Source organism: Dehalococcoidia bacterium, from assembly GCA_028711995.1.
GTDB lineage: Bacteria > Chloroflexota > Dehalococcoidia > SZUA-161 > SpSt-899 > JAQTRE01.
The window spans coordinates 1-57,671 of the sequence record JAQTRE010000005.1; the positions used below are offsets into that span (position 1 = coordinate 1).

Genomic DNA, 57,671 nt, shown 5'->3' on the forward strand with positions numbered 1-57,671 from the left:
AGCAATTCCCTCCCAGTTATCAACGCCAACCACGATTGCCGACAGCAAAACCTTTGAGCTGAGTGAGACCAGTGTCATATCCGCAACCGTGACCACCGACCTGTTCATCACTCCCCGGATCGTCATCTTGGCCAATCGGCAATCCATTTCTCAAATGCGCAGCGAAGTGGCTGCGGAAGGGCATCTCGCTGAGGCACATTCTTAATCACGTTGCCTGCGAGTCTGTCCTTATCGACACGTAGCCCTAACTGTGTGTGATATTGCGACTCGTATACCGTATAGGCCGTTTTGTATAGATTCATAACCATGACATACTTTTCAGAAGATACGGGATACGGCTCTCATCCCTGCCAGTACATGCGAGAAGTTCCCGTTGCTGCAACTGAGCGCCACCAGATGAGCTTCAAAGTCCCCATCCGCTTTCTTGCTATAAACCCGCTGACCCTCATGCCCGCAAAGAGCAATATCGAACCCTTCTTCCACAAACCGTTTCTTGACTCGGTCAATCTTTCGGGTACCAATGTTCAGCACCCGGGCTATTTCACTGTTCGTAGGATTGTGTTCTTGAACTTCCCCTTCATCGCAGTTCAGGAGAATGAGGGCATTCAAGACCTTTCGAGAACTATGTTTCCCTTTTTCTGTAATCTTCTTGAGTTCCTTGCGTTCCTCGTCCGTCAATCTAACTTTATATTTCAACAGCGGCATAGCAACCTCCTTTCTGGGGATTACCATACCGCATTTGTAGCGTCAATTAAAGTATGACATGACACTAGTCCGCGCTAAACAATAGGCAATGTTGCGCGCGATTACGTATCCGCCTTCCTTGTTATAGCCCGTGCCCATCGGTGCCATGACGATCCGATTCTTGAGAGTCATTTTGCCTATCTTTGTCGGTTCGAATAAGCGCCGCAGCATTCGTCGATTCTGATATCGTCGATGAGACGAAGTGGTAAGCCTATAGACCTGCCATGAAAATCACCTTGCGAGCAGTTTTCCTGGCGTCTATCAACAGGTCTTTGCGGCGAGTAACTGCGTCTTTCTTGAACCCAAGTCCACAACCGCGAATCACGTGTATTCGGGCAAAGCCGATCATATCGAATACAAATCGGTAGCGGTTGGGGAGATCGGTGAAAGATTCTGCATCGGCTCCCTGGGTAACAACAAATACAACAGTCTTTCCTTCCGACAGTCTGACCCGGAAGGGACTGCCAACGATTTGAGGCGCACAAAACGAATAGCACCTGTCGATGAACCCCTTGGTTTGCGACGATACGTCCAGGAAGTAGACAGGCGAAGCAACAAGGAGAACGTCACATTCTCGCACGGCTTGTAGGACAGGAGTCAGACCATCCCGCTGAACGCATTCTGCGCGATCGGTCTTGCAGAGACCACATCCCAGGCATCCCCTGTAATTCAACTTACTGAGCCGGAAGCGCTCAATCTGAACTTCGAGTCGTTGCGCCTCATCGAGAAATGCTTCAGCCAGGGTGTCGCTACAACCCCCTTGTCTGGGGCTTCCGAATACCGCTACAAGTCTCATTTTCCTTTGAATACGACCTTTCTTTTCTCGACGAATGCGTCGATGGCTGCATTCGCATCTTCAGTGGCAAGGGTCATGCCGACAGATCTGGCCTCAAGCTCCAGCACCGATGCCATATCCATGGTCAATGATTGATAAATAGAAGCCTTGGCTAAGCCTATTGCCTTTGATGGGCCGTTGGCCAGTCTGGTTGCGAGTTCTCTGGCCGTGGCCTCCAGTTTGTCGGCCGGCACCACGTGATTGACCAGTCCGATTCTCTCCGCTTCAAAAGCATTTATCGTCTTTCCGGTGAAGATCAGTTCGCAGGCACGGGCAACACCGACTAGTCGCGTCAAGAAGTATATCCCGCCAGTGTCCGGATGGAATCCCAGAGAGATAAAGGCAGAGCAGAAACTGGCGTTTTCGGCTGCAATGATGATGTCGCAAGCAAGGGCAATGTTTAAGCCCCCACCTATAGCAGGACCATTAACTGCCGCGATTAGCGGCTTAGGCAGGTTTCTCATGGCGGAGACCATCCTGGCCCCGTCATGGGCAAGCCCCATGACCGTTATCGGGTCTCTCGATGACGCAAAGAGCTTGGGAACATCCCCTCCCGCACAAAACGCCCTGCCAGCGCCGGTGACGATGACGGCTCTGATTTCATCGTCCCTTTCCACCTCGCCCATTACCTTCGTCAAGTCAGACATCAGTTCGGGGCTCATGGTGTTCAGCTTTTCTGGTCGGTTGAGGGTAATTGTAGCCACCTTATCCTGTTTTTGCAGTAGAATGGTCTCATAATTCATGATTGCCTCCTAGCGTTAGATACTGTTCCCGATCTCGAAACCAGAAGCGATAGCACCTCCAATCCTCTTGACCGAATTCTCACCAGTGGCGTCGCCGATCAAGTAGACGGCAGGGATTTTCCCCTCCTGGCTGGCAGACAGCTCCGAATTCTTCTTGAGACCCAGTGTCAGTACGACCGTATCCGCCTCGAAGAAGTCTTCGCTACTGTCTGCCCGGATCACTCGGACACCTTTGTCCGTTATCTCCTTCACCTTGACCAGGGTCTCCATTTGGACCCCGCCTTCCTTCAGCATAGACAATTCTGTCCATCTGGAGACCGGACCGATGTCAGAGCCCAAGCGTTTGGATTCTTCCAGAATGGTCACCTTCTTTCCTTTCTCCATCAGCGTTAGTGCAAGCTCGCATCCTGCAAACTGCCCGCCGACGATAACCACCTTTTTCCCGATCGGGAAAGGCAAACCCATGGACTTCCTCATGAGTGATGGTTGACCGGCGGCATGCTTCGCGACAAGAGTGCTGACTTTCCACGATAGGCCTTTCTGAGGCGGGATCCCGTTGATCAGATTCTTGATATCATGACCGGTGATTACATGGTTGCCCTGGACACCGGGCACTTCCGGAATGACGGCTTCACCACCGGGAGCTATGATAAGCACGTCCGATTTTATGCTTTCCAGCATATCGGGGGTTACCTCCGTCCCCAACCTCACATCAATAGGCAGGCTCTCGACCTGTCTGGTCATCCACCTGAGCAGCTTCTCAACCTTGTCGTTCAAGACGGCTCCCAATATCATGAGACCGCCCAGACTTCGATCCTTCTCGAAGAGAACCACTTTATGGCCCCGGATTGCAGCTACCCTGGCTGCCTCCATGCCAGCAGGTCCGCCTCCGATGACGACCACTCGCTTGCTCTCCAAGGCAGGTTTTATCGGCTCTGCTCCCAGCTCAGCGTTCACGCTGCAAACTACGGAACTGCCCGACATCACCGTCTCGATGCACCGGCAACAGGCAAGACAATGGCGGATATCATCGATCCTGCCTTCTCTCGCCTTGTTAGGGAATGCAGGATCGGCAAGGAGGGCACGCGCCATACCGACCATATCGGCTCTTCCTTTTCCTATTATCTCCTCGGCCAGAGCAGGGTCGTCGATTCTGTAGGCAGCGACCACCGGGAGACTGGTCACCTTTTTGACCTCCTCAGCCGCGTAAACGAAAGCCCCGGCCGGCACCCATTGCTGAATCATTGGCCTATTGGTTTCATGCCATCCTACCTGCACATTGAGGGCCGCAACCCCCGCTCTCTCCAAGACCGGCACCGTCTTTTTGGTGTCCTCCATGGTGTTGCCACCCTCCATAAACTCGTCGGCGGAAATGCGGCACATGAGGGGGAAATCGCTCCCGGCCTTCTTCTTTGCCGCGTCAATGATTTCAAGAAGGAATCGCCTCCTTTTCTCCGGGCTTCCGCCATAATCGTCGGTGCGTTTGTTGGAATACGGTGAAAGAAATCGATTAATGAAGTAGCCTATCCCGGCATGGAATTCCACAATATCGAATCCGGATTCTCGCGCCCTTCTGGCACCTTCTCCGAACTGCTCCACGATCTGGCCGATCTCATCGATTCTCAACTCCCGGACCGGACCAACGCCGGGACCTCCCGGTCCCTCAGAAGGTCCGACTGCTTCCAGAGGGGCGTCCTTTCCGGACCTCCATTCATAGTTGAGGAGTATTTGGGCAGCTATTTTGGCGCCATGGTCATGCGCTGCCTGTGTCAGAGTTCTGAGGCCGGGGATGAATTTATCGTCCCAGATGCCGACCCCCATAGTGACAGCCGTATATTGAGGCTTGGTGAACTCGAAATGGGCCGGATAGCAGCATCCTAGAATGATCAAGGCCGTACCGCCTTCAGAGGCCGTCCTCACGAATCGGATCAGCCGGTCATTCACTCGGTAGTTCTCTCCCAGCCCAGTGCCCATGCCCTGCTGGATTATCCTGTTTCTCAGTTCCACATTCCCTATGTTGATCGGCTCAAACAGTCGGCTGAGCTTGCGCATTGCTTACCCCCCTTTGCATACTGAGGCTGTTTAGTTTTGTTTTTCAGCCTCGATTTCGACCCTTGTTGTAATGCCTTCACCCCCACGTATCTGGTAGAATCAACTCAGATTCAGATTGAGGGGGGAGAATCCTTTATGAGAACAGCCAATCAGCTCACCTTCACCACCTATGAGGCATCCCTTAAGCTCAAACCCAGTGATCCGATCAAGATGATCTTCGATAAAATCGACTGGTCCTTTGTCCATCGCCTGGCCAAAGACAAGTATTCCCCTCAAGGAGCAGACGGTTACGATCCACTCTCGTTGTTCAAGGCGCAACTCCTGATCTATCTGGGCGAGGTGAAATCGGACCGGCATCTGGCGGCTACCCTGCGATACGATGCCAGACTCTGCCTCCTTTGCGGATTCAACTTCCTGAAGACGCCTTCCAACGGCACCTTCACCAATTTCCGTGATCGTCTGGGGGAAGATATCTTCTATGAGGCCCTTCATTGTCTGATTGCCCAGGCCATCACCTTAAAGGTTATCCGGGGAGGCCATACCGCCACCGATTCCACTCACTTATGGGCACATTCCAGCCGGTTCGGCAAAAAGACCTGCTCCTGCAAGGGGAAGTGCGATTGCCCCCGGAGCTATTCCGATTCCGACGCCCAATGGGGACACAAGACCAAGGAATATGCTTTCTTCGGCTACAAGGCTCATCTCATCGTAGATGCCAAATCCCAATTGCCTCTGGAAGTGATCGTCACCCCGGGCAATGACAACGATTCCCCCTATGCCAACCCGCTCCTCAAGGGAGCCAGAAAGAAGCATCCCGACAACCGGATCGCTTCCAATGCTGCCGATTCTGCCTATGATGCTTATGAAAACTATCGGTTCGCCATTGAGGAAATGGGGGTGGCTCCGATTATCGCCTTGAATCGGCGCAATGGACCGGATGCGCTTTCCGTCGGCGAACTCACCCTTTCAGCGGATGGCCAATACACCTGCATGGCGGGATTCCAAGTCGTCTACTGGGGAAAAGAGTCCCGGAGGAATCGGCTTAAATTTCGATGTCCGGCAGCTCTGGGTAAATGCCAATGTCTCTCCCAATCGGTTTGTTCGCCTTCAAGCTATGGAAAAACCTTTTATCTTCACCCTGATCGCGATTATCGTCTGGTCGGGCCTGTTCCGAGAGGAACCGCTCGCTGGAAAGAGAAGTACAATGCCCGCACCAGCGTGGAGAGAGCCTACTCCGAAGAGAAGGGTTCTCATCGTCTGGATAGCCCCAGGGTCAGAGGATTGCCCAGGATCAAGATCCATGTCTACTTGGCCTTATGCGGGCAAGTGGCCAAAAAAGATCGGGGCTGTGATCACCGAAGAGCTCATCAAGCCTCAACCATCGCCATGCCCGATAAGAGCTTAGCCGAGCCGTACAACGGATGCACTATCGCATATTCAAGGGATGATACTGTCTGTGCAAGCTGATTATGCTGTTGTTAAGGTGCCCAAACCCTCAATATCGAGGGCTTAACCGATGAGAATGTCATCTGAAAACTATCCCGCTGGTTTTGAAAACCGAGTCAACCTCCAACCAGAAAAATCTAACCGCTATTCTCAAACGGCATCACACTTAGAATCATTTCTTCTTCAGCGGCTTCTCTTTAAAGGAGCGCTCTGTTTCTTCAAGAGTGCCATTGATCCCTTTCTCTTTTAAGGATTTGAGTAGATTGAACTCGCCGGGCCCGGATTGAATATTGGTTTGCCAGGTTTGCTCCTCAACGCCAGCATACAGGCTCGCTCCATGACTTACCCGGATTGTATTCCTCAAATCATCACACGGGGCCGAATTGCTGGCGTAACATTTCCTCAGTGAGAAGCTGACCGTGAAGCTTCGAGCAAGCAACCAGAACGGCATACTTCCCCCACATTTGAGGTGACTGCACAGGAACAGACGGTGGCGGTTCGGGATGGAGAATTAGCATGCCTTCTGTGGCGGTCCACACGGGCTCGAAAGCATTAACGGTAATATTGTGTGGGGCGACCTCCTTCGCCAATACGACGGTCAGGACGTTGACAGCCGCTTTGGTCATCGAATAGGCGACGCTGGTTGAGGTGCCCAGCCTTTTTTCCAGGTCAGGATCAGCGGCTATGAAGCTGATAGCAGAGGAGACATTAATAATACTGCCGGATCTTCGGGCTATCATGTGGGGCAACACTGCTCTCGTGCACATAACGGGCCCTCTGACGTTCACCGACCACAACAGATCATACTGGTTTAAAGGGACTTCGAGGAGGGTTCCCCGGGTACTTATGGCTGCATTGTTGACCAGGATGTCGACATGTCCGAAATGGTTCAGTGCCTGGGATACGAGGTTTTCGATGTCTTGCTCCTGCGTTAGATTGGTCTTGATTGCCAAAGCTTGCCTGTTCATAGCTCTTATCTCACTGGCAGTCTGGTGGATTGTACCTGGCAACTTCTTCCCTTCAATTTCGGTTCGGGCAGCCACAACAACATCGGCTCCGGCGCGAGCCAACTCGAGGGCAATCGCCTTCCCGATTCCGCGGCTGCTTCCCGTAACTATCGCAACTTTGCCACTGAGCATACCCGACAAATATTTGACCATTTCTCATCCTTTCGAGAGTGCATTCATAATAGACTCCCCTTCTTGGGATCTCCACGAGGGGCAGTTCCTTTCAGCCAGTGCTCTCTAATCTTAGCTGGCTAAACGCCCTTTTCAAATGATTCTTTACACGTACCCAAACAAGACAGAAGTTTCAATCTAAACCTCCATGAAACCCTATTCATCAAGAGAATAACCCCTCAGACCCTGATCCGTGAATACGAAATTCTAGCTTCGTTTGGGTATTACCCTGTAATACCAACTATCTTGAAAGAGATTTTAGCTGTTCCTTATCCAAAGAGATACCGTATTTGTCGAGCACGGCAGATGCTATTTCAGACCAATTTCTGGCAGCGTTCTTTTGCTGCTTTATGAAAGCAATGAAATCGGGAGTTGTAACCTGCTTCTTGTTCTGCAGCCAATCGGTCAAAGACTCCCTCAATATCTCCGAAACTCCTCTGCCTTCTTTCCCAGCTATCTCCTTTAGCTTTGAATATATCTCTTCTTCCAGTTTGAATGTCACTACCACCTTTGCCATGACCGTATGGTATTACAGGGTATTACGATTTTCAACCACCCCGAAGGTGTCAATAACGATGAATCTCTTGGACTTCAGACTCCTGTGAGAATCCACGGATTAAGGCTCAGAGGTATTCTCTTGATTTTTCGCTCAACGCAAAGTTGCCTTTCTTATTACTAAGCTGGCAGCCCAGTAATGCACACGACACATTCGAAACCTCCGGGCTTTTGCCCACCCTGACTATGTGCAAGGCCCAGCTTGGGATTCTTGAGCTGCCGTGCGGGATTATCTACCTTCCCCTGCAACTGCTTATAGCACTCCTAGATATTACTCACACCACTGGCTCCTACCGGATGACCGATAGACTTCAGCCCGCCATTGGGATTGACCGGCAGGGATCCATTAAAAGCGAAGGCCCCGGCGTCGACATCCTGGCTGCCTTTGCCAATATCTCTGAACCCAAGGCCCTCACCAGCAGTTCGCTGATGCTGAAGCAGTCGTGGATTTCGGCGAGGCTGATCTCCTTGCGAGGATCTTTGACTCCGATAGATGCGTACGCCTTCTTTGACGCCCTCTCCGTCTCTTTCCAGTGAGTCCAGTGAAACTCCGCCGACAGGAGTCGGCGGCTTCTGGAATACGCGACTCTTGACCCTTGTCCAATTGTCGCGCGCCTTCGGCAGCCTATCCATCCCCGGACAGGAGTCTGGGGCTTTGACGGCAGAGTAATAGTGTCGGTATCCACCGCAGCCATCCCTTGGCCGATGGCCAGTTCGAGTGAAACTCCCCCAAACAAGCTGGGGGGAGTTTCACTTCCTCGGTGATGGCAGACGGTGCTTGACTCATGGTTTCTTCTCCTCCTGTTTGGGCGGCCAAAAAGGGTTTACCGTCCCTTCGCCAGGGTGTTCGGAATATCTTTAGCCAGATTCTCAACCGTCCACGGCACTCCTCTGCTGAAAATGCTCTTTACCGGCTCAAGCGGCCACGAGAAACGCGATATCTCGCTACCGGATACATCAAAGATCTGATTGGTTATGCTTGCCGCTGCCTCGCTGCACAGATATACCACCATTGGCGCTACAACGCTGGGGTCTCTGTCTCCTGCCGGAGCAACCCCTGTGCGCTCTCTCTCCTTTTTCGCTGCTTCACTCATGCTCAGTCTGGTATCGGCATGCGGGAAAATGGCATTACTGGTCACGCCGTTCTTCCCCAAGGAGTTGGCAACAACGCCAGAAAGACACAACATCCCCGCTTTGGCAGCCCCATAGTTTGCCTGCCCCACGCTTACCCCATAAGACGCATTCGAGGACATGAAGATCAGTCTGCCATAGTTCTGTTTCCGCATCAGGGGTAGAGCATGCCTGGTGCAGAAGAAACTGCCATAGAGATGGGTCTTCACCACGATGTCCCATTCCTGCTCCGACATGTTGAACACCATGCGGTCTCTGGCGACCCCTGCGTTGTTGACCAGAATATCTATCTCGCCGAAGTTGTCTACGGCGGTTTTTATTATGTTTTCTCCACCATGCCAGGTGGCCACGCTATCGAGATTCGCAATGGCAATCCCCCCTTCTTTCGTGATATCAGCAACCACTTTGTTGGCGGGAGTACTGTCTTGTCCGCTGCCGTCCAAAGCTGTCCCATAGTCATTCACTACAAGTTTGGCTCCCTCCCTTGCCATAAGCAGACAAATCTCCCGGCCAATCCCGCCGCCCCCGCCTGTAACCACAGCGACTCTACCTTTGAGCGATTCTCCCATTTCAGTAACCCTCCTTATTGCATCTATTTGACTCGGATAACGAAGTTGAACACATCCTAGTAACTTGTAACGCTAATAATTTCGGATATGGCCGATAGCTTTTCAGCGGTCATAAACTTCCCCTTGTCCCCCTCTTTGTGAAAGAGGGGGAAGCGGCAGGGCGGCAGGGGGCGTTGAACATACGATCATTTGGCTTCTCTGAATTATCCCTCTTCAGCGATGGAATGCGTGTTACACAGTACTGGGTGAACATGCCAAACTTCGGTTTGCGATCATGTTGAGCATACCCCATTAGCGCCCCGGAACTCCTAGAAATACCACACTGCACCACTCTGTGATGCATAAGGCATCTTCCGATGCCAGTTGCACATGCGCGTACAAAGAGAGCCTCCGACGCCATTTGTCCTCTACGTCCATATCAGCTTGGGAATGAATGTCTACCTTAACGGCTTCTCTTTGAAGTAGCGCTCCTCTGCTTGAATCGCGCCATGGATTCCTTTCTGCTCCAGTTCTTTGATCAAATCTCGGTCTGCTTCATCTACGGGTCTCTGGTTTAAGTTTCGTTCTTCGTCGATGGAGGCGTGTCGATGATGGTGGCATCTACAATGGTTCCCTCACGCAACAGGAGTCCCTTGTCAGCCAGATACCCTTTGTCTTCTCGAATATCTTTTCCGTGAGCCGATTCTCTTCCAGGTAATGCCGGAAGTTCAGAATGGTGGTTTCATCCGGTATCACATTGACTTCCAGATCGATCCGGGCAAAGCGTCTCATCGATTCACTATCATGAAGCGAATCTTCCATCGCCGGATCGGATAATCCGTACCACTGCTGCAGGAAGTAAATCCGCAGCATCCGCTCCACCGGCATCGGTTGCCGTCCATTGCCTTTCTTCGGATAGCGCTTCCAGACAATCTTCAATAATTCTTCCCACGGGATCACCTGATCCATCTCTTCCAGAAACCTCTCCCGACGAGTCCTCTTCTTCTTGTTGTCATAAGCCAGGCTGGCAAAAGTGGGTCCATTTATCACGGCAGAACTCCTTGAGTTGATCTGCCATTATTATCGCATGATTCGGGACTTATTCAGAGGTTCCTCAGGTTTATCACAGATGGCGTTTCTGCTTATAGGACTCCAGGGTGTCGATAGAAGCTTTTGTCTTTTCCTTGGTCTGTGCCTCAGAGTAGTCTCGTGCATGTGGTCAACGAAAGCGGGATAATTACAGCATCGGAAATACGGGACATGGATACTTTAAAGGCCACGCCTCTGTGCTCCCTGACATCGAGCACATGTCGCCGTGCTCAGCAAATTGAATACCTGGGATCGATCAAGCTTCAGTGTGGCAATTCCTTCCTTCTTGGAATAAGCTATGTTCTTGAAATCAATGCCAACCTCCCCCTTAGCATCTCACTCATTGCGAACATCTCGTTCCTTAGACTATGCCCTCATCTTTTAGGTTCGTGATATTGTCCCAGTTGTAACCCAATTCCAGCAAAATTTCCTCCGTATGTTGGCCCAACTCGGGAGCGGGCAGCCGGATGCCTGCAGGAGTTTTGGAAAAATGCAAGGGCATCCCAACCATCTTTACCTTTCCCCGCGCAGGATGGTCGAAGTCGGCGATGTAACCATTTTCCAATACTTGGGGGTCACGAATGACATCATTGATGTCATTCACCGGCGCATAGATGAGGTCCCCCCCCGCCTTCTGAAATTGTTTCATCCATTCATCACGGGTTTTAGTAGCAAAAACCCGGTCCATGATAGGAATGATTTCCTTGGAGTTCTGCGACCTTTTGTCCATTGTGGCAAAACGTGGATCTTTCTCATATTGGTGCATGCCCATGGCTTGGCAAAGAGTTGGCCAATAGCGATCAGCCTGAAGCATAGCAAAGGAAATCCATTTACCATCCTTGCACTGGTAGTGATTGGAGAGAGGATTCCCTTCCTCGGCACGCCTTTTCCTGGGTAACGCCTGCCCAAGATCCAAGGAGGCAGCTACGTTAAGCGCCTGCAAGTGAATCATACTTCCGAGTTGGGAAACATCCACCTCCTGGCCTATGCCGAGACGTTCACGGGCTATTAAGGCAGCGAGCACAGCGTAAGATAGCATTATAGCTCCGGTTTGGTCGGCAATACCTCCCATCATCATGAGAGGGGGCATATCGGGCTCGCCAAGCGTGCTCATGATCCCTGATCGAGCCAAGCCACAGCGATCGAAAGCTGGGGCCGCAGAATCAGGACCCTTAGGACCATATCCCGAGGCCGTGGCGTATATGAGCTTTGGATTGTGTTTGGAAAGAGTGGCATAATCCAACCCGATCCGTTCGGGCACGCCTCTGCGGAAGTTGTGAACCAGAACGTCAGAAGTCTTAACCAGACGATAAATGAGTTCCTTTCCCGCATCCTGTGCAAGATCGACGGTCAGACTCCGCTTGTTGTGATTGTTGGTATCAAAATAGAAGTTCCCGGGACTGCTTTTGGTGCTAAGTCCAGCTATGCGGGACATGCCTCGAGCGGGATCACCACGCCGATCTTCGATCTTGATGACATCGGCCCCAAGATCGCCAAGCATGGCAGTGGCTACCGGCCCTTGTTGCCAGATGGTCCAATCGATGACGCGTATGCCTTCTAATGGTTGTGACATGCTAGTGATTCCTCCTAAGATTCTCCCTGACAATTTACTCAACGGGGTTTCCGCTTGTGCGTTTCCATGGTCTCGATGAAAGCGTCGATCTTTGCTTTCGTCTGGAGCTCCGAGTAGTCCCGGTCGTCCACGATATCGCTTTCCATAAACAACGTGGGAATCCTGACATAATCGCGCAGAACGTTCTCAAAATACATCTGACCCACAGTGGTGGCGCGACAGGAGATACTGCCGTGCATCACCAAGCCATCGGCTTGATATTCGTCTATCCAGTCCAACAACCGCTGAACACGGGGATGTCCCGGTCCCTGAAGGGCTTTTTTCTGCTTGGTGGTAAAGCGATGGTAATACCAGCGGGCCAAACGCTCCAGCGGATCATTGTACTTGTGAGCATCCTCGAATGGCTCGAACTGGCAATAACAGGTCTCGATAACACATACCGCTCCCTGGTCCTCGAAGTGGTTGAAGAGGTTCATACTATGCCATGGAGGCAGACCGCCACCCCAGATAAGTCGATATCTTTCCTCCGGCACCACTCCGATATGATTGCGGACCCGTTCTTCCAGCTCGTCGTACAACCCCTTGTAAAAATTGATCGATTCGGGATCCGACGGATGAAACATGCCGGGAACCACGCAACTCAACATGTCCTCGGTAGGCATGGGGCACGGAACGGAACGGCGTATCTCGTAGCACCTCCACCACATCGTCCGGGTCTGCTCGGCGGTGACTACGGCTGCCATCAGCTTGTCCTCGTCCATCTTCCGCCCCAGAGTTTTCTCCAGAAACGCCTTCAGTCGCTTGAGCTCCTGAACCTGATAGGGTACATAGAACTCCCGTACCTTATCCGGGTCAACATTGTTGGGGGGCATGAGCACTTCAAAGGTAAAGTAAGGCACATCCATATACCGCCCCATCGCCTGATACCACTTGAAGCGCGGATCGCAACCGGCGCTGGAACCGATAAGCATGGTGGGATCGGCCATGCCGCCCTCCGGAGCATCCGGAGGGATCATCCCCAATTCCTTGCGTTTGGCAGCATGACCGAGGCCTGTGCGAACATAGCCACATATGACATTGGAAAAGCCATCAGCCTCAGCAGCCTCAAGAAGGGGACCGGCCCCTTTCTTGGCCGCGCACACCGCCCCATAGTTTTCAGTGTATACGGGGACAACATCCATAGCATAAAGCATCTCTTCGGCGATGGATGCCACCATCACCCAGGCCACTGGCGCTCCCTCGTTCACTGCCTCACGTGCCTTCGAATACATCCGCTTTACGATCTTGTAACTCTCTTGGGCAGTCTTGGTGGATTTGGTTGCGGTAGTTTTATCCTTGCTCATCTCAATATCTTCCCCTTGTTCAACTGATCGTCTCCAGAAACGCCTGGATACGTGTCTTGAGTTGGCCCACATTCGTTGCCATGTAGTCGTCCTCAATGTGCAACACCGGATAACCCTGGCCCTGCAGATAGTCCCTGACGTCCGGCACATCCAACTCTACGGTATCGCAAAATCGGATCACGTAGAGGACTACGCCATCGACCTGCCAGTCGCGGGCAAAGTCCCGGATGTAGCCAAACCGATTCTCCATATCGGCCAGATAATTGCCGGGCGACTCGCGGTACGTGCGGGCACAGTTCGTCTTAAAGAGATAACGGTCCACCAGGCCATCGAGCAAATCCTCGGTGATTTCTACGTCATGCCAGAAGGCTTTCGTGCCCGTGCAGATGTCATCGACGACCACATTGGCGCCACAGTCCTCCACCAGCTTGATGAAGGCTTCATTGTCGATATCGGTACCGTACACCATCACCCGGGCCGGTTTCTTCCCCGACCTGTTTCCCTGCCGGTTGCCGACCTCCTTGATAACCTCCTGAATGAGTTCGTTGGCTTCGCGGACAGGTATCGTCATGGCAACGGTAACCAGCCGGATCACCTCTCTCCCCGTTATGAGGGGCGGATCGATTTTCCTCAGGTGATAAAGCTGACGCAACAGCGCACGACTCTGATTATGCAGCTCTATAGCCTGGCACAGTTTCTCATCAGTGAGTTCGGCCCCCGCAACCTGCTCCAGAGCGTTTTGCAGCCTGCCTAGCGCGACTTTGAAGAATTCAGCCGAAGCCGGCTGCAACATGTGAGGCACATCGAGGTAGTGATTAAGAGCCAGAGGCTTATAATGCGTCCAGAGGTCGTATATCTTGAGCACCGTATCGCAGCTGTGGGGAATCACCAAGCCGTCAAGAAAGTCATACTTACCCTTCATAGCCAGATCAAAACAACTGCGCACGAAGGAGCACATGATCGTCTCTACATAAGAGTCCGCCTTGGTAATGGGCTCATTGACATCTCCCATTATGCGTAGGGGTACCATATCAAGGGCCGTAATCATCTCGACCGGTGGGAAGCAGCACATATAACCAATGACTTTCTTTCCCTCCTTTTGAAGCTCCCGGGCTCGCTGAGTACGGTCAAGATACAACTCATCCGCCTTGGCAAGACCCTTGGCCTGAGTTGCTTTTCTCATCATGAATCCTCCTTTTCCTAAATTCCACCGAGGGGGCAAGATGTTCTCAACCGCTTTATATCACATACCTTTATCCACTTGAAGATACGGGCAACAAACATCGTTGAGGTCAGATACTACATTACACTGTCCTACCGGCCACCAGCATTACCGGCTTCCCCATTTCTGCTCGTATTTCTCTTCGACTTGAGGATTAACAAGGCCGTGAGGCCACTGCTTCTTCCTCCGGTTTATGTGTGGGCTATTCTATTTCTTACCCCATTTCTTTTGCCACAGATCCTCTGCCTTGGGATTCACTGCGTAGTGAGGAAACTTGCCCTCAAGAGCCATGATCACCTGGGTGATCGGCTTGCCCCACATCTCCTCCTGCGCTTGCTGAGAATAAAACGCGCTATGGCCGGTAAGGTCGACATTTTCCATCTTGAGCAACGGGTTATCTGGCTTAATGGGCTCATCCCATGTTACATCAAGGCCTGCCCCGGCGAAGAGTCCTTCCTTTAGCGCCAGGATGAGACCTGGCTCGTCCGCACAACGACCCCGAGCAGTATTGACGAAATAGGCAGTCTTTTTCATCTTCTTGAACTGTTCATAACCGATCATGCCCTCCGTCTCTTTGTTAAGTGGGGTATGCATGGTGATAAAATCCGACTGCCTTAGGAGTGTATCCAGATCCACCGGCTCTATGTAGCGGTTCTTCATCACTGCCGGAAGGACATACGGATCATAGGCGATAACCCTCATGCCCAACCCATGGCACTTGAGAGCAGTAGTCATACCGATTCGACCCACGCCGATCACGCCCACGGTCTGATCGCGCATCCGGTACATGGGAGAAAGAACTGCTAGAAGTCCTTTCGAGTCCTTGAGCGTGCAAATTTGTGTCTCCTTTACTGCCTTGTTGATTTTGACATACTTGTGGCCCAGCGCCAGTATGAATGTGACGGCCAGCCCTGAAACCTCATCCAAACCGTAATCGGGGACATTGCAGACGGCTATCCCCAGTTCAGTGGCCGCGTCTACATCGATCTTTTCATAGCCTACGCCAGCACTGGCAACGACACGACATTTGGGAAGAGACTGGAGCACACGGCGGGTGAATGGCTGCACTGAAGTACCACCCATTACTGCATTAGCGTCTTTTGCGTTGGCGATAATATCGTCTTCCGTCATCCAATTACCTTTCACCAAAGTATGTCCCAACGGCTTCAGTAGTTCTCCTTTGAAATTGCAGCTGGGCATGTCCAAACATTGAACGACTTTGAAACCCATGAACTCCCTCCTTCTTATGTTTTGTTAACTATTGAGATTCCTTCTCCAGTTCTTTCAGGCACTTGGCTTGCTCTACCCTCATCCCTCCGTATCCCTTCCACCAGCGGTAACACGTCTGTTCGGTTACCCCGATCTTTCTGCTGGCTTGTCCTATCGTAGTCCTCTGGACTCAACAGCACTTCCACTTCACGTAGCTTGTTGATGATTTGTTCCGGTGTGAATCCATTCTTGGTCATTAATGCCCCCTTTCTTCTCAGTCCAAGTCTGATAGCAAACTTGGACCGGTTTTCGGTGGGGCACCTCAGTACGTGCAATCTGCCCAAAGTCCACCAACCCGAGAGTGAGCCCCCGGAGGCGAGACATGGGAGGCATGATCTCATATCTGATCTGACACCTCTTCAATACAGTAATCGTGAGTATTCGTGACCAAGATGCCGCGCTCTGTAGCAGTGGTGAGGCCTATCTTCTCATAGCCGATGCCAGAACTCACGATGATGCGACACTTTTCGAGGCTGTCGATCACCCTCTTGCTAAAATCCTATCCCCCGATAACCACAGCATCAGCATCACGGGCCAACTCTACTATCCTTCCTGGCTGCGACAAAGCTTCTTTACGGACTGGATATCCAATCCCTTTTAGGCAGTTTCATCTACGGGAATACCCGAGAGTAAGAAGGTCATTACAACTTTCAAGGGCACGGGAAACTCCTTCCGTATTTTTTATGTTAGCTCGGCGAACTTATAAACCTCAATGCCGATTTCGGGACAAAGCCAGCCACAGATACCACAGGCGTTACAGCGCTCAGCTTGGGAAAATACAGCTATCGAAGTGCCTGTGGAATTCAGTTTTTCAGCGCCTATGGTGATGCAGTTTCGAGGACAGAATTCCGCACACAGACCACAGCCCTTGCACAGTGCTGCGTTAACAGTTATCTCACCCTTAGCCATTTGGTTTCCCCCTTCGAATATGTCAGACAGTCTTGAAATTCTCTACTAATGTAGTGTTCTCTATATGAGCCGACACTAATCGTGTCTCACACGATCATTGAGAAGGTGTCCAAATTTGGAGTTATTTCCAGACACTACACTAGCTCTGTCCCTCGCCTTAGTGCCTTCTTATCCAGATTCAGCAGTGCCTCTCGTCTGCCTCCACCCAGTTTCTTTTCCAGTACCTTGTCTACCAGTTCGACTGAGCCTACACTAGTTGCCTTTAAATAGGCCCCAAGAAAGATCAAGTTGGCTGCTCTGCTGTCTCCCAACTCGATAGCTACCTGTGTGGCAGGTATGTCCACCACCTTGATATCCTGACGGCCGATCTTTCCCGGAGTAACGGCTTTGTCGAAGAAGAGCACGCCCCCCGGTCTAAGACGGCGCTCATAGCTCTGCAAAGATGGTATGCTCATAGCAATGGCTGCCTCTATCTCTAACGCCACAGGCGAGGCTATATTATCGTCAGAGAGGACTACAGTGCACTCGCTAGCGCCTCCCCTCACTAAACCTCCGTAGTTGGGGAAAAACAGCACATTCTTGTATTTGGCCATGCCAGCCTCAGCTAGAAGACGCCCAAATAGAAGCGCACCTTGCCCTCCAAGACCGCCAATCATCACAGTGAAGGATTTGTTCATTGTCATTAAATTTCTCCTCACTCTATCTTGTCTACGTTCTTGAACTCGCCCAACGGATATTCGGCGATCATCTTCTCATCAATATATTTGAGACAATCAACCGCTGAGAGCGCCCAGTTAGTGGGACAAGCGCAGAGTAGTTCCACCAGGCTAAAGCCTACGCCGTCAAGTTGTTTTTGCAGCGCAATCTTCACTGCTTGTTTGGCTCGCCGGTAATTGGCCGGGGTATGTACTGTCCAGCGTGCTGAGTAGACTACTCCCCTCATCCAGGCAGCCAACTCTGCTACATGAATGGGATAACCCTCCCGGCTGGCCTGGCGACCGTCCGTGGTAGTTGTGCTGTTCATACCTATCAGGGTAGTGGGTGCCATCTGCCCACCGGTTTGACCGTAGCATGCGTTGTTCAGGAAAATGGTAGTCAGTTTCTCACCCCGCAACATGGCGTGTAAAGTGTTGCCCAAGCCAATGGCTCCCAGGTCACCGTCTCCTTGAACGGTAAATACCACGGCATCGGGATGCACCCGCTTAATGCCCGTAGCTGTTGGAGCACCCCTTCCATGGGCCGCTGACATCCAATCTATATTTAGCTGCCACTGGAGACCGGCGCTGCAACTGGGACCTACCACGCCCACGGCTCGGCCACCCACATCGAGTTCTTCCATAACCTCGGCGACAAGCCTGGTCACAATTCCATAGTGACAGCCCGCACAGTAGGAGCAGCGGGCCTGGGTCATCAATCTGGGTCTACCTACGATTTTATCTTTCACCTGGCTCATAGTAGGCTCTTGACCTCCTGTAATACTCTTTCAGGGTGGATCATACCCGATGGTGAGGAGTCATGGCGGCCCCAAATTCCCAACAGGTGCACTGGCACCTGGCCTTGCACAATACATTGCACGTCTTCCACCAGCTGACCCTGGCTGTCTTCAACAACCAGCACGTTTCCTGCCCTCAAGGCCTGTTCTCGCAAGGCCTGTTTGGGGAAGGGCCACAGCGTTATCGGCCTCAGTAGGCCCACTCTTATGCCTTCGGCCCTAGCCATATTTACAGCCCCCTCAGCTATCCTGGCGGAGGAGCCATAGGCTACCAACAGCAACTGGGCATCTTCCGCCAAGTAGGTGATATACCTGGTTTCGGCTTTAGCTACGTTGTCATATTTGGCCTGAAAATGACTGAATATCTCTGGAATACCCATGCCATATATTTCAAACGTGAGGCGATGGCCGCTGGAGATGATATTGCGCTTGCCTCCTTTGGCTGCAGTACCTCTCAATGCCCAATCCTTCTCTGGCAGGGGACGAAATTCCAGAGGTGTGAGTTCCACAGGCTCGGCCATGCGGCCTATAGTAAAGTCGGAGAGCACCAGCGTCTCCATTCTGTATTTGTCAGCCAGGTAGAAAGCTAGTTGGATATAGTCGAAGCAGTCCTGAGGGGAAGCTGGCGCTAGTACGATGACATGGTACCCGCCGTGGCCCCCTGCCTTGGTGGCCTGAAGGTAGTCAGTCTGGCCGGTCTGAATAGTGCCCTGGCCGGGACCCAACCTCGCTACATCAACTACCACCGCGGGTGTCTCTGTAGTCGACATGTGTGACATAGTCTCTTGCATCAAGCTGATCCCCACGCTCGAGGTGGAGGTCATGGCCCGGGCACCAGCGGCGGCCGCCCCATAAAGCATATTGATGGCAGACAGCTCGTCTTCAGTCTGTACGAAAACGCCTCCTATCTTACGGAGCTCGCGAGACATGAATTCGGGGATCTCATTCTGGGGGGTAATAGGATAGCCAAAGTAATAGCGACAGCCAGCAGCCAAAGCACCACGACAAATGGCTTCGTTACCATCAATCAACACTCTCTCAGTCATACGGTCACTCTCCTCAGGGCCCCGTAAAGGCCAACTATCAAGATACAAACCTGTCATTTAGAGTTCTGAGAATCTGTTCAGCCTCAGCGTTCGTCTGCTGGATGACCTCGGCACAGGTTGGAATATTCACGAATCACCCTATTACCTTGACCGGCAGGGTAAAAAGCACGCGCTAGAGACGCGGCCGAAAAGTCTGTTTTGAAGAGTTCTTGGGCTGAAAATCGTATCTGGCCCGTGAGCTAATTTCCTGGGCTTCCGGGGTTTTCGGCCGGATTTCTAGGTCATGTCCAGCGAACGTCTTGCGAGATGGTACCATCCCATCAAGGTACTTGAACAGAGACGCATTTATGCGTCTAACAGCCTTGGCAGTTTCTATCATGTCCTTAAAACTGGCGTTACACGCCTTCTTGGCGCTCAGAAAATCAGGTATTATATATTCCACGGATGCGTCCACCGCCACGCATGATAGGGTTTTCTCCCTGCTAGACATCAACCCATCTCAATCGGTACTCGTCACGGCATCTTCAGATTTTGCTTCTATGTATCTCTTCTTGATTTCCACCGGCATCGGTCTCTCCTGAGTAATTGCGAATCTTATCCCCATGTCAATCCATTCAGGGAAGGCTGCGGCTAGGCCTTTACCATCGCAGAATCCTCCTGCTGCTACCACTGCGATATTAACTGCTTCTGCTGCTTCGGGGATCGAGACAGTTGAAGCTATCTTGCCAGAATGTCCTCCCCGCAGTGCTCAATCGAAAACGCCTGTTTCTATCAGATCGAGAAACTCCTCATCAGACATTTCCAAAAACTCCCGACAAACGAATTCATTATGCTCACCCAAACAGGGAGCTGACCTTTTGACAGAAGCAGGTGTCTTTGAGAGTAGATAAGGAGGTCCGTCATATGAGTGTGGCCCCATCTCGGGATGATCGATGACCCAGAAATGGTGCCGATATTTGAGCTGACTATCTTCTCGTAGATCTCGACCGTTACTGACCACCCCCGCAGCTATACCCGCAGACTGGAGCTTATCCATCAGTTCCTCAGCACGATGACTTCTGGTCCATGATCCAATAATCTGATCCAAGTATTCTTCACTCTGCTTCCTGCTGCCAAGTGTGGAAAACTTAGGATCTTGCCCCAACTCGGGGCGCTCCATTAACCGGCACAATTCCTGCCATTCCTGGTCTGAGAATACCGCGATAGCGCACCATCGGTCTTCTCCAACACAGGGGTAAACATTATGAGGACAAGCGTAAGGGCACTCATTGCCTGCTCTTTTCAAAACCCGGCCATTCACAGAATAATCCAAGGCTGCCGGTGCCAGAAACTGTATTCCCGCCTCATACTGAGAGAGGTCTATATATTGTCCTTTGCCCGTGCGACGACGATAGTCCAAAGCCGCCAAGATTGCTACCACGCCAAAGCGAGGAGCAATGACATCGGTATATGCCCCGAAGGGTTGAGCCGGCACCCGATCTGGCCAGCCCGTTATTTCAGTGAAGCCAGCCAGAGACACCAGTTGGGTGCCCACACCCGGTTGTCTCGCTTGTGGGCCAGTCTGTCCCTGATTGGTGGAGCTCACCATGATGACGCTCGGGTTTACGGTCTTCAGTCTATCGTAATCCAAGCCTAGTTCTTTCATTACTCCGGGTCTAAAGCTTTCCGCCACTACATCGGCCCAGGCTACCAGTCTCATGGCTATATCCAATCCTCTGGGATGGCTCAAGTTAAGCGTGATACTGTACTTGCCACTAGCGTACATTGCGAAATAACCACTGCGATTGACCCCTGGTTTTTTGTCCTTAAATGGAGAGCCTGTTCTCAAGGCTTGAACTTTACTCAAGCCGCCTTCAACAAGAACCACGGTGGCTCCGTTATCGGCGAGGAATTTTGTCATCATCGGGCCAGCGACGAACCATCCGAAATCGACCACCTTGAGCCCCTCAAGCGCCTCCCTTCCTCTGCTCTGATTCAAATGACACCTTCCATTTTCAAATCAATGCGTTCATGGGGCAACATTCCCAATTCTTGGCCATAAATAGTCTCGTTGTGCTCACCGATGCAAGGTGCCCGGAATCGTATGAGACATGGTGTGTCCGAAATATGGGCAAAACTGCCCGGGTAGGTAATCTTGTCTGACAGCTCTGGGTGTTCAACTTCCACCCAGAAACCCCGCGACTGAAGCTGAGGGCTTGCTAACAAATCTTCTATGCTATTACCAGGGTAGAGCATCAGGCCATGCGCTATGGCTCCCTGATAAAGCTCGTCCTTCGTGTGAGACAGGAACAGTTTGGAAATCCGTTCAGAGACGGCATCGTGGAATCCCTTGTCCAATGTCATCATGTCAACGGTATCCCAGTCTATCGATGTTATGAACTCATCAGCCAGCCCCTCCATTTCCAGCCACTTCACCATAGCTCGATTAAAGGGAGCAAACTGAGGGCCTCCAAAGACCGCATAACTTACACAGCCATCCTTGCAGGGCCAAGTCTGGGGTTGAAGAGCACCCGAACCGATGCCGCTACGAAATGAGCCAGTTCGCTTCAGGTAGGTCCCCGTCAATTCCCAATAGGGACGGGCCATCATGAGCAGCAAAACCACGCTCTGCTGCATCGAGACATCCACGTGCTGGCCCTCACCCGTTGATACTGCGTGATAGTGCGCCATAAGCGTACCCACGGCAGCATCCGTTGAAGCGTGAAGGTAAGCTTGAGGCGCCGAAATCCGAACCGGGGGGCGATCTATATCGCCCGTGAGGTATAGATAACCTCCCAACGCCATTCCGATCAAATCAGGACCTTTGTAATCTCGATAAGGGCCATCTTGCCCAAATGGGGTGATGGAAGTATGTATGAGTCGCTCATTCACTTGGCGCAAGTCCTCATAACCCAGTCCCAGGCCATCGAGAAATCCCGGAGGGAAAGATTCTATAAGAAAGTCAGCACGTCTTACTAATTTCTTGAGTATTTCCTTTCCGGCATCTTTGGTGATGTCGAGCGTGATCCCTCGTTTATTGTAGTTATAAGCGAACCATAGAAGGCTTTTCTCGGGATCATCCATATCTTTATAGAAGGGGCCGATATTGCGGCCCGGGTCTCCTTGAGGCGATTCTATCTTGATGACATCAGCGCCCAGATCACCCAGAATTCGGCCACAAAGATAGCCCTTCTCATCGGTCAAGTCCAGGACACGGTAAGAACTCAGTGCCTGATCGCGTCGATTTGCTGTATCACTCACGAGGTGTTGCATTATCCTATTTCTTCTCCCTCGACCTTAACGGGGACTTCAATAGTACCAACTGATCATATTCCCTCGAAAGGAATCGTGTCTGCCCCCATTATTTCGAGGAAATAACGTTAGTGGCCATTCTTTATTTGCCCAAGCCGCGCACAATTACCCTCTGGGCGTTTCATCTTTCACTTTCCACTTCTGACTGGTCTGGTATTATCACACTCCTTGCATACTGTAAGGCCTCTATCAGACGTTCATCTGCCTCTCGGCACTTGACCACCAGGAAGCAGTTAGCCGTCAGTAAAATCTTCACCCTGTTTGGTTTATGATCTTCTCCTGCAGTCCGACTCCATGTACTCACTGCAGAAAGCACCATACCCAGCGCCCTTCTTAAGATCATTACCGATGTTGCCCAAGAACGTTATCCTCCCTTTCCGACTACAAACCCCAGACAGCATCTACTGCCATGTACTTGTTTTCGCTCACCTGTCTGACGTTTGCCATAGCCATGAAACATAGAGGAACCCTTCCCAAACGATCACGTTCTTCGATATCTCTATTGATCACCCTTTTTTAGCACACATCGAAGAAGCGTGCAATTAGAAAAGCACTCCTTGTAATCATTTTGTAAGGATTGACCTCGTATCTCACTTTCCGATAACCCCACAGATGCTTGACCACTTGGAAGACATGTTCTCCTTTTGCCCGTGTCCGATGCTGCTCATGATTCCAGTCTTCGTCAACAGGTGTCAGCGGATGCCCTAGGCAACTTGTATTTGGTTCGCAAGTATCTACTGATGATACGGGCGTAGTCTGCTCAAAAGCACAGAATTCCCCCTCAGAAAGATGGGGGGAAGAAGGAAAACGAACCAAATTGAGCTTCTGAAACTCGATTTCAGAGGGCGCAAATAGCCTGAAGACACTTTTGGCCACTTGATCAGAACTTACTCGGATCGGATGGTTATGAAGTGGTCTAATAGAAATGGACACCTGGAAAAGAGTGATAAACTCAAGGAGAGGTGTTCAGATGAAAGGGATTCCACAGGGGAGGTACACGAAGGAGTTTCGAGAAGAAGCGGTGAAGCTGGTAACGGAAGGGAATCTGTCATTGCCGAAGGCTGCGCGGAGCTTGTTATTGCCGCCGTCGACATTGGGGAACTGGTTAAAAGGTTATAAGGCAGGCAAACTGGGAGAGGTGGGCAAGACACAGAGGCCTTTGACCGAAATAGAGATGGAACTGGCTCGAACAAAGCGGGAGCTGGTTGAGACCCGGATGGAGCGGGACCTGCTAAAAAAAGCAGCCGTGTACTTTGCGAAGGAGTCGCTGCCCGGTACGCGATGGTAAATGAGATGCGGCTTCAATACCCGATACCGATGATGTGCCGCATTTATGATGTATCGGCAGGCTACTACGCCTGGTTGGAGAGACCGACGTCGAAGCGATCTCGGGAGAATGCGCGACTGGAACTTGAGGATTAAGGCAGCGCACAAGCGGACGCGTCAGACCTGCGGTCCTGATCGGTTGCAGTGCGATCTGGATGAACACGGCGTCCATGTCGGGGTATGCCGGATCAAACGCCTCCGGAAGAAGCTGGGCATACGCTGTAAACAGACGAAGAAGTTCAAGACCACCACTGACTCAAAGCATGCCCTACCGGTAGCAGAGAACTTACTGAATCAGCGGTTTAAAGTATCTAAACCTAATACCGCATGGGTGAGCGATATCACCTATATCCCGACAGGGGAAGGATGGCTGTATCTGGCCGGCCACAAGGATCTTTGCACCGGTGAGATCGTTGGATATGCCATGGGCGAACGGCTGACGAAGAGTCTGGTGAGTCAATCCCTGTTCCGGGCAGTGGCAGCGAAACGACCGGCAAAGGGACTGCTTCACCACTCCGATCGGGGAAGTCAGTATTGTTCTTATGAATAACGGGAGTTACTCGAACGGTTTGGAATGAGGGCATCGATGAGCCGGAAAGGGAACTGCTATGACAATGCGCCCATGGAGAGCTTCTGGGGAACGCTCAAGCAGGAGCTGATTAACCACTGTTATTATCGAACCAGGCAGGAGGCGATTCGGGACATTACCGAATATATCGAGGTCTTCTATAATCGGCAGCGTCGGCAGGCAAGGCTGGGGTATATGTCCCCGATTGCCTATGAACAAAGTCTTTATGCCGGACAACTGGCGGCATGAATGGTTTGGTGATGCTCCTATAGATGTCAAACACATTGAACGATATTCGGTTTGATCAGGCCATGGAGAATAGCAAATACTTCGCGAGAAACGTAGCGTTTCAAGCAGCGGATGACTTCCGTTTTCGTCTTCCCTTCCTCGGTGCGCCGTTTCAAATATGCCTTGGTTCTCTCGTCATAGCGGAGCCTTACAATGACTATTCGATGGATGGCGGCATTCGCTCGGCGGTCGCCACCACGATTAAGGCGGTGCCGATTAGTTTTGCCTGATGAAGCAGGTATCGGATTCACCCCACACAAGGCGGCAAAAGATGCCTCAGATTTGAGTCGCTCAGGGTTACTTCCCGCGGTGATCAGGAGCGCGGCAGCAGTGTCAGGTCCAATGCCAAAGGATTGCGTCAGTCCCGGGGCAAACACTGCCGTAAGCCTCGCCAGATGGACATCGAGAGCTTCTATCTCCCGGGTAAGCTGGATGTGACGCCGGGCCAATGACCACAAAGTGTATTTAGCCGCTGACGGCACCGTCAGCAGTTTCCCAGGACGCCACCTCGCACAACGGGCTATCAGTTGACTAGCGGTGAGATCCCTCAGTGCAGATCGAAGTTCAACCGGGGAAGTAAACACCAGCGCCTTCATTTGATTGATCGACTGGGTGCGAGCCTTCATTGCCGAGTCTTTGGCGCTCTTGATCATCCGAATCATCTCCACCGTGTCGACACCGGATTTTGGCTCTTCCCGGGCCACTCCAGCGAGCACAGCTCTGGCAGCCATTTCAGCATCAGTGGGATCACTCTTTCCGATCCTGCGGCGGGTGGATCGGTCCGGCCGATTTACCTCTATGATCCTGTGCCCTCTATCGCTCAGAAAACGAGACAGGCCGGCCCCGTAGGAGCCGGTGCCTTCGATGCCGAAAGCGTCTATCTCCCCTAGACTATTCGCCCAGCCCTCCAGGCTCATGTATCCCACCATGGTTGTTGGCACGTTGCGCTGACCAATCCGAGCGCCAAGTTTGGTGATGGCTACCGCCACATGCTCGTCCTTGTGGGTGTCAACGCCAACAATGATTCCAGAAACAGGAACGCCACTTTGAGAAATCACAGTCTGTCCTCCTTCATTAGACTGGTACCCTCAAGCCAGGCGAACGGACAGGACTGCGACGAGGCTTATTTAGCCATGCTCCTATAAGGTCACTGCTCGCCGGGTTGGGTACTTCTCGTGGCCACCCTCAGGTCAAGTCGACAGATCACCAAGAAGGCACTGAGCCGGTCCACTATGGAGTCAGACCCCACCTGAAAGTGGTCTGACTAATATTATCGCAGTCCACTATTGCCACCCGACGTCAGTGGCTTCGGTAGAGCGGATATCGGAGGCTTATCTGGTATCTATCCTTGCGGCCATGCTCTCGGAGTTTCCCTTTGTCATCCGGGGATTCCATTCCGATAACGGATCGGAGTTCGTCAACTATGAGGTAGGCGCGATGTTAAACAGATTGCTGGTCCGCTTTACCCGGTCCAGGCCCAGACATAGCAATGACAACGGCCTGGTAGAATCCAAGAATGGCGCCGTGATCCGCAAACATCTGGGATATGCGCATATCCCGCAGCGATATGCCCAGCAATTCAATGCCTACCATGCAGAGTTTCTGAATCCCTACATCAATTTCCACCGGCCTTGCTTCTTCCCGGTGACCGTGGTTGATCCCAGAGGCAAGGTCAAAAAGACGTACCCTTTGGAGGAGGTGATGACTCCTTATGAGAAGCTGAAATCGTTGCCTGGGGCACAAGAATATCTGGTTGGGGGAGTAACCTTCGCCAGGCTTGATGCTATTGCGGGTCGAATGAGCGATAATGAATTCGCCAAAAGGATGGTGAAAGCACGGTCCGATCTCTTTGAGAGAATAGCCAGATCTGACGGACGGGGACTCTGAATCGGGGGCTCATCGGTTTATCCACCTATCCACACTGTTCACAAAGAAAGAAAAAGTAGCAAAAAGAAAGAAACGATTATTATGACCCCTTCAGGCTCATCTTGTGTTGGAAGAGACTGCACCTGCGCCTCACGCAAGGTAGTAAACATATCTCGATTCAGCAGCTCATCTCTCAGCTTGGCGTTGAAAGATTCGATATACTCATTTTCCCACGGACTCCCTGGTTCGATAAACAGCGTGGTTGCGCCCAGATCATGTTCAATTGCCAGATCTCCCTCCGAAGCCGACGGAGGAAGATCTCCGTCGGCTTCATTCTTCCCTTGCCCGGAAATGCGTCCTCTTCCTGAGATTCGCGTTTCCACTGGCCTCACATCGTCTCTCCCATTGATACTCAGATTCCGTGCGACCTCGGCTGTACTACAAGCTCTCCTCCGTAATCAGCCTCACTGTCCGCTTGAACTCTGTTGTATAGGTGTGTCTTTCTCCTGTCATCCGAACACCTCTCCTTGAGTCTACCACTCTTTTCCAGGTATCCGTTTCCATTAGGCCACTTCACATTGATGTTGCGAAAGCTATCAACTGTGACGATTACGCCTTTGATGGGAAGGCATCTTTATCTTTGCGGAATCTTTTGTCGAACCATAGCACAATCGCCGGCATTACCAACAGACTGCTAACCAAGCATAGCAGCACGTCGATTACCGTCATGACGCCGAAGTTGCTCAGAATAGGCAGATTGGTGGCAGTGATCAGTGCCGCAAAGCCGCCTGCCACCGTCAAACCGGAGACTAGGATAGCCCGTCCGATCTTGGTCATGGCGATTGACATGGCCTCGTCAGGCCCTTCGCCCTTGTCCCGCTCCTCGTAGTATCGGTATAGGATCAGGAGTGTAAACTCAGTGCCGATAGCCACAATCTGTGCAGGCATGGTCGCCATGAAGATGGTAATCTTCAGACCCAGCAGATACATTATGCCGCTGGACCAGCCCAAGATCAAGACGATCGGGAGCAGGGCGCTGATGATCCTGAAAATCCGTAACTTCATCAGGACTAGGAGGGCTACAAAGATCAAGCCGATGCCAACGTAGGTGATCCTGTTCCGAGCATCATTAAGGTTCTTGTCAAGCAATACCGCTATGTCCATGGTGGACCCGGTGACGAGCACCTTGTCGACAGACGCCGGAGGATTGGCGAAGACTTCTGTCCGTAATCCTTTCCCAAGGGGCCCCAATGAGGAGGCTTCGATGGTGCTCGTCATAACCAGAATATGGAGCTTTTTGTGGTCGGGAGTGATGAAATTGCGCTTCAGCGTATCCGGCAGCATGGCCAAGAGATTGTTCATCCCCTCTTTGGTATCGGGTAGTGTACCGAAGCCGCTTATAACGTCGCCGAGGCTGGTACAACTGAGGACAACATGGCCTGCGCCAGAAGTCTTGGGTGAGTAAGTCTGCAGGATTTCAGCCTCTTTTGCCATTACATAGTTGATCACCTCGGGATCGGTCACATCATCGGCTTCTACAACGATGTCGAACGGGATGGTGCCACCAAAATATGTAGTCAGAAGGCCGTATTCCTTCATATCCTTCGTGTTCTTGTTGACATAGGAATCTCCTGCGTTAGTAGTCGGAATCCTGTGATCCACTGCCCATCCGGCTATGGTAAGTGCCAGGAATACAGGAATGATGATGACCGCGTATTTGTTGAGGAGGGGGGTGACTTTCCTTAGTTGTCTTTCGAGGATACCTACGGATGTCTTGGCAGCTTCCTCAGCGGTCACCGGCTTCTTGTTTCGGTCACGCCGATACAGAATCGACATCAACAGCAGCGTGGCCACAACGAAACTGACGATTATGCCGATGGCGAGCATCGAGCCGAAACTCCTGATCATCGGCGTTCCCGAGATTCTCATGGCGAGAAAGGCCAGCACGGTGACGATGATGGCGATAAAGATCGGCGGCCCGACGTGCATGAAGGTATGCCGAATACCCTCATCCGCCGTCTCCCCTTTCAGCGATTCCTCCTCATACCGGTTCTGGAATTGGATGGCATAATCGACCCCCAGTCCGAGCAGGATGGGGAACATCGCCATGGACACGAAAGTGGTCTTGAAGTCCAGCGCTCCGGCTATTCCAAACGTATAGAGAACCGCAACAAGCACCACAGCCAGTGTCAGCCACCGCCACAAAAAGGAGCCGCGCAGCCGCAAAAGGATGGCGAGAATGATCAGCATCAGGATGAGTGCCACTGACATGCATCTGACCAGCGCAGTGTTGATTTGCTTGGCTACGGCAATGTACCACACCGGCTGTCCAGCCGTAGTGACTTTGACGTTTCCCTCGAAGCCTGCGGCCTTGGTAATTTCCTTGATGTGATTGACGACGCGTTTCTCAACAGGCTGAGGCGGCATACCTTTGAAGGTCGTGCTAAAATATGCGACTTGAGAGTTTATGAACGCACCGGCAAAGGCGGGATTTATCTGGCCGGTCTTTGAATCGAGAATTAGGTCCTTCAACGGCACGTCCTTTGGGGTGGCGGGATTCTGTAACGTCATGCCTATGTAGAAGGCCGGGGTAGTGATATAAAGAAGCTCGGGGATCTTGGATATTTCCTGCTGGCAGTAAGCATAAGCCTTCAGATTAGCTTCGCTCAGAAGCGTATCCATCGGATGAGGGTCCTTTGGGTCCGCCACCACGAAAACCACCAGTGCGTCGGTCCCAAATGAATTGGCGAGGACGTCAATTCTCTTGCCCTCCTCGCTGTTCTTGTTAGCGAAACTGAATGCGGTGACATCGGTCTTGACAAAGCTCACTCCGTAGCCCGCGAGTATTATTAGAAGTATAGCAACAATCGTCACCGCCGTAAGATGTTGCTTGACATATTCCCATGACTTTACCATTATTGAGCCAATCATAGTTTCTTGTTCCTCCTCCTCTCTATCTCTCTATTGCCCAGATATTATCGGGGCAGTCTACATCAAACTGACGATCAACCAGATTAGGTGCAACCGAATACCTATATTGGCTGGTTACCTTAGACCACATAGTACTTTTTCCAATGATTCCCGCTTTGATCATCAGGCTTCGTGCTCGATACCGCCCTACCAAACACCTTACCCTTTGCAGCTTCTCACCTATCCATCGGCTGCCGTAAACCCTTTTGTCTGTTAATGAATCTCTCTGACACGAGTCATCAGAACAATCTCATTGTGTTGGTAATCAGCGAAATGGGACGGTTTTTGAACTGAACACTTTAGCATGACAAACAAGTGGCATTGACCAACTCTTTGAGGTTTTATTATGGTATCTGCGATACTTAATGTTCGTATCTTCACCTCCCTTCGGCGTTCCATTATCTGCTCTCTCCTGCCGTGTAGAACATCAGCGGATGCCCTGCTGTTCCTTTGCGATCAATATGCCACTAGATTCCCCAAGATTCAAATTCCTTCCTCTTTCCGGTACTGGAATAAGCCTTGTCGCCGCTTGCCCTCAAATGTTGTACGCTGATGCCAATCTCCTAACTAACTCTGTGACATCGCGAACTCCAAGTCTATCCAAATTCAAGATCAATTCCTCGGTTTTAGAGATCTCGGACTTGGGTAATACACCTCGAGTAAATTTGCGGTATAGTTGCATGAACTCCTGCATGACCAGCGGCTCTTTTGGCGATCCAATTGCATACGTCCTTTCGCCTGTGAATTGTTGGCCATCCTTGGTTCTGATAACTACGCGAACCGGTACCAGAAATCCCTTGCCGGCCAACTCGGGGCGAATTATCACCTTCACCTTCGATCGCGCTTCTTGGAGCCTTGGATCATTTATAGCTTTCTCAGTGCAGTGTTCGAGGCCTACATCCCCATCCAACATTGCAGATCCACAGGTATGTTGGATGCTGAACTGAAGATCGCTTTCAGTCTGGGGTTGTGGACGACTGCAGATTTCGTCCTCTGGCCTTACGTATACTTCGATGGCTTCCATCTGCTCGTAGGACAGACCGTGCTTCGCCCTCAATTCGATCACTAAATCGATAGGGCGATGAGTCATCAGACAGCTAGGGTACTTTTTGACCCAAATTTCCTGAAACAGCCATTGCCGTCCCAAGTCTTCTACCATTTTCTCCGGAACTACCCTGTCTTTTCCAAGCAATCTAGATAGGAATAATCCGGTGTCACTGTTGCCAGTCAGGCCCTCTCTGGCTAAATCAGCAGCCACCATTCCGTGCATAGCTTGCATAGCAGATTCAAGGAAGTGGGCTTCGGTGCCCAAATTAGACATCCACAGATTGACCCCAGAAGTAGAAAGTCCAATTGCGTTAGCGGTTTCCCTAACGCCCAAGCCACGAGCTTTAGCTGCCGCCACGGCCGGCCCCACAGCAGGGGTGACAAATGCTAAACCCACGTGTTCACCGGGAAACATACAGGTTCTATGATGAACCTCAAGGCCCACAATGATTGCTTCCATTAGATCTTTTCCAGAGAGCTTCGCTTCCTCAGCAAGGGTGAAGAGCAGAGGGATTACCGTTATGTCCCAACCTGAGCCTCCTGTTGGCATGATGCTGTCGTCCTCCAACTCACTAGCATGAGCGAAAAAGGCGTTCAGAAAGACAGCTTCCCAAAGACCAGTCTTGAAATCATTCCCCATCACTGACGCATGCTGAGGTAAGTTTCGCGTTCTAATGAGATCAGACACCTTACGGCCCGAAGGTTTGGTTGCCCCTACTACCATCCCTGCGACAGTCTTAAGTGTCAAACCTTTAGCGAAGTCCACTACATCTCTGGGAATCGATTCATACTTGGTGTTAACCGCAAATTCTGCTAGCGCTGTGCCGACATTCTTGGCCATTCTGTTCCTCCTCTCATATTAACTGACCGGGGTGAAACTCACCCTTTGAAAGGCCCCGTTTTGGCTACCATTCCTCCTGGTCACGGTGCCTGCTTTCACAACACTGACCCCACAGCTGGCGTAATCCGCAGCCTCAGATGACATCTGAGACATCTTTTGGCTTCCTGAATTGCCTGTTTCTGGTCGAAGCCAAGCTCCACTTCGGCAAAGCTGGCCAATCTCTGTTCAACAGGCAATAATGGAGTCCTGCTCCGAGGCCACGAGGCGAAGTCAGAATCCGGCCCTAGCCAAGGGTCAGGCGCGGTGGTGGCGAGAGTTACATCCACGATTCCGTCACCACCCAGGTATTTGTCTATTGAACTGGCGGCGCCTTTTCCGGCGGCGATAGCTTGGATAACAGAGGCTGGCCCAATCACCCCATCACCCCCAGCAAAAACACCTGGTCTGCTGGTAGCAAAGGTAACGGGGTCAGCCTCGACTAATTTGTCCCTGATCGGAAGGCCAAAGCCATCAGGGATTTGAGGTTCCTGGCCAATAGCAGCGATAACTGTGTCTAACTCAAGACTGAATTCACTGCCCTCAATTGGCTCAGGACGACGCCTACCCTGAGCATCCCACTTCTTGCCGAGTTTCATACGCACACAGATCAAGTTGATTCTGCCGCTCTCTGTAGACGTCACGCTTACTGGAGCCACAAGAAAATCGATATTCACGCCTTCACGCAACGCTTCCTCAATTTCCTCTGCACTGGCGGGCATCTCCGCTCTGGTGCGCCGGTAGAGAACGTTCACCTGCTCAGCACCAAGACGTAGGGCGCTACGGGCGGCATCCACGGCAACATTGCCTCCGCCAACCACTGCCACCTTTTTACCCAAGCTCACTTCCCTCCCCAGAGCCACTTCTCTAAGGAAACATACGCCCTCCAGCACGCCTGGGCTATTTTCCCCCTTGATACCCATCCGGACACCTTTATGAGCCCCAGGGGCGACCAAAACAGCCTCATAGCCATCCTTAAATAAAGTGTCCACAGAGTCGATCCTGGTTTCTGTCTTTATATCAAAGCCAACTCTCTGTATTTCCTCGATTTCGCCCCGTAGTACATCCCGCGGCAGGCGATAGGCAGGTATCCCTAACCGCATCATGCCCCCAGGCTCCGGCATCGCTTCGAAAACAGTCACCTGGTGACCGAGCTTGGCCAAGTGGTAAGCCGCAGTTAGCCCGCATGGTCCTGAACCTACAATAGCCACTCGTCTGCCTGTGGGCAACGCATGCTTGCTCTGTTGCCGTAGTCGATCACCATGTTCGGCGGCATACCGTTTAAGGGAGCATATAGCTACAGACTCGTTGACTTGGCCCCTGCGGCAAACCATTTCACAGGGATGAGAGCAGACACGCCCAAGTACAGAGGGAAAAGGCAAATTTTCTCTGATGATTGCCGTCGCCTCGGTAAATCTGCCCTCGGCCATTGAAAGAATGTAGCGCGGGATATCCACCCCTGCAGGGCAGGCAAAACGGCAAGGAACTAGGGTTGCCTCTCGATCCTCCCCGAGCCCACCTTTATCCCTCAGCGCCCCCGTAGGGCATACCTCAACACAGGCGCCACAGAATTTACAACCTGAATCCTTCAGAGAATTGCCTGAGACAGGTGCGACGCCCACAATAGTCCCATCTTGCCCATGGACGAAATCGATAGCTTTGACGCCCCTAACCTCCTGGCAGATCTTCACGCACCGGCCGCAGACGACACATAGACTAGGGTCTCGGTCAAACAGGGGATGGCCCGTCTCAACAGGGGCAATCCTGTAACTCATAGGAATGTTAATTTCCTTAATCCCAATGAAGTCTGCTATTCGCTGCAGTTCGCAATGTTTGTCACTGGGGCAGATGGCACATGGCCTTAGCGTTTCTCCTTGCTCAACAAGGTGATGGGGATTGCACTGCTCGGTAGCTCTTTTGGAGCAGATAAGGCAAGCGTGCGGATGTCGGCTCAGAATCAATTCTAAGCTGTTCCGTCTCGACTGGTCCACTTGGGGAGTACAGGTTCTCACCATCATGCCCTCATCAGCTGGCGTAAGGCACGAGGGCACTGAGTCTGGCAGACCTTCGATTTCTACAATGCACAGTCCGCAAGTACCGAGCGGAGTTAAATCGGGGTGAGCGCAAAGGGAGGGAACATAGATACCAGCCTGACGGGCTACCTGTAGCACACTCTGCCCGTTGGTAGCGTTCACTACCCGACCATCGATGGTAAGAGTTAGCATCTCGTCAAAACCTTCTTTCGAGAGTATTGGTTTTCTCAGAACGGATGCGGAAATGTCATTACCAGCCAAGTACTGCCCCCGCTTTAGCCACCCTACGTGTCGACCTGTGGTAGAGGCGCTTGGCTGATAGCTATCCCGTGCTAGTGAACCTCCGCCGACAGGAGTCGGCGGCTTCTTGGGTACACGGCTCTTGACCTTCGTCCAATCGCCGTGCGCCTTCGGGCGCCTATCCATCACCAGACCGGAGTCTGGTGGTTTGTCGGCAGACTAAACCCACGCTTTCTCTTGCGCAGCATTTTGACCCGCGATACGACCAGTCACAAAACAATTCATAAGTGCAGTGCCACTGGTATACAATTTGCCTGTGGACCCACCTGCAGTCTCACCGCCGGCATATAGTCGCGGGATCTCTTTGCCAAAGACGTCTATTACCCGACATCTGGAATTAATCTTCAATCCCCCCGCAGTCAAGACGAACACGGTCTTATACTGCATGGCGTAGAAAGGGCCACTCTTGATGGGAACAAGGTGCAAAGTCCTGCCAAATTCAGGGTCTATGCATTTCCCAGCATTCTCACTAAAGGTGAAAACCGTATCCTGGAGAGTATCGGGATCCATACCTATCTGCTTTGCCAACTCGGCGAGCGTTGATGCTTTCTTCACCATGCCCTGTTCGATTTCGTCTTTCAATCCCGCACTGGCCATGTGCAGGACTGTTGGACAATTTCTCAGGGCATTTTGATCAAAAATGCACCAGCACGCTTGGTCTTCGACCTCTCTCATCTTCGGGCCCAGCAATTCATAGTGCATATACTCGTCAACAAATCTGCGGCCCTTCTTGGTCACGAGAACGCACGGTGCCTCTTTCATAATTGTGATTCTGGGCGCATATATCAGCCTCACTTGCTTACCAGGTTTGACAGTGATAAGGCCTCCCGGCACTCCTACCAACAGGTTGAGCAAACCCATATTCACCAGATCAGCGCCCAACGCTTGGGCTACCCTTATGCCATCTCCATCAATACCCATGAGAGCACACATTGGCAAACTTCCCACATATGCTGGCAGATAATTGCGTACCATCTCTTCGTTGCGAGAGAACCCACCCGTTGCTAGAATTACCGCCCTCCCAGCCCTGATATATTCCTTGTCTGTCTTGACGCCGACCACCTCTCTCGTGGCAGGATGCCTTATCAGCTCTCGTACTGGGTTTTCTAGCATTACTCGGATGCGTCGTTGATCGATAGCCTTCCCCAGTGGATTCATCAAGCCCTCACCCGTACCCTCCTGAACAATGTGGCCCCTCGGTTTGGCTGGCGTCAGGCTATCATATTGGGGGAGTCTTTCCAATCCCGTGAACATTAGCAGTTCAGGCGGGAACTTGACACCCAGATTCATAAGCCACTCAATACTCTCCGCTGATTTCTCCGCATTGCTTCTCAGGCGCTCTTCATCTGCCTGTCCCTCTGCGGTAGCCTTAAGGTACGTCAAGAACGCATCAGCGCTGTCGTCGATACCCCTCGCCTTTTGAAAGGAAGTGCCAGCAGCAAGTATTATGCCTCCGGAGATCAAAGTATTACCGCCTGGCTTAGGCATCTTCTCAAGGATAAGCACTTCAGCTCCTCTATCATGTGCCTCAATAGCAGCGGCAGCCCCGGTTGCTCCATATCCGGCCACCACAATGTCCACCTCTAGGTCCCATCTTTCAGGCAGCACTGTGTTCTCTTTAAGTTTTCTCACTGTTGCCATGATTCCAAACGCCTCTTCTTCTAATTCGACGGAACTAGACTTCCCGAGCTTGATTCAAGACCCACCAGCCTCAAGCGCACCTTCCTGACTGCTCCACGTCAGGCACCGCTGGAATTCTTCCCCAAATTGTTTCTCAAGGTGAAACACCCGAAGCGTTAGTCGCCTACATGAAACTGTCTCACATGGCCATTCTTTGTTTGACCCAGCCCTGTTCATATTCTGTGATCGTTTGCCACGTGATCTGCAATTTCCCCTGCTTCCACTCCCCCTTTTCTTTAACATATTCGTCGGTGTAGTAGCCTACCATCCAGTACGCCTTGTCCGCGGCAACTAAATGGATCATGGCCTGAAGCCCCCAAATACCTTTGGCTGTTGTGTCAGTAACGATTTCGATTTGAGGGTTATGCAGGTGATGGACACTAAAAGTACTTCCCGCGGTGAGAAAGTCTCCGATGGCTTTCCTGCCCTTGTAGAGACCAAGTACTCCATAATCAGCGACCGCCTTTTCAGAGAAGGTAGCTATTGCGTCCTCGAGCCTACCCGTGTCAACCGAGAATACATACCTATTCTTGAGGTTCTTGATAGCCTCGATATCCTCCACCCGTTTGATTCGTTGCTCTAACTTTGCAACAGTGGCTTCTGGGCTTTGCATATTTGGCCTCCGTTTTGAACCATTTTTAATTCGATTCATTCGTCCAACAGCGGATGGCATAAAGCTACAAGGCAGAGGGTTGATCCACTATTACTTCCTTTTATACCAAATAAACTTGCGTTCATCTAATTCCACATAGTTCGTCGGTGGTATGATGAGTGTAGTCATTGGATGCTCGAGAATGGCCGGGCCATCAACCCTGTTCCCAGCGTTCAGCAACTCCATCTCCCAGAGGTCAAATTTGAGCCAACCTCCGTCCATATAGATCTCTCTTTGTCCCTTGTAAGCCCTTTTCGAAGGTTCCTTGCCTTCAAGTGGGTATGAGGGTATGACAGGTTTAACCTTTTGTGCTATCGCCTCGACGTAAATCTCAGTTATCTGATAACCTACCTCAGGATAGCGCGCTGCAGCAGGGTATATCGCAGTATAGGTCTTCTCGAAACTGTCGATGACTTTTTGTATATCTGCCAGAGTCTTTACCCTCCCGCTCTCGAGCGGAACCTCCCAGGAAAATATCTGCCCCACGTATCTGGCAGACATTCCATATCTGAAGGTCACCTGGGCTCTTGAGAAGTTTTCGGCCGCAAGTTCTGCGTAGCCACGTTGCTCCAACTGCTGGAATGTCTGGCTCAAAGCCTTACCCTGCGCAAGCTTGAATTCCTCCGGCATGCCGGGAGTCAAGAACACATTGACCGCTTGATCATAGCGATGGAAATAGTCGGCGCTGGCCACACCAAAAGCGGAAAATACTGCCGCCCAAGGTACGATGAGCACTTTGTCAAACTTGATGGCCCGCTCAAGCCCCCACAAATGCAACGGGCCTGCAGCGCCATAGACCAGCAAAGTAAAATCACCAGGATTGAGGCCTTTTGATAACAGTACTCCATTGATATGGTCCGCAACCTTTCCGTGCAACAAATCCAGAATCTTGCTTGAAACGTCATATAGGTCCTGACCCAAAGGCTTGGCCACGCGCTTTTCCAACTCTTTTAGTGCTTTCTCCCTGCTGACTTTTACAGTGCCGCCTAGATAGTAGTCAGGATTCAGCAGCAGCAGAGCGAGGTCAATGTCTCCGATCGTGATCTCCGAGGCTTGCCAGCAGGTACCTAGGGCGGCTCTCACGCTTTCGGGTCCTATGGTGATCCTCTTGGTCTCCGGATCAGCGTGAATCACATGGCTGGTCCCCGCTCCTATGGAGTCTATTGAGACCATGGGCATCCTAAGCTTGTGGCCGGCGAAACTGGGCTGTTTATCAATCGGCAACTGTCCCGCGGCAATAAGCCCGATGTCGCAGGTAGTGCAGCCCAAGTCCCAGCAAACGATATTAGGTATACCTAAAAGGTCGGCGATGAATTTGCCGCCAAGCATGCCGCCTACAGGTCCGGATATAGCAGCTTCAGCAAGCTTGGGATAGCGAATATCAGCAACTGCGCCATAAGATAGCAGGGTCAACAAGTCGTGCTTATACCCCGCTTTCTTGGCCGTTGCTTCCAAAGAGAATAGTCGTTTCCTGGCAACTTCAGCCATGTAGCACTGCAGCAAGACAGTCTTCAATCTTTCATTTTCATTAGGTAACGGACATATTTCGTGAGAGACAACGACAGGGACATCAACCCCTCGCTCTTTCACTAACTGCCTGGTGATTTCGCCTATCCTCTTTTCATGAAGCGGGTTCACATAGGATGCCAAGGTCAGAACTCCTATCACCTCAACTCCGTCGTCCAGAAGTTCGTTGACACCCTTAACCACATCTTCCTCACGTAGCGGAATGACGACGCGCCCAGGCTCATAGTGGTGAGCAGAATAGTAGCTACCGCACGAGATGCGCTCCGTGACCTCTTTAACGTGCTGTGGCTGCACCAACCAGGGGTTGTGCTCGTGCAGCTGCTGATGCAATACATCCTCGTAGGTTTGTCCTATCCAGGTCAAGCCTTTCTCCATAATCGGCATGTGCCCGAAGCCCCTGGTTACCAGCAATCCCACCTTACTCCCACTCTGGGTAACCAGGATATTCACCATTGTTGTGCCAGCATAAATGGAGGCACGTGTTTCTTGGAAAACCTCGGCAGCGGTCATGTTCCAACGTCTGGCCGCATCTGTTATAGAGCCGACATAGCTGACAGCTTCATTATTGTTGTCAGTTAAGCATTTCCCGGTTGCAAATCTTCCTTGGTCATCAATAAGGAAGGTGTCAGTCATTGAGCCACCAGCATCCTGAGCCCATAAGTATTTATCTTGTGTCTTCTTTGTCATGTTATCGCCCCTTTGCCCACTGAGCAATTAGATCCGAGCTCTTATCTTCAAACCAGTCCGGCCGCTCATCCGGTAGCGGTTTACCTAACCATTCCCTATACAAGGTGTCCAGGTCAGGTAGCATATCGAACAGCGGTGGATACCCGCTTGGCAGAACTTCCACGGCGAGCTGAGCCAGACATCCTGGACAATAGTATTCCCTCATCTCTACCAGATTAGGATCGGGTATAGCCTCTTCCACCGTGACTACCTCTGCCATCTCTTGGCGGGACCTTCTGACAGAGATTCGGCAACTCAGTTTCCAGTTAACCCGGTAATCACCGAATTCCTGCCCGCAATCACACTTAACCACCCGACCAGCACCCTCCTTGGCCACAATATAAAGGTGATCCCCGATGCGGAGCAGTATCTTATCCCTCCAAGGAACCTTTTCCTGTAACAACTCCACGTACTTAAAGAAACGGTCCTCATCCTTAGGAGACAGACGAATTATTCTCTTCGCTTCTCCCCAGGGGATTTTGCCCTCCACCAGCAGCTTTAAATTTTCCTTGGTCACTTTTTCCATCGTTTCTCTCCTATATCTGGTATTCCTCAGGAAGGTGCCACATCTGTGTGAATTCCCTACGGAATTTTCCGTATTTGAGACAATCGCCATACATATTGCGAACAAGCTCGGGTAACTCCTTATTCAGTACCTTCTCCCTCTCTTGATGCCACCAATCCTTGACAAGAACGGATCTCTCCTTCCGCCTGCTCCGCATCTGCTGCCGCAGTTTAGCGCTCTCGTTAGCTTTCACCTTGCCTTTCTCGTCGATAACAGCTCCGTAAACACTCTCTACTACGTCAGGACTCAGCCACCCATAACGAACGTCATTCTCCAGCAGACTCATCTCCCTCTCCAGTGGGTCCCCCCATCCACCCTTGGCGCCAGCGGCTATTGCAAATAGATCGCCGTCCTTCACCGGAATATTAGGTGTAGGATGGTCATAAACTGCCACTCGGCCAGCCTTGAGCCTGCCGTCCTTTAACCATTCCCTGATCTCAACTATATCCCTGGGGTACGTCCCACCATTTGCCAGAATTTCCCTCATATTTGTGTCATGCACAAAGACACCGGCAGCGTTCGGCGCAAGATAGCCACCGGACATTCCAGAACAGCAATGGCCAGTCCCATGAGTGATCATGTAAAGGTTCACGTTCAGATTTTGCCCGGGATCGACGATGAGAAAGGTCTGACCCGACCCGAGGCCACCCCTGAACTTGCCATGCCCGCAGTAGTTGGGGATCAACTTTTTGCCGAGGTGCAGATTAGTCGGTATCATGAATTCACAGGCCTCAACCTCGCCCATATCACTCTGCGGGTTTGGTCCCGAACATGAGACGACCTCACCGTCCTTGTAGGGTGTTGCAGCACTAGCTTCAGCACCCATAAGACTCCAATCACCCGCTCCCCAACGAAATCCGTCAGCGAATACTCCGGCCTGCCCATAAATGGCCCCCGTGGCACCTCCTGGGAAACATTCCTCCAGGAATCCTCTGGAAAAGTACGCGCGGCTGAAAACATCCCTGAACATAAACAGGTACTTAGCGGGGGCCTCAAGTAAAGTTGTTGCCTGATAGGGGTTTTGAGGATTGCCCAAGGTCCCTGGTGGTATGTTCCAATCGGTCACATACAACAGAGATGTATTGAGGGTTAGGGAATAGGCAAACATTGGCCAGGGGCCTAGCGAACTTACCATCAGGATTGCGGGCTTATAGGAGTTGGCATAAAAACTGTCCTCGCTGCTCATGCCTTCCACGTCAATTGATATGGTGGCGTTAGGGCGTATTAGGACTTCCGCCGGCAACTGAAGCATCCAATCCTTATTAGAGTTGGGAAAGAGTGCGCCCCCGATTCCCTTGTACCTTACCGTGCTGAAGTAACGATATTGATATTTGCCCGGGATTGCCTGATTTTTGATCCTCTGTAACTGTACTCTTCTCTCCCTCTCAAGTATCTCGTGTAGCCCTTCCCTGAAATAGTCCACCCCAAACTCTTCCACGACTTCCAAAATCTTATCATGCAGCCCCACTGACCCTGCGACACGCATCTTGTCATCCAGAATATTGAGGGTCCCCATTCTCGTTCGCCTCTGCCAGAATAGGTCCCACCACCTGTGTTGCAGAAAATCCTCTCCGGTCTTCAAAGGAGGGCAGGTAAAGCCATCAGTAAACGTGTCAAAGGTGATAGTGCCAAGGCCGCCAGTCTGGAATGACCCAACGTCCAAAATATGATTGCACCCCGCACTCCAGGCAATCAATTCCCCCTCATGAAAAATTGGAACCCAGGTGTAGCAGTCATTATGGTGGGGAGCACCATAATAAGGATCGTTACAGAAGAACAGATCTCCCTTCCTGACTCCAGGGTTGTCTTCGAAACCCAGTTTAGCTATACTGTCTATGAAAAAGGGGAAACTCTGGACATGGCCAACAAGCCCATAAGAAGCGGCGACGCAATCACCCTCTGCAGTTGCCAGCATAAAAACCAATTCACCCATCACTACAGCCGCAGGATTGGCTGTTATCAACCTTGCAGTCTCCCTGCAACTCACACACGCAGCCACCAGCTTCATCTGGAATCGCATGAACCTGGCCGGGTCATTTTCTATAAGTTCGAGTTTCTCCAGCCCATAGCAGTAACCCGTCTTCTTGAAAAGTTCGTCTCTCTCCTCCACAACTTTCTTGAGTGTTTTACCCTGGTAACATAGTCCCATTTTGCCTCCTATAAATGCTTAGACTGCGACTAGCTCTCTTCGCCAAGTCTTTGTTCTGCTTTCGTTAATATCCTGTCTTATAGACCTTTTACCTTTGCATTCGGCTGGACTGTGTATCCTCTCAGCCCCCGCTCAAACCAGGTTCGACCAGCTTCAAACTTGTACAAACCCGTCAACACTCCCAGGCCAGTTTTTGAACGGCCTCAATTTTGGTTTCTGGATTGCCTGACTTTCGCAATCGGCTCTGCAACTGGTTGACGCAATATCACTCCTAGATCACACGAGACGTATGAAAGCCTTCCCACATGGCGTGCAGGATGTTGCGTGGCCGGACACAGTCGCCCACGGCATATAGCTCGGGGACCGTGCCTTCGAGCGCATCGCGAAGCGCTGACTGGGGTTTGAACCCCAAGGCCACTACTATAGAATCAGCCTTCAACTCTCTCCTGGAGCCACCAGCGTCAACGATAGCACCGTTCTTAGTTACTTCCAGAAGTTTTGTGTTGAGCATCACCTTTACCTTGCTCTTCTCTACCAATTCCATAAGCCCCATCATGGCAGTAGCGCTCATCCCCTCTGGTACCAATTGCCCCATCATTTCTACAACGGTCACCTTCCCGCCCTTTCTAGCTAGGTAAGCAGCGGTTTCACAACCAACCAGACCTCCACCGACCACGACCACGGTTGAACCTGTCCCCTTCTTGCCGAGAAGCACATCTAGCGCACTGACCACATTCTCTGCACCTATGCCTGGGACTTCCGGAACCAGCGGGCTGGCACCGATGGCGATGATTACCACATCAGGTTTTACTTTTTGAATCAGTTCCGGGGAGGCTTCCATCATAAATGCAACTTTCACACCCAGCTTCCGAACCTGGGTTGAGAGGTAGTCTATCAGAGGCCTGATGTCCTGTTTGAAGTCGGGGACAGAGGCGGGTATCAGCTTGCCACCCAGTCTAGCTTCCTTCTCCCAGAGAGTTACTTCATGACCCCTTGAGGCTGCTACTCTAGCCGCCTCCATTCCGCCCGGCCCACCTCCCACTACCAGCACATGTTTGCATTTCTCCACCGGCGTTAGAGTATACTCCCTTTCCAGACCGGCAGCCGGGTTCACAGTGCAGCTGAGATATTTGCCTCCAAATGCACGGCCAAGGCATCCCTCATTGTCTCCGATGCATGGCCTGATGTCGTCTAGCTTTCCTGCCTTTACCTTGTTTGCCCATTCTGGATCAGCGATAAGCGGTCTTCCCAGACCGACGAAATCAGTCTTCTGCTCCTGGAGAGCGCTCTCGGCTACTTCCGGGCATCCCAGCTTGCCATCGGCGATTACAGGGACGTTGACCACTTTCTTCACTGCCTCAGACAGGTAAATCCAACTGGCTCGAGGCTCATACGTGAACGGTATGGTGCGATGCCATATTTCGTAGCAGCCCCCGGAAACATGCAGCGCATCTACCCCAGCCTTCTCCAAACGTTTGGCAATCTTTAACCCTTCCTCCAGCTTGCGCCCACCCTCAATACCATGGTCAGCCGTGAACTTGTAGATCAGGGGGAAACCCTTTCCTACGGCCGCCCTTGCGGCGCCAATTATCTCCATCGGAAATCTGAGCCTGCCATCAAGGTCACCGCCGTATTTATCGGTGCGCTTGTTCCAAATCGAACTCGTGAATTGGTCCATGAGGTAACCACCGTAACCATGTATCTCTATGGCATCCACCTCAGCCATTTTGGCCATCCCGGCAGAAATTGCATAGGCATTCACCAACTGATCAATCTCCTCCACAGCCAACTCACGAGTGATTACACTAGGATCCCACATACAGGGAACCGCCGAGGCAGAAACGGGTTGAATCGGATTGCCTTGGGTGAAATTTATCCGCCCAAATCCCGGCGATAGTTGAATTACAAGCTTCGCTCCATAGTGATGCACGGCGTCGCAAAGCTCGTTAAGCCGCCCTATGTGCTTCTGGTCATCGAGCCTGCTGACGATCGTTGTCATGCCACTCTCCACAGCAGTGCTGACAGCCACAACGCCGGTAAAAATCATGCCCGTACCACCCCTGGCGCGGGCGCTAAAGTAATCTACCAACCTTCGGGAAAAACCCTGGTCCAAGTCCAGAAGCCCAACCGTACCCATCGGACACATCGCTACTCTATTTCTCGTCACCATGTTTCCAATCTTGCCCGATTCAAATAGCTTCATTCACTCATCCTCTTTAATTAAGATAATCACATATCACTGAATCCTGGATAAATACCCCAACCTAGGCTTACCAGCTTTATTCAGCTTTTGACTCCTGCTTCAACCCGATATCCATGAGGGAACATGTTTAGCATGTCGGGCAGACACCTCAGCACTCCTACGATTACGTTACTTTGCGCCTACATTAACGTACCACAAGACGAGTGTCAATTAGTTTGCCATCCCTTGTAAGGATGTTGTAAGGGAAATCAAAAGGCCGACGAAGACTTGTATAGTCGTGGGCCGCATTGCCAAACTGTAGCGAGTGCTGGGACACCTTGCATCCTCTGAACCCTTGGGCTCGTTTAGGCACACTCCGGCCCAATAATCGCACACAACCGATGGATTACTGAACCAGTTTCGCAGATTTGGCGCAAAACCTTAGGGGTTTAAATGGCATCGATCTGCTTCTCCGTTACGCCTTTGTACCGCAACTCAGGCACTATGTCTTCGAGAAGATGGCCAGCCATACCCGCGATACTTCCGCTAATCACGCTTGAAGGCTAGTATCTTGTAACACAATATATTTCGTATAATGTGGTATAATCACGGTAACTTCCCGAGGAGGTTTTGCCATGAAGCCACGCTGTCGGGTGACCTTGACAGCGCCAGAGTGCATGGACCTTGAAGCCATGACCAAGATGGCCAGAACTGACGCAAAACGTTTCCTTTACGCACGAGCTTTGCTCCTGTGTGATGCGGGCCCAGAAGGGCCTGCTTGGGTTGTAGCGGATGCAGCCGAGGCGATGGGAGTGACGTCTCGTACCATCGAACATCTGTAAAGTGCCACGGGCTCTGCCCGTGGCACTTTACAGGTCAAGCGAAGCTTGACCTGAATCCTGGACACCTTGCCACTTCACATACTCAATGACCTGTTTCTCATTCAGCCCTATTGTGGAAACAAAGTATCCTGGTGACCAGACCACCTGCTCCTTCCAGTAGACCTTCTCCAAACATGCAAACTTTTCCCTCAGATTACTCTGCCGTCAAAGCCCCAGACTCCTGTCCGGGGATGGATAGGCCGCCGAAGGCGCGCGACAATTGGACAAGGGTCAAGAGTCGCGTATTCCAGAAGCCGCCGCGACTCCTGTCGGCGGAGTTTCACTAAACTGGGTGAAAGCCTACAAGGCTGGGAAGTTGGGGGATGTGGGCAAGACTGTAGATCGTCAGCTAAAATGGGACACAAAAAGGGGTGAAGGAACCGAACAGGGGGAGGGGTGGGGTAGCACAAGCTCCAGTGAGGTAGTAGAGTAATGTCAATACAGAAAGGAGCTAAGCGTGTCCCAGAACAACGAAGAGAAAGCGAATGCTGCTGAAGCCAGGACTCAGGAGACCAGAGGGTTCATGCAGCAGGTCAGGGTGGCTGCGCGACATAAGTATACTCCGGAAGAGAAGGTGCGCATTGTCCTGGAGGGGTTCAGACGGGAGGTGGGGGTAAGGGATCTCTGCCGGCGGGAGGGGATCAAGCCTGGGGCCTTCTACGCCTGGACCAAGGATTTCATGGAGGCAGGGAAGGAGCGGCTGACCCGGGATACGGTGAGGGATGCCACACGCCAGGAGATTGAGCAACTGAAACGGGAAAACGGTGAGCTCAAGCATCTGGTAGCCGATCTGTCTCTGGAGGTGTACCGGCTCAAAAAAACAGCCATTCCGCCCCTGGAGGGCCACAAAGGTACCAACGGATGAGTGGCGTGGAGAAAGTCTTGGTTCTGGACCGGGTGGAGACCCTGACTGGGCAAAAGAGGCAGGCGCTGGCAGAGCTGGGAATACCCCGGAGTACCTACTATCGGTGGCGGCATGGGGAGTCATTTCCAGGGAAGAGGAGAAGGCCATGGAACCGGATCACTCCCGAAGAAGACGACAAGGTACTGGCCCTGGCCCGTGAGTTTCCTGAGTTCAGCAGTCGGCAACTCTCAACCTGGATTACCGATCATGAAGCTTTCGCCATATCGGAGTCAACGGTGTACCGCATCTTAAGAAGGGAAGGGCTCGTGAAACGTCAGGAGACCAAACCAATGGCCGGTAAGGAATACCACACCAAGACCACGCGGCCGCACCAAATGTGGGCCACGGATGCCTCCTACTTCCGGGTGGTCGGCTGGGGCTACTATTACCTGGTGACCGTGATGGATGACTATTCCCGCTTCATCCTGGGGTGGAAGCTGCAAAAGGATATGACGGCCAACTCCCTCATCGAGGTAGTCCAGGAAGCGATTGATACCACCGGCATGACCGATATCCCCGTTGAGGACCGTACCAAACTGCTCTCAGATAACGGAGCCGGTTATGTCTCCAGAGCCTTCCGGGATTACCTGCACCTGGTGGGCATCGGTCATATCCTGTCCGCACCGTTCCATCCTCAGACCAACGGAAAGGTGGAGCGTTATCAGCAGTCTCTAAAGCGAGAGGTGAACCAGTTGCCCTATGAGCTTCCCAGCCTGCTGGAACAGGCCATTGCCGACTTCGTCGACTACTATAACTATCGCCGTTACCACCAGGCACTCAGCAACGTCACGCCTGCTGATGTCCTATATGACCGGAGAGAGCAGATACTGGAACGCCGGAAGGAGGTGAGGTCACAAACACTCAATCATCGCAGAGCTTACAATCAGTCCTTCAAAGAGCTTATTCTCTCCACCTGAAGACCCAAAAGTGTTCGATTCAAAAAGTGTCCCATTTCGCTGATTGACAACAGGCAAGACATATAGGCCGTTGACCGAAATAGAGCTGGAACTGGCCCGGACCAAGAGGGAATTGGCAGAGACTCGGATGGAGCGGGACCTGCTAAAAAAGCAGCCGTGTACTTTGCCAAGGAGTCGCTGCCCGGTACACGATGATGAAGGAGATGCGACTTCAGTACCCGGTGCCGATGATGTGCCGGATTTACCAGGTATCCGCCAGCGGCTACTACGCCTGGTCGGAGAGACCGCCGTCGAAGCGATCTCGTGAGGAAGCGCGGTTGGAACTGGAGATCAAGGCAGCACATAAGCGGACGCGTCAGACCTGTGGTCCTGATCGGTTGCGGCGCGACATGGAGGAACACGACATCCATGTCGGGATATGGCGGATCAGACGCATCCGGAATAAGCTGGGCATACGCTGTAAACAGACGAAGAAGTACGAGGCCACCACTGACTCCAAGCATGCCCTGCCGGTAGCAGAGAACTTATTGAACCAGCAGTTTGAGATATCTCAGCCCAATACGGTCTGGGTGAGTGATATCACCTACATCCCAACAGGGGAAGGCTGGCTGTATCTGGCCGGCCACAAGGATCTTCGCACTGGCCAGATCGTCGGCTATGCCATGGGAGAGCGTTTGACCAAGAGCCTGGTGAGCCAATCGCTGTTCCAGGCTGTGGCCGCCAAACGACCCGCAAAGGGGTTGATTCACCACTCCGATCGGGGCAGTCAATATTGCTCTTTTGAGTATCAGAAGCTGCTGGACCGGTTTGGAATGAGGGCATCGATGAGCCAGAAAGGGAACTGTTATGACAACGCACCCATGGAGAGCTTCTGGGGAACGCTCAAGCAAGAACTGGTCCACCACTGTCGGTACAGGACCAGACAGGAGGCGATCCGGGATATCAGCGAGTATATCGAAGTGTTCTACAACCGGCAGCGGCGACAGGCCAGACTAGGGTACATGTCCCCGGTGGCTTATGAGCAACATCTCTATGCTGGACAGCTGGTGGCATGAAGGGGTTTTGGTGTCCACTATGGAGTCAGACCCCACCTGAAAGTGGTCTGACTAATATTATCGCAGTCCACTATTGCCATCCGCCCTCAAATTGAAGAGCCAGTTGTCCGGAGGACATTATCCCCGATCCGACAGCATGTATCCAAAGCCACGATTGGCGATGATGAATCGTGACTCCCTTGCGTTATCCCCCATTTTCAACCTGATCCGGCACAGATTAACATAGAGTAGCTCTTTGTCACCCAGTGAACTGCTGCCCCAAACCTCATTCACAAGTTGATCTTGAGTGACAACTGAACCCGCATTTCGAGCCAGACAGGTCAACAGTTTATACTCAGTGGCACTCAGACTAATTTGCTGTCCCCTTATGGTGACTCTGCATCGAGAAAAGTCGATTGTCAGGTCACCGGATCGGAACACGTTCTCACTGGCCAACTCGCTGCTGCCTCCGTTCTCTTGGGCATTTGTCACATGGTTACCACACGACCTCAATGCTTCTAGATGTTGTGTATCTGCATCCTTCAGTCCCCTTCTCTTTGTCAAATCGCTCACGTAGACAATCAAGGCAATCGTGTCCGCATACGTCCTGAGGTAGCCACTAGAAATACCTATAGGTATGCTGACACCGTCTTTTCTAATCATCAACGATTCACATAGCCCTGGTGCGACTTCCTGCCCTTTTCTCAAAGAGTGAATATCTCTTTCACTATTCTGCATTTCCCCAGGGACTAAATCTCGTAATGACAACGACTTCAGCTCATTGATAGTGTATCCTGATAATCGCAAGAAATTAGCATTGGCAAGAAAACAATTGAGCCCATTGCTACCTCTATCCTGAAAGGCAGCAATGCACTCGCCAATTGGTCTTATGTCTTGGAATATGCCAAAATACTTTTCGAGATCCGCTCCTTCTTTGACTTGTAGCTTCGATTCCGATTTACTCCTCTTCCTCTTGAGGACCCCTGCAATGGCTGGCTGGAGTCTGTATTGGATAGGCCATACGATACAGTGGTATGAAACTTTTTCGTGCTTGACATTCAACGCGACGGCATCGAACGATCCAAAGAGTCCCTGCTGTCCCAGTACTTTGCGGTGTACACTTGACACGTTGCCTGCACACTCTGGGGATACCAGCGACGTCCACTCACGCCCAATGTGATCCTTCGGGGAAAACCCGTCGCTCTCCATTACTTCTCGTCTGTTATACACAACCCTCCCGCTTTGAAGCACAAAATGCGCATATCCTAAGTTCAGCATGTTAGCCAATTGTGTGTTCATTTGTTGCACTACAGTACGTACTTTGTCCAGTTAGCGTAACGGTAATTGCACTTTCATTGCCACCAAATCAGATTTCAATCTGTTTGTTGAGTATTGTACATTGTAACAGCATTCAGCAACATTGTCAATATATTTCCTACAGTAAGTATACGAGCGTAACTTAATTTGGCATATACATTACACATTGTTACCATATACCATACAATATGATACTATAAAAACAGACCTGTTATGAACACCAGCACCTTGGTGTACGCCTTACTCCAGAGGTTTTTCTGATCTGTTCAATGTGTAACCAATGGCAATTGATCCAAACCCTGCAGGGGTAAGGGACTGATGTAAAAAGTGATGTTAAAAGATGTTACAATCTCAATGATCTGTATGTAATAGAATCTCGGGTTAAATCTGCGGCTCTTGACTCTTATATGGACACTTGATTACCGTCTGGTTGAATCCCTTGGCTGAACGGGTTCCAGTGACAGGGCTAGCTGGTAGATGTGACTTATCCTGGTCTGCTATCTGAATACCCACTTAACGATTCTAACCTATGCTTTCAAGGTGTCCAAACTAATAGCATTATGCATGAGGTGTTCAAATGTCAGTGAATGATCCCCAACCGATGTCATGGCCACCAAAGAATCGACATTTCGCAACGCCCAATGGGGAAGGCAATATGGACAACAGTGGTCTCCCCATAGTCAAGCTGGATGAATTAGACCTTGAGTTGGTGAAAGAATTGGAGCTTAATCCCAGGCAAAGTGTTCGTGATCTGGCCACAAAGCTGAGAGTAAGTCATGCAACCGTTCACAAGAGATTTCGCTGGTTGGTTGACGAGGGAATGATCAAATTTGGTGCCGTGTGTGATCAGGCAGCCTTGGGCTTTCAAGTGAGCGTGGTGGTGGCATTACATACACGCTCAGGTAAAGCACATGTGGTTGCGAATGAGTTAGCCCATAACTCGAGCATTATGTTTGTCTATTTGACTAGCGGTCGCTACGATATTATCGTCTCTGCAGTTTTCTGCAACCGGCAGGAGGTACTCATCTTTCTGGACCAACAATTGAGTCGTATTCCAGATGTCATCAACGCCGAAACAATGATGGTGCTAAAGTTTAAGAAGCGTTCTTGGATGTATTTGCGTGGCGAAACGGTTGGCTACCAAGAGGCTGCGCGTTCTGTCGACCAATCAGAACTTAGCTTGATTAGGGAACTTGAACTGAACCCCAGAGCGAGCATCCCCCATCTGGTAAAAAAGACAGGAATGAGCAGACCGTCTGTAACCAGCAAACTGCAGGCGCTGCTAAACGACAACATTCTTAAAGTGGTCACCGTTGCAGATCCGTTGCGATTTGGTTTTGGTGTGGAAGCAATGATACTTATGAGGGTCGAATTGGGCAGCATCAGTTCAGTAGCTGACACCTTCACGGCTGACAGGAGAATTTCCAAAATACTCATACTTGCCGGTCGGTTCAACATAGTGTTACGGGTGATGTTTGAAAATGTGACAGAGATGTCCCATTTCTTGACGATGGAATTAGGCAGTATTCCTAGCATTGTAGAGAAGGAGACAATGATCCATGTAGCGCATCCAAAGCGAGTGTTTTCATTACCGGATCGATAAGTGCACTCGGTGCATTGCACTGATGGTGAAGACCATAGGACGATGCTCCCATTTTGGGTGAGGTAAGATAGAAAAAACGGACTGCGATAATATAATCAGGCCACTTTCAGGTGGGGCCTGACTCGAAAACGGACCGGCTCAGTGCCTCAATCGTCGAATTCCCGACTTGGGAACCAGGCAACGCTACATCGTTGCCTGGGAGAACGACCGGAATAATCGGCAGTCCAAGATACACTGGCATTTCTCCACTACCGATGCACGTACCAAGCTGAAACATCTTTATCCGAACCTATAGGTGGTACTGGATACTAGCACCAGGTATTTGTATGTGCGGTCTAGCCTTTCGTGAAGTTCCGCGACTTTATTCCAACCTCCTCTCTAAATACTTCTTGCATCTGAAATGATCGATAAGTAGATCCTGGACACCTTGCCACTTCACATACTCAATGACCTGTTTCTCATTCAGCCCTATTGTGGAAACAAAGTATCCTGGTGACCAGACCACCTGCTCCTTCCAGTAGACCTTCTCCAACCATGCAAACTTTTCCCTCAGATTACTCGCCGTATATTGCTTCATCTCACCAACTACGTCGCTCACTGCATACTTCGGCGGAATCACTATCACCATGTGTATATGATCCAATAAACCCGAAGGGCAGAGTTCTTAGAGGTAGGGGAGTAGAACATGCGTATCCAAATAGCGACATATTAAGTGACGATATGAACATAATATCGTTATTGTCATCAGCTATGTCTCTAAATTGTGTCTACTAATTGACAGCAATGGTTATCAATGTTACAATAAGCGAAATTCTTATATGTATGCAGAGAGAGAACCTCTCTCCTCGATCAGCTTGGAGCCATCAATTGTCGTAGGGCCATCCGGTTTTACAAAGTGTTTCAAGTCAACTCTTGAAATGAATATGACCTTGCCCCGCAAAAACTGATCCAGGTAAAATGTTAGACTTGGACAGGATCGAAAGGGGGACTTGTAATGGCAAAGAAGCGGTATGGAGCCGAGCAGATCATCAACAAGCTGAGGGAAGTTGAGGTGATGTTGAGCAATGGTTCCATGATCGGGGAAGCCAGCCGAAAGATCGGGGTGACCAAAAGGCGTATTATCGGTGGCGCAAAGAGTATGGCGGGATGACGGTGGAGCAGGCCAAGCAATTGAAGGATCTGAAGAAGGAGAATGCGCGGCTGAAGAAGTTGGTAGCGGATCTGTCGTGGATAACGCCATCCTTAAAGAGGTATCGCAGGGAAACTTCTGAGCCCGTCGAAGAGACGTCAGGTAGTGGCTCATGTCTGTGATGAGCTTAAGATCTCTGAGAGACAGGCTTGTCAAGTGGTGATCAAGCAGCCCAGGACAATGCAGGTGGTCGCATACTTGACATTCTCATAGCGGCAGGTCAACGTCCTACAAGGGAAGAAGTCCACGCCGGTAGCCAGAGCGGACAGACTTTCGATAGAAGTCGCCTCGATAACATCGGGCGCAACAAGGAAGCAAGAGAATGACGATTTACCTGTGTGGAAGAGGGCAAGACCTTCATGAACAATATAATACTGGGAGGAATAGATGCAGAAGCAATACCATTACAAGAGGGTGGTTCCGGGGCGTGCGCCTTACTGTCTCTATGAGGTGGATCGAGAGGCAAAGATAGCCCGGATCACCTTTAACAAGCCGGAGAAGCTGAATATGGCTGACTCCGAGGAATATATGCAGTTGACAGCCCGGATCATCGAAGCCGGAGAGGACCCGGATGTGAAGGTGATCATTTTGAAAGGTGCAGGAGATCATTTCTCCAGCGGAGCGGATACGTCGCTGATCATCGGTGATGATACGCTCAAACCGGGTGAGGTAGAGCGGCCTCGAAGCCAGGGTTTCCGTACTGTAGAGCTGCGGAACTCGGCTTACGGGCGCAGGTCATTCAATCAGACACCCCATAACAGCCCCAAAGTAACCATCTGTCAGGTACACGGATATTGCTACGGCGGTCATTTCCAGATCGCTTCCGGCTGTGACTTCATAGTCGCCAGTGATGAGGCCAGGTTCACCCATCCGGGATACCGGTATATCGGTCCTATGGGCGAGGATATGGTTCTGATGATCCTCAAAATCGGTTTGACCAAAACCAAGGAAATTATGTTCACAGGCCGAGGGATGACTGCCCAGGAAGCGTTGGACTGTGGACTGGTCAATAAGGTTGTTCCTCTGGACAAGCTTGAGGATGAGACTAACAAGCTGGCGGAGTTGATTTGCCGCCAGGCTGCCGACTCGTTGTATATCGGCAAACAGAACTTCAATACGGCGTTGGCCATCATGGGGAAACAGGCGCAAGCTTCGGCCGGATTGGCAGCCCATGTGTGGGCGCATATGATGCGAAGCGAGCCGGATGAGTTCAATCTGATCCGGTCGGGAAGAGAGGGAGGCACGAAGGGCGCCTTGGCAGCGAACAAAGAGCGCTGGAAAGATAGTTCGCTGGTGAAGCCGAAGGAGTAATGTGATGGCCATAAAGAAGCAGGAAAGCTACCAAATTGCGGATGCCAAGTTCTTCCAGAAGTCGGAGAAACCCTATTGTATTTATGAAGTCGATAGGGAGAAGGGGATTGCTACTATCACCTTCAACAAGCCGGAGAAGCTGAATGCGGCAACCCCGGGCGATCTTCTGGAGTTGAGAGACCGGGTGATCGATGCCGAAGAGGATACCGACGTCAAGGTTGTGGTTTTCAAAGGAAGCGGAAAGTGTTTTTCCACCGGAGTAGATCTGGATTGGATAAAACAGGCCTACAATGAAAAGGGCAAGGAGAGGAGACCGAGCCAGAGATATCGGCATGCTCGTGCGGATAAACTCTACGGATTGAGGGGATTTTACCAGGTGGTGATGACCTGCCTCAAGGCCACGGTTGCTCAGGTTCACGGGCAGTGCTACGGCACAGCGTTCCAGCTTGCTGCCGTGTGCGATATCGTAATCGCCAGCGACGATGCCGAATTCACCGATCCTACATATCGCTTTATGGGGGCCTCGCCAGTTGACATGGTCCTCCTTTTCCACACCATCGGGCTGAAGAGAACCAAAGAGATGATGCTCACCGGAAGGCCCATCGGCGCCAAAGAGGCCGTCGAAGCTGGGTTGATCAATCGCGCGGTTCCAAAAGCCAAGCTGGATGAAGAGGTCAAGAAAGTCGTCGACATGATCTGTCGGCAGCCTTATGATGCAATTGTGACCGGAAAGGCTTGCTTTGAAACGGCTATGGATATTTCAGGCGTGGCCGCAGGCATTTATGCCGGCGTAGAAGAACAGACCTGGCAGACCAATATCCAGTTCAGGCCCGGGGAGTTCAATCTGATTAAGTCGTTGAAGGAAAAAGAGATCACGGGTGCCATTGAAGAGGAGAAGAACTATTTCAAAGAGAAGCCATTAAGGTAGGAATTCATTCCCAATCGAGACTGGAAAACAAGACTGAGTATTGAAGAAGAGAACTGAAGTAAGTATAGTCAGGCTCTCAATATTGAAGCCTGACTATGCTCAGAAGGTCGGGCAACGATCAGATGGCCGTGGCGCATCGCGAAAGCAAGTGAATACCTCTAAAGAGAGGGTATATTGGGGTTATCTTTACAGTGTTTTGCCACAGTGGCTGAAAGGAGCTGACAAGATATGGCGAATTGGATGAGCTGGGAAGAGGAATACAAAAGAAAGCTGGTCTCTGCAGAACAGGCGGCCAGCGTGGTCAAATCCGGGAATTTTGTCTCATTCACCTCCGGCAGGGAGCCACATGCCATTGGGCTGGCCATCGCATCTCGTTTGGGGGAACTGAAGAGTGTTGTGGTTAATGCTCCAACTCCGGGGTATGATTTCGGATGGTATGAGGAAGGCTGGCAGGATTCCTTCCAGGTGATCATCGGGATGCCCACTGCCACCTGCCAGGAAGCCATTGATACGGGACGGGTCGACCAGAGTGTGTACGGGCTCATTCCTCTTGACCGGCCACCCGGAAACAGGCAGCCGGATGTTCTCATCACTGAGGTGTCTCCACCGGATAGAAACGGGTTTTGCAGTTTTGGTGCCTCGTGCTGGAACAAGAAAGAGGAAATCCGGAATGCCAAGATTGCCATCGCAGAGGTAAATCCAAGTCTCATCAGGCCCTGCGGCGAGGACAACTACATCCACATTTCTGAGATCGACTATTTCGTGGAGCATCGGGCGACCGGCGGGGTTCCCGGAATGGGCACTCTGGCCGGAAGGGCGATCAAAGCTCCCGAGCCCTATCTGTCAAAGATCTGCGGCTACGTGAATGAAATACTGAAGGATGGCGACACCATTCAAATTGGCATCGGCCGGACCACTGAACCGCTGGTAAAGATGGGGATGCTCAACGGCAAGCAGGATATCGGATATCACTCCGAGGCGACGCCCCCGGGAATTATCACCCTGATACAACAGGGAGTGATAAATGGGAAACGCAAAACCCTTCACCCTGATCTGGCTGTGGTTACCTCGATCGGCGGAAGCACCAGGGCTGAAATGGAATGGGTTGACAATAATCCTTTGATCCGTTTGGTCACAGTATCTTATCTGGAAGATGTCAGAACCATTGCCGCTCATGATAACATAGTGGCGATTAACAATGCCCTCATGGTGGACATTCACGGTCAGATCGTGGCCGACAGCCTTGGGCCTCGTGTTATGAGCGCCGCTGGCGGGCAGATACCTTTTGTCATCGGCGCTCATCTGTCCAAGGGAGGCCATGCCATTACAGTATTGCCGTCTACCGCAGTGAATGGCACTGTATCCCGCATTGTGGTTGCCTTGCCCGAACATACAACGGTTACCATACAGAAAAACCTGGCTGATATTATCATTACCGAATATGGGGTCGCTCGATTAAAAGGTAAAACCAGGAAGCAACGAATCGATGCCCTTATCAATATTGCCCATCCTCACTTTCGTGCCGACCTGAGAAAACAGGTCAGGCAACTTTTGTAGCGATGTCTTTTTCGGAAACCAAGCGCGCAATCAAACAAAGCGGAAGGCAAAGGTTGATTTTAGAAATATGGGCCACTCCAAAAGTGAAGGAATCGTCACCATAAAGCTTAATCGGCCCCAGATGTTCAATCCCCTGACAACGACAGTAGCTGAAAACGTCGCGAGCCGATAGGGTTTGTTTTGGATAATAATAGTAAAGTCTGATATTGCCAGGGGACCTCTGAATAAGTAGTCGAAAAATATCTTTCAGGTGTCTACACTCTCCAGAATTCTGTTTCAGAATCCCAAATGGGTGGTTTTCATCTTTCCCCCTCTTTTTATGAGGAAATTCTGTGCTTTTGGGCAGACTGATATGTCCCCGAAAACCGATCCAAGTCTAACATCTGAGATCAAGGGTGCATCATCCCGATCATGGCAGCAACTGCGAGATCCAATACTGCAACAGGAGGTTCAGGTGAGTTTTAAGGTAGTCCAGCTTGTTAAGACAGACTTCATGCCCGATTATGCCCAGATATTCAAACAGGCTGGGGTAAATATCGAAGTATCTGTCAAAACATGCCGCACTGAGGATGAGTGTATCTCTACTGCCCAAGATGCTGACGCCTTGCTTATCGCCACCATCGTCAATATCCTCTCGCCACGAGTGCTGAGGGCACTTCCGAAATGCCGTTTTATCCAGAGTATTGGCGTGGGTTATGAAGGAATAGATGTAACAACAGCGACAGAGCAGGGTATTATGGTGGCTAACATTCCCGGCTTCAATGCCGAAGAGGTTTCGGACCATACCATGGCTCTTATTCTGGCCTGCACGCGAAAGATCGTCAGCCTGAACGAAGCGACCAAGGCCGGGAAATGGAACAGTAAGTTTTCAGTCTATATCCTGCGAAATATCTGGCCCGATCTGGCGCGCCTGCGGGGGCAGACACTCGGACTGGTAGGGTTTGGGGCCATTCCTAAGATGCTGGTACCCAAGGCAAAGGCCTTTGGGATGCGACTGATCACCTATGATCCCTATGCCTCAAAGAGCTTGTGCGATTCACTAGGGGTGGAAAAGGTGGACGAACTGAACCAACTCCTTGTGGAATCGGATATTGTCTCATTGCACACACCGCTCGATGATCAAACCAGGGGAATGATGGGCATGGCGCAGTTTGAGAAGATGAAGCGCAAGGCTTATTTGATTAACACCGCGAGAGGACCTGTCGTCGAAACCCAGGCCCTCTATCAGGCTCTCGTCAAGGGCTTGATAGCCGGAGCTGCCTTGGATGTCGCTGATCCAGAGCCCCTTAATATGGAAGAATAGCCGTATATCGTCTGGACACCTCGATATCGTCGGCGGATATTTGTAAAGGGAGTAGACCAATATCTGACGGAACTGCTGATGAATCTGGAAGGGCTAGACGATGATATCGAGGTAATAAGGGTCAATGTGCAAGTCGATCATGTACATATAGTGACCATAATTCCGCCTCGGCTATCGGTGGGAAGTGCAGTCCAGTACATGAAATCGCAGAGCGCGAAAAAGCTGAGAGAACGTTTTGAGTTCATACGCAAAGCGATAAGTCGAGGCGGGATATGGTCCCGCGGATACTGTGTCTCAACCGTTGGCATGAATGAAGCGATGATCTTAAAGTATGTGGAACACCAAGAAAGAGAAGACAAGGGACAGTTGAGACTAGAGTTATGACGTCAAGAAGCCGCCGACTCCCGTCGGCGGAGGTTCACTTGGATAACGTCATTATCGCAGCCCACAGTGCCGGGGTTTCGCGGACAGCCATCTTCGAGGGGTTCAGAATAGCCGGAGAAGAGCTGATCAATGTACTATTAAAGCATCAATGGCCCTCTGGTTTGGTGAATCCACAGGTCAAAGAGAAGTACCGGCAAAAGTGGGGATCAGTAAAGAGGCAGAGCGGTTAATTATTTGATGCAGGATAACCACCAGAGGAAACGTGATTTGACTATCCATTCGTAAACAGTGGCATCGGATGGATAATCTCCATAATCCTGTTGAAGCTGGCGTCTGATTGCGTTCTGGCTCATCCCTTCGTAATACATACTCAACGCCGATGCCACTTCATTAGCTGGCGTCTTCTTCATGTGAAAGCGAGTTCCGTCATCCTTGAATTTTCGGTTGCAAACCTTGCACCAGTGTCTTGGCACTCCCTTGTAGTGACCGTACTTAGTTACCGCCGATGAGCCACAATGTGGGCAGGTTATTTTTGTTTCATCCATGATTCACCCCTCCACAACCATTTAACCAAGAAACCCAAAACCAACCAAATGCGAGCAATACCGAAAAATCCCTCCATTTGACAAGGAACATTCAGCCAGAATGTCACATGCCGTCCGGTGTATGGCTCATAATGGGCAGTATTTACACTTGCCGGGAACAATTCTCCGCAATCGGATGACCAGTATTTCCTCGTTGACCGCCTCCATCTCGCGATCCCGCTCCGACCGCTTTGTGATGATCTCCTGCCACTGCGGCCATTGACATGCCTCTGTCATTAGAGAAGTCAGAAATTCCTTGCATTCTTGCCCCCCAGCATCTTGCATCACTACACATATCCACTCGTTGTAGCAGATCTCTATCACCCCCGGTTCGACACCTTCTTGTCGAAACTGTGGAGGCTGAAGTTTTTCTCCGGAGACACAATAGTGTTTGAAGGCGCTGGAGAGGCCATCCCGAATGCCCATCCCCTCGGCTTTGGGCACGTATTTGGCCGTCGGCAAGCCTTCAACAGCCTTCTTGAAGCTTTGGTCAACCTGCTGTTCCAGTGCCTTCAAGGATTCACTGAGGCGGTCCAC

50 protein-coding genes and 6 pseudogenes (1 of these 56 running past the window's edge) are annotated in these 57,671 nt (G+C 51.3%); 18 read left to right on the forward strand and 38 right to left on the reverse strand.

Going from position 1 to position 57,671, the window contains the following annotated elements:
- Positions 1-375 precede the first annotated feature (375 nt).
- From PHV74_01710 to PHV74_01725, 4 genes and pseudogenes are all read right to left on the reverse strand, one after another.
- Positions 376-699, reverse strand: a pseudogene (locus tag PHV74_01710) (helix-turn-helix domain-containing protein).
- Positions 700-955: 256 nt separating this feature from the next.
- Positions 956-1,540, reverse strand: coding sequence for a flavodoxin family protein (locus PHV74_01715; GenBank protein MDD5093086.1), 585 nt, complete (start codon positions 1,538-1,540; stop codon positions 956-958).
- A complete protein-coding gene (locus PHV74_01720; protein ID MDD5093087.1) occupies positions 1,537-2,322 on the reverse strand; it encodes an enoyl-CoA hydratase/isomerase family protein in 786 nt (261 codons plus the stop codon). The genes PHV74_01715 and PHV74_01720 overlap by 4 nt, the downstream gene beginning before the upstream one ends.
- A gap of 15 nt (positions 2,323-2,337) precedes the next feature.
- Complete coding sequence (locus tag PHV74_01725; protein MDD5093088.1) at positions 2,338-4,374, reverse strand: NAD(P)/FAD-dependent oxidoreductase; 2,037 nt, start codon at positions 4,372-4,374, stop codon at positions 2,338-2,340.
- A 135-nt stretch (positions 4,375-4,509) separates the two neighbouring features.
- On the opposite strand from PHV74_01725, the gene PHV74_01730 reads away from it, so the two are divergent.
- A complete protein-coding gene (locus PHV74_01730) occupies positions 4,510-5,841 on the forward strand; it encodes a transposase (GenBank protein ID MDD5093089.1) in 1,332 nt (443 codons plus the stop codon).
- 151 nt (positions 5,842-5,992) lie between these two features.
- On the opposite strand, the gene PHV74_01735 is transcribed toward PHV74_01730, so the two are convergent.
- The 11 genes and pseudogenes from PHV74_01735 to PHV74_01785 all read right to left on the reverse strand — a co-directional run bounded on the left by PHV74_01735 (position 5,993) and on the right by PHV74_01785 (position 15,925).
- Entirely contained in the window at positions 5,993-6,184 is a 192-nt protein-coding gene (locus tag PHV74_01735; protein ID MDD5093090.1) for a hypothetical protein, read from the reverse strand.
- A 4-nt stretch (positions 6,185-6,188) separates the two neighbouring features.
- Complete coding sequence (locus PHV74_01740) at positions 6,189-6,980, reverse strand: SDR family NAD(P)-dependent oxidoreductase (protein MDD5093091.1); 792 nt, start codon at positions 6,978-6,980, stop codon at positions 6,189-6,191.
- 259 nt (positions 6,981-7,239) lie between these two features.
- Positions 7,240-7,515: a ribbon-helix-helix domain-containing protein gene (locus PHV74_01745; GenBank protein ID MDD5093092.1), complete on the reverse strand. Its 276-nt coding sequence runs from the start codon at positions 7,513-7,515 to the stop codon at positions 7,240-7,242.
- A 302-nt stretch (positions 7,516-7,817) separates the two neighbouring features.
- Positions 7,818-8,186, reverse strand: a complete 369-nt coding sequence (locus PHV74_01750; GenBank protein ID MDD5093093.1) for a hypothetical protein — start codon at positions 8,184-8,186, stop codon at positions 7,818-7,820.
- A gap of 191 nt (positions 8,187-8,377) precedes the next feature.
- Positions 8,378-9,253: an SDR family oxidoreductase gene (locus tag PHV74_01755; GenBank protein ID MDD5093094.1), complete on the reverse strand. Its 876-nt coding sequence runs from the start codon at positions 9,251-9,253 to the stop codon at positions 8,378-8,380.
- A 556-nt stretch (positions 9,254-9,809) separates the two neighbouring features.
- Positions 9,810-10,279: pseudogene (locus tag PHV74_01760) on the reverse strand (IS5 family transposase).
- A gap of 403 nt (positions 10,280-10,682) precedes the next feature.
- Positions 10,683-11,894, reverse strand: coding sequence for a CoA transferase (locus tag PHV74_01765; protein ID MDD5093095.1), 1,212 nt, complete (start codon positions 11,892-11,894; stop codon positions 10,683-10,685).
- A gap of 38 nt (positions 11,895-11,932) precedes the next feature.
- Positions 11,933-13,237, reverse strand: a complete 1,305-nt coding sequence (locus tag PHV74_01770) for a 2-hydroxyacyl-CoA dehydratase family protein (protein ID MDD5093096.1) — start codon at positions 13,235-13,237, stop codon at positions 11,933-11,935.
- 19 nt (positions 13,238-13,256) lie between these two features.
- Positions 13,257-14,423: a 2-hydroxyacyl-CoA dehydratase family protein gene (locus PHV74_01775; GenBank protein MDD5093097.1), complete on the reverse strand. Its 1,167-nt coding sequence runs from the start codon at positions 14,421-14,423 to the stop codon at positions 13,257-13,259.
- Between the two features lie 243 nt (positions 14,424-14,666).
- Entirely contained in the window at positions 14,667-15,689 is a 1,023-nt protein-coding gene (locus tag PHV74_01780) for a C-terminal binding protein (protein MDD5093098.1), read from the reverse strand.
- A gap of 34 nt (positions 15,690-15,723) precedes the next feature.
- Positions 15,724-15,925, reverse strand: a pseudogene (locus PHV74_01785) (transposase).
- Positions 15,926-16,101: 176 nt separating this feature from the next.
- Between PHV74_01785 and PHV74_01790 the strand changes: the two are divergent.
- A complete protein-coding gene (locus PHV74_01790; protein ID MDD5093099.1) occupies positions 16,102-16,329 on the forward strand; it encodes a hypothetical protein in 228 nt (75 codons plus the stop codon).
- 80 nt (positions 16,330-16,409) lie between these two features.
- Here PHV74_01790 and PHV74_01795 read toward each other — a convergent pair whose 3' ends face one another.
- The 8 genes from PHV74_01795 to PHV74_01830 all read right to left on the reverse strand — a co-directional run bounded on the left by PHV74_01795 (position 16,410) and on the right by PHV74_01830 (position 22,415).
- Positions 16,410-16,637, reverse strand: a complete 228-nt coding sequence (locus tag PHV74_01795) for a 4Fe-4S binding protein (GenBank protein ID MDD5093100.1) — start codon at positions 16,635-16,637, stop codon at positions 16,410-16,412.
- A 134-nt stretch (positions 16,638-16,771) separates the two neighbouring features.
- Positions 16,772-17,320 (reverse strand): 2-oxoacid:acceptor oxidoreductase family protein, encoded by a 549-nt coding sequence (locus PHV74_01800; protein MDD5093101.1) that lies wholly within the window; start codon positions 17,318-17,320, stop codon positions 16,772-16,774.
- Positions 17,321-17,331: 11 nt separating this feature from the next.
- Positions 17,332-18,090, reverse strand: a complete 759-nt coding sequence (locus PHV74_01805; protein MDD5093102.1) for a thiamine pyrophosphate-dependent enzyme — start codon at positions 18,088-18,090, stop codon at positions 17,332-17,334.
- Positions 18,087-19,175, reverse strand: a complete 1,089-nt coding sequence (gene vorB, locus PHV74_01810) for a 3-methyl-2-oxobutanoate dehydrogenase subunit VorB (GenBank protein MDD5093103.1) — start codon at positions 19,173-19,175, stop codon at positions 18,087-18,089. The genes PHV74_01805 and vorB overlap by 4 nt, the downstream gene beginning before the upstream one ends.
- Before the next feature lie 172 nt (positions 19,176-19,347).
- Entirely contained in the window at positions 19,348-19,665 is a 318-nt protein-coding gene (locus PHV74_01815) for a hypothetical protein (protein ID MDD5093104.1), read from the reverse strand.
- 9 nt (positions 19,666-19,674) lie between these two features.
- Positions 19,675-19,920, reverse strand: coding sequence for a nitronate monooxygenase (locus PHV74_01820; GenBank protein ID MDD5093105.1), 246 nt, complete (start codon positions 19,918-19,920; stop codon positions 19,675-19,677).
- A gap of 3 nt (positions 19,921-19,923) precedes the next feature.
- The gene (locus PHV74_01825; protein MDD5093106.1) at positions 19,924-21,153 is read right to left on the reverse strand and encodes a CoA transferase; all 1,230 of its coding nucleotides are present in this window, start codon (positions 21,151-21,153) and stop codon (positions 19,924-19,926) included.
- A complete protein-coding gene (locus PHV74_01830; GenBank protein ID MDD5093107.1) occupies positions 21,150-22,415 on the reverse strand; it encodes a CoA transferase in 1,266 nt (421 codons plus the stop codon). The genes PHV74_01825 and PHV74_01830 overlap by 4 nt, the downstream gene beginning before the upstream one ends.
- 1,021 nt (positions 22,416-23,436) lie before the next feature.
- Here PHV74_01830 and PHV74_01835 point away from each other — a divergent pair.
- From PHV74_01835 to PHV74_01845, 3 genes are read left to right on the forward strand one after another with little or no spacing between them, the layout of a single operon-like run.
- Positions 23,437-23,754 carry a transposase gene (locus PHV74_01835; protein MDD5093108.1) on the forward strand — a complete coding sequence of 106 codons (318 nt, stop codon included), beginning with the start codon at positions 23,437-23,439 and terminating at the stop codon, positions 23,752-23,754.
- Positions 23,755-23,799: 45 nt separating this feature from the next.
- Positions 23,800-24,342 (forward strand): IS3 family transposase, encoded by a 543-nt coding sequence (locus tag PHV74_01840; GenBank protein MDD5093109.1) that lies wholly within the window; start codon positions 23,800-23,802, stop codon positions 24,340-24,342.
- Positions 24,343-24,366: 24 nt separating this feature from the next.
- On the forward strand, positions 24,367-24,609 hold the full coding sequence (locus tag PHV74_01845; GenBank protein ID MDD5093110.1) for an IS3 family transposase: 243 nt from the start codon (positions 24,367-24,369) through the stop codon (positions 24,607-24,609).
- A gap of 26 nt (positions 24,610-24,635) precedes the next feature.
- Here the strand turns inward: PHV74_01845 and PHV74_01850 are convergent, their stop codons facing one another.
- Positions 24,636-25,706: an IS110 family transposase gene (locus PHV74_01850; protein MDD5093111.1), complete on the reverse strand. Its 1,071-nt coding sequence runs from the start codon at positions 25,704-25,706 to the stop codon at positions 24,636-24,638.
- 244 nt (positions 25,707-25,950) lie between these two features.
- On the opposite strand from PHV74_01850, the gene PHV74_01855 reads away from it, so the two are divergent.
- Positions 25,951-26,535, forward strand: a complete 585-nt coding sequence (locus tag PHV74_01855; GenBank protein MDD5093112.1) for a hypothetical protein — start codon at positions 25,951-25,953, stop codon at positions 26,533-26,535.
- 119 nt (positions 26,536-26,654) lie between these two features.
- Here PHV74_01855 and PHV74_01860 read toward each other — a convergent pair.
- The 10 genes and pseudogenes from PHV74_01860 to PHV74_01905 form a co-directional block, all read right to left on the reverse strand.
- Positions 26,655-26,786 (reverse strand): annotated as a pseudogene (locus PHV74_01860) (integrase core domain-containing protein).
- A gap of 337 nt (positions 26,787-27,123) precedes the next feature.
- On the reverse strand, positions 27,124-29,445 hold the full coding sequence (locus tag PHV74_01865; GenBank protein MDD5093113.1) for an MMPL family transporter: 2,322 nt from the start codon (positions 29,443-29,445) through the stop codon (positions 27,124-27,126).
- Between the two features lie 574 nt (positions 29,446-30,019).
- Complete coding sequence (locus PHV74_01870) at positions 30,020-31,372, reverse strand: MmgE/PrpD family protein (GenBank protein MDD5093114.1); 1,353 nt, start codon at positions 31,370-31,372, stop codon at positions 30,020-30,022.
- A gap of 95 nt (positions 31,373-31,467) precedes the next feature.
- Positions 31,468-33,867, reverse strand: coding sequence for an FAD-dependent oxidoreductase (locus tag PHV74_01875; protein ID MDD5093115.1), 2,400 nt, complete (start codon positions 33,865-33,867; stop codon positions 31,468-31,470).
- Positions 33,868-33,900: 33 nt separating this feature from the next.
- Entirely contained in the window at positions 33,901-35,382 is a 1,482-nt protein-coding gene (locus PHV74_01880; GenBank protein MDD5093116.1) for an FAD-dependent oxidoreductase, read from the reverse strand.
- A gap of 178 nt (positions 35,383-35,560) precedes the next feature.
- Positions 35,561-36,034, reverse strand: coding sequence for a nuclear transport factor 2 family protein (locus PHV74_01885; GenBank protein ID MDD5093117.1), 474 nt, complete (start codon positions 36,032-36,034; stop codon positions 35,561-35,563).
- A 90-nt stretch (positions 36,035-36,124) separates the two neighbouring features.
- Positions 36,125-38,287: a hydantoinase/oxoprolinase family protein gene (locus tag PHV74_01890; GenBank protein ID MDD5093118.1), complete on the reverse strand. Its 2,163-nt coding sequence runs from the start codon at positions 38,285-38,287 to the stop codon at positions 36,125-36,127.
- A 1-nt stretch (position 38,288) separates the two neighbouring features.
- Positions 38,289-38,852 carry an acetone carboxylase subunit gamma gene (locus tag PHV74_01895; protein ID MDD5093119.1) on the reverse strand — a complete coding sequence of 188 codons (564 nt, stop codon included), beginning with the start codon at positions 38,850-38,852 and terminating at the stop codon, positions 38,289-38,291.
- A gap of 10 nt (positions 38,853-38,862) precedes the next feature.
- Positions 38,863-41,040: a hydantoinase B/oxoprolinase family protein gene (locus tag PHV74_01900; protein ID MDD5093120.1), complete on the reverse strand. Its 2,178-nt coding sequence runs from the start codon at positions 41,038-41,040 to the stop codon at positions 38,863-38,865.
- Between the two features lie 271 nt (positions 41,041-41,311).
- The gene (locus tag PHV74_01905) at positions 41,312-43,243 is read right to left on the reverse strand and encodes an FAD-dependent oxidoreductase (protein ID MDD5093121.1); all 1,932 of its coding nucleotides are present in this window, start codon (positions 43,241-43,243) and stop codon (positions 41,312-41,314) included.
- 614 nt (positions 43,244-43,857) lie between these two features.
- On the opposite strand from PHV74_01905, the gene PHV74_01910 reads away from it, so the two are divergent.
- The 4 genes and pseudogenes from PHV74_01910 (at position 43,858) to PHV74_01925 (ending at position 46,979) form a co-directional block, all read left to right on the forward strand.
- Positions 43,858-44,064, forward strand: coding sequence for a hypothetical protein (locus tag PHV74_01910; GenBank protein ID MDD5093122.1), 207 nt, complete (start codon positions 43,858-43,860; stop codon positions 44,062-44,064).
- Positions 44,065-44,560: 496 nt separating this feature from the next.
- Entirely contained in the window at positions 44,561-44,968 is a 408-nt protein-coding gene (locus PHV74_01915; GenBank protein MDD5093123.1) for a transposase, read from the forward strand.
- 5 nt (positions 44,969-44,973) lie between these two features.
- On the forward strand, positions 44,974-45,924 hold the full coding sequence (locus PHV74_01920; GenBank protein ID MDD5093124.1) for an IS3 family transposase: 951 nt from the start codon (positions 44,974-44,976) through the stop codon (positions 45,922-45,924).
- A gap of 73 nt (positions 45,925-45,997) precedes the next feature.
- Positions 45,998-46,979 (forward strand): annotated as a pseudogene (locus PHV74_01925) (IS3 family transposase).
- Positions 46,980-47,096: 117 nt separating this feature from the next.
- On the opposite strand, the gene PHV74_01930 reads toward PHV74_01925, so the two are convergent.
- A complete protein-coding gene (locus PHV74_01930; protein MDD5093125.1) occupies positions 47,097-47,450 on the reverse strand; it encodes a response regulator transcription factor in 354 nt (117 codons plus the stop codon).
- A 1,402-nt stretch (positions 47,451-48,852) separates the two neighbouring features.
- Here PHV74_01930 and PHV74_01935 point away from each other — a divergent pair.
- Positions 48,853-49,878 carry an Lrp/AsnC ligand binding domain-containing protein gene (locus PHV74_01935; GenBank protein MDD5093126.1) on the forward strand — a complete coding sequence of 342 codons (1,026 nt, stop codon included), beginning with the start codon at positions 48,853-48,855 and terminating at the stop codon, positions 49,876-49,878.
- A 361-nt stretch (positions 49,879-50,239) separates the two neighbouring features.
- On the opposite strand, the gene PHV74_01940 is transcribed toward PHV74_01935, so the two are convergent.
- Positions 50,240-50,506: a transposase gene (locus PHV74_01940; GenBank protein MDD5093127.1), complete on the reverse strand. Its 267-nt coding sequence runs from the start codon at positions 50,504-50,506 to the stop codon at positions 50,240-50,242.
- 366 nt (positions 50,507-50,872) lie between these two features.
- On the opposite strand from PHV74_01940, the pseudogene PHV74_01945 reads away from it, so the two are divergent.
- From PHV74_01945 to PHV74_01975, 7 genes and pseudogenes are all read left to right on the forward strand, one after another.
- Positions 50,873-51,229: pseudogene (locus PHV74_01945) on the forward strand (transposase).
- Positions 51,230-51,454: 225 nt separating this feature from the next.
- A complete protein-coding gene (locus tag PHV74_01950) occupies positions 51,455-52,378 on the forward strand; it encodes an enoyl-CoA hydratase/isomerase family protein (protein MDD5093128.1) in 924 nt (307 codons plus the stop codon).
- Between the two features lie 4 nt (positions 52,379-52,382).
- Complete coding sequence (locus PHV74_01955) at positions 52,383-53,306, forward strand: enoyl-CoA hydratase/isomerase family protein (GenBank protein ID MDD5093129.1); 924 nt, start codon at positions 52,383-52,385, stop codon at positions 53,304-53,306.
- Positions 53,307-53,534: 228 nt separating this feature from the next.
- Positions 53,535-54,863: an acetyl-CoA hydrolase/transferase C-terminal domain-containing protein gene (locus tag PHV74_01960; GenBank protein MDD5093130.1), complete on the forward strand. Its 1,329-nt coding sequence runs from the start codon at positions 53,535-53,537 to the stop codon at positions 54,861-54,863.
- Between the two features lie 454 nt (positions 54,864-55,317).
- Positions 55,318-56,166 carry a C-terminal binding protein gene (locus PHV74_01965; GenBank protein MDD5093131.1) on the forward strand — a complete coding sequence of 283 codons (849 nt, stop codon included), beginning with the start codon at positions 55,318-55,320 and terminating at the stop codon, positions 56,164-56,166.
- Positions 56,167-56,172: 6 nt separating this feature from the next.
- Positions 56,173-56,550, forward strand: coding sequence for an IS200/IS605 family transposase (tnpA, locus tag PHV74_01970; protein ID MDD5093132.1), 378 nt, complete (start codon positions 56,173-56,175; stop codon positions 56,548-56,550).
- A 38-nt stretch (positions 56,551-56,588) separates the two neighbouring features.
- The gene (locus tag PHV74_01975; protein MDD5093133.1) at positions 56,589-56,780 is read left to right on the forward strand and encodes a hypothetical protein; all 192 of its coding nucleotides are present in this window, start codon (positions 56,589-56,591) and stop codon (positions 56,778-56,780) included.
- Here the strand turns inward: PHV74_01975 and PHV74_01980 are convergent, their stop codons facing one another.
- The gene (locus PHV74_01980; GenBank protein MDD5093134.1) at positions 56,781-57,095 is read right to left on the reverse strand and encodes a hypothetical protein; all 315 of its coding nucleotides are present in this window, start codon (positions 57,093-57,095) and stop codon (positions 56,781-56,783) included.
- A gap of 126 nt (positions 57,096-57,221) precedes the next feature.
- On the reverse strand, positions 57,222-57,671 hold the 3' portion of the coding sequence (locus tag PHV74_01985) for a hypothetical protein (protein MDD5093135.1). Its footprint extends 348 nt past the window's final position; the window shows 450 of its 798 coding nt (coding positions 349-798); its start codon lies off the right edge, out of view; its stop codon occupies positions 57,222-57,224.

Excerpts from the sequence above, each read along its gene's own strand:
- PHV74_01795 (MDD5093100.1), bottom strand. The coding sequence starts at position 16,637 with ATGGCTAAGGGTGAGATAACTGTTAACGCAGCACTGTGCAAGGGCTGT.
- PHV74_01905 (MDD5093121.1), bottom strand. The coding sequence starts at position 43,243 with ATGAAGCTATTTGAATCGGGCAAGATTGGAAACATGGTGACGAGAAAT.
- PHV74_01960 (MDD5093130.1), top strand. The coding sequence starts at position 53,535 with ATGGCGAATTGGATGAGCTGGGAAGAGGAATACAAAAGAAAGCTGGTC.
- PHV74_01870 (MDD5093114.1), bottom strand. The coding sequence starts at position 31,372 with ATGGCCAAGAATGTCGGCACAGCGCTAGCAGAATTTGCGGTTAACACC.
- PHV74_01880 (MDD5093116.1), bottom strand. The coding sequence starts at position 35,382 with ATGGCAACAGTGAGAAAACTTAAAGAGAACACAGTGCTGCCTGAAAGA.
- PHV74_01885 (MDD5093117.1), bottom strand. The coding sequence starts at position 36,034 with ATGCAAAGCCCAGAAGCCACTGTTGCAAAGTTAGAGCAACGAATCAAA.
- PHV74_01900 (MDD5093120.1), bottom strand. The coding sequence starts at position 41,040 with ATGGGACTATGTTACCAGGGTAAAACACTCAAGAAAGTTGTGGAGGAG.
- vorB (MDD5093103.1), bottom strand. The coding sequence starts at position 19,175 with ATGACTGAGAGAGTGTTGATTGATGGTAACGAAGCCATTTGTCGTGGT.
- PHV74_01835 (MDD5093108.1), top strand. The coding sequence starts at position 23,437 with ATGAAAGGGATTCCACAGGGGAGGTACACGAAGGAGTTTCGAGAAGAA.
- PHV74_01725 (MDD5093088.1), bottom strand. The coding sequence starts at position 4,374 with ATGCGCAAGCTCAGCCGACTGTTTGAGCCGATCAACATAGGGAATGTG.
- PHV74_01805 (MDD5093102.1), bottom strand. The coding sequence starts at position 18,090 with ATGAGCCAGGTGAAAGATAAAATCGTAGGTAGACCCAGATTGATGACC.
- PHV74_01775 (MDD5093097.1), bottom strand. The coding sequence starts at position 14,423 with ATGATGAGAAAAGCAACTCAGGCCAAGGGTCTTGCCAAGGCGGATGAG.
- PHV74_01955 (MDD5093129.1), top strand. The coding sequence starts at position 52,383 with ATGGCCATAAAGAAGCAGGAAAGCTACCAAATTGCGGATGCCAAGTTC.
- PHV74_01840 (MDD5093109.1), top strand. The coding sequence starts at position 23,800 with ATGATGTATCGGCAGGCTACTACGCCTGGTTGGAGAGACCGACGTCGA.
- PHV74_01730 (MDD5093089.1), top strand. The coding sequence starts at position 4,510 with ATGAGAACAGCCAATCAGCTCACCTTCACCACCTATGAGGCATCCCTT.
- PHV74_01740 (MDD5093091.1), bottom strand. The coding sequence starts at position 6,980 with ATGGTCAAATATTTGTCGGGTATGCTCAGTGGCAAAGTTGCGATAGTT.
- PHV74_01780 (MDD5093098.1), bottom strand. The coding sequence starts at position 15,689 with ATGGGTTTCAAAGTCGTTCAATGTTTGGACATGCCCAGCTGCAATTTC.
- PHV74_01940 (MDD5093127.1), bottom strand. The coding sequence starts at position 50,506 with ATGGTGATAGTGATTCCGCCGAAGTATGCAGTGAGCGACGTAGTTGGT.
- PHV74_01765 (MDD5093095.1), bottom strand. The coding sequence starts at position 11,894 with ATGTCACAACCATTAGAAGGCATACGCGTCATCGATTGGACCATCTGG.
- PHV74_01890 (MDD5093118.1), bottom strand. The coding sequence starts at position 38,287 with ATGACAAAGAAGACACAAGATAAATACTTATGGGCTCAGGATGCTGGT.
- PHV74_01715 (MDD5093086.1), bottom strand. The coding sequence starts at position 1,540 with ATGAGACTTGTAGCGGTATTCGGAAGCCCCAGACAAGGGGGTTGTAGC.
- PHV74_01770 (MDD5093096.1), bottom strand. The coding sequence starts at position 13,237 with ATGAGCAAGGATAAAACTACCGCAACCAAATCCACCAAGACTGCCCAA.
- PHV74_01980 (MDD5093134.1), bottom strand. The coding sequence starts at position 57,095 with ATGGATGAAACAAAAATAACCTGCCCACATTGTGGCTCATCGGCGGTA.
- PHV74_01875 (MDD5093115.1), bottom strand. The coding sequence starts at position 33,867 with ATGGATAGGCGCCCGAAGGCGCACGGCGATTGGACGAAGGTCAAGAGC.
- PHV74_01935 (MDD5093126.1), top strand. The coding sequence starts at position 48,853 with ATGTCAGTGAATGATCCCCAACCGATGTCATGGCCACCAAAGAATCGA.
- PHV74_01745 (MDD5093092.1), bottom strand. The coding sequence starts at position 7,515 with ATGGCAAAGGTGGTAGTGACATTCAAACTGGAAGAAGAGATATATTCA.
- PHV74_01815 (MDD5093104.1), bottom strand. The coding sequence starts at position 19,665 with ATGTCTAGCAGGGAGAAAACCCTATCATGCGTGGCGGTGGACGCATCC.
- PHV74_01845 (MDD5093110.1), top strand. The coding sequence starts at position 24,367 with ATGAGGGCATCGATGAGCCGGAAAGGGAACTGCTATGACAATGCGCCC.
- PHV74_01755 (MDD5093094.1), bottom strand. The coding sequence starts at position 9,253 with ATGGGAGAATCGCTCAAAGGTAGAGTCGCTGTGGTTACAGGCGGGGGC.
- PHV74_01720 (MDD5093087.1), bottom strand. The coding sequence starts at position 2,322 with ATGAATTATGAGACCATTCTACTGCAAAAACAGGATAAGGTGGCTACA.
- PHV74_01910 (MDD5093122.1), top strand. The coding sequence starts at position 43,858 with ATGAAGCCACGCTGTCGGGTGACCTTGACAGCGCCAGAGTGCATGGAC.
- PHV74_01800 (MDD5093101.1), bottom strand. The coding sequence starts at position 17,320 with ATGACAATGAACAAATCCTTCACTGTGATGATTGGCGGTCTTGGAGGG.
- PHV74_01950 (MDD5093128.1), top strand. The coding sequence starts at position 51,455 with ATGCAGAAGCAATACCATTACAAGAGGGTGGTTCCGGGGCGTGCGCCT.
- PHV74_01895 (MDD5093119.1), bottom strand. The coding sequence starts at position 38,852 with ATGGAAAAAGTGACCAAGGAAAATTTAAAGCTGCTGGTGGAGGGCAAA.
- PHV74_01750 (MDD5093093.1), bottom strand. The coding sequence starts at position 8,186 with ATGGATAGGCTGCCGAAGGCGCGCGACAATTGGACAAGGGTCAAGAGT.
- PHV74_01865 (MDD5093113.1), bottom strand. The coding sequence starts at position 29,445 with ATGATTGGCTCAATAATGGTAAAGTCATGGGAATATGTCAAGCAACAT.